This window comes from Arthrobacter sp. NPDC093139 (assembly GCF_044754165.1).
Classification (GTDB): Bacteria; Actinomycetota; Actinomycetes; order Actinomycetales; family Micrococcaceae; genus Arthrobacter.
In genome coordinates, this window is sequence record NZ_JBIVOO010000004.1 from 204,973 (window position 1) to 262,643 (window position 57,671).

Here is a 57,671-nt window from a genome sequence, read left to right on the forward strand (position 1 = left end):
GTGGCGGATGACCTCGCCGATGATGAAGTTCAGGAACTTTTCCGCGAAGGCAGGATCAAGCTGGGCATCCTCGGCGAGCCGCCGCAGCCGGGCGATCTGGGCCGTTTCCCGGCCAGGGTCCCCGGCAGGGAGCCTGTGCGTGGCCTTCAGGAAACCCACCTTCTGCGTTGCTTTGAAGCGTTCCGCCAGGAGATAAACAAGGGTCGCATCGATGTTGTCGATGCTGGACCGGATCGACAACAGCTCCGCCATCACCGCGGGATCCACATGCCCGGCCAGCGAACTTGCGGCGGGATCGTAGGACGCACTGTCAGGCAGATCATGGTTTAGCTCGGTCATGATTCCAGTCTATGGGCACGGCCGGAATGTCCGCCGGTGTTAAGCTGCCGCATGCGCCGACGGCGGACCGACAATGTAAGTGTTCCGGAAAGACCGACGACGGAGGGTGACCATGAGGATCGCAGTGCTGGGTACGGGCGTCGCGGGCAGGACTCTGGGGGGAAAGCTCGTGGAGGTCGGGCACGCCGTCACCATGGGGTCCCGGACTGCCACGAACGAGGCCGCCACGCAATGGGCCGCCGGCGCCGGCCCGCTGGCCAAGGCCGCTACTTACTTCGATGCGGCTGCGGACGGGGAGGTGGTGATCAACGCAACACCGGGCATGGTGTCCCTTGACGTGTTGGCCGCCGCGAGCACCAGGAACCTCGACGGCAAGGTGCTGATCGACGTCGCAAATCCGCTCGATCATTCGGCGGGCTTCCCGCCGTCGCTCTCCATCGCGAATACAGACAGCCTGGCGGAAGCCATCCAGAGAGCCTTTCCCACCGCCAAGGTGGTCAAGGCCCTGAACACCATGCGCGCCGACGTCATGGTGGCTCCGGAGCGGCTGGCCGGCGGCGACCACGACGCCTTTCTGGCCGGCGACGATGCGGAAGCCAAGGCTGTGGTGAAGGGGCTGCTCGCGGAATTCGGCTGGCGGCCGGAACACATCCGGGACCTGGGATCGCTCGATGCCGCCCGCGGAATGGAGATGTGGCTGCCACTGTGGCTGCGGATCTTCCTCACTCAGGGCAACAAAGATCCGTTCAACATCAAGGTGGTTTCCGCCTAGGACCGCACGAACCCGCTAGATACCCAGCAGGGCCCGGTGGTCCTCCCTGCGCCTGGCCTGCTCGGCAGGATCCGGCACCGGGAGCGAGGCAATGAGCCGCTGCGTGTAGTCATGCCGCGGTGCGCCCATCACCTGGTGCCCGATCCCCTGCTCCACCAGCTTGCCCTTGTAGAGCACGCCCACCCAGTGCGACAGCATGTCCACGACGGCAAGGTCATGGCTGATGAACAGCGCCGCGAACCCGAACTCCTGCTGGATGTCCTTGAACAGCTCAAGGACTTTCGCCTGCACCGAAACGTCCAGGGCCGACGTCGGCTCGTCCGCGATCAGCAGCTTCGGGTTCAGGATCAATGCCCGGGCCAGTGACGCCCTTTGGCGCTGTCCGCCGGACAGCTCGTGCGGAAAGCGGTCGGCGTACGACGCCGGCAACTGGACTGACTCGAGCAACTCCCCTACGCGTCTGCGCGCCTGCGCGGGGGTCGGATTTGCGTGGACGATGAGCGGCTCCTCCACACAGTCCCCGATGGTCAGCTGAGGATTGAACGATGCGGCGGGGTCCTGGAACACGAAACCGATTTCCTTGCGGAGCGGCTTGAACGTCCTCTCCTTAAGGTGCAGCATTTCGTAGCCCAGCACGTTCAGGCTGCGGCCGGAAGTGCGGTTCAGGCCCGCGATGGCCCGGCCGATGGTGGTTTTGCCGGAGCCGGACTCACCCACGAAACCAAAAACTTCCCCCTCAGAGACCGTGAAGCTGACACCATCCACAGCCTTGAAGGCAGGAATGCCGAGGCGGCCGGGATACTCGATGGTCAGGCCGCTGGCCTCAACCAGGACCTTCCCGCCCTGACGGGCCCGCTCCACCATCCCTTCCGAGGCCGAATGACGGCCCAGGTGGGGAACGGCTGCCAGCAGCTTCCTGGTGTAGTCCTGCCGGGGTTCGGCGAAGAGTGACTTTGCCGGTGCCTCCTCGACGACGTCGCCGGCGTCGGTGGCGAACGTGACCATGAGGTTGTCAATGGCGAGGACCGGGCCCGTGCCCGTGCCGTGGCGACCCGATACCGACCCGGTGTGGATGCTCATGAGCTTCTCTCTTCTGCTGCGATGACAGCTTGGGCACCTTCGGCTGAAGTGGGTCCGCCGCTGTTGGACCCGTGCAGGCAGTCAGTGCTAAAGCGGCATGCCTGCGAGCGCGATTCTGTTCGTTGAAGACACGCGGAGCCGGCAGGATTTGTGCGGACGGCGCGTTGGCCTGATGCCTTGATTGTGAATGAGACGGTTGCCCGGTGAAACGATGCATCTTGTGAGATGAGACACAAAATTTACCATAGGCAGGCAGGAGTCCGCCGCAGAACCTACTCACGGGTACAGAAGACGGCCGGCGGAAATTCCGCCGCCGTCGTGTGTCCGAAATTGGGTCTGGCTACTTCAGGTGGCCGTCTACTTCAGTTCAGCGCGCTGCAGCGAGCGGGCGGCATCGATGGTGGCCTGGCCGAGGACCCGGCTGCCCTGGTACAGCACCACTGTCTGACCGGGCGCAACGCCCCTCAGGGGATCCGTCAGCGTCACCACGAGGCTGTCCCGTTGCACGCCGCTGTCATCAGCAGCGCGCTCAACCCGGGCACGGGCGGGCACGGGGTCGCCGTGGGCACGGACCTGCGCGTGGCAGTCGAAGTCGGCGCCTGTGTCCACCTCGCCGATGGGCAGCCCGGCCCAGGAAACCTTGATGCCGCGGATCTCGTCGATGGCGAGGAGAGCCTCCGGCCCGACCACCACTTTGTTCTCCTTGGGGCGGATTTCGAGGACGAACCTGGGCTTGCCGTCGGCAGCCGGCCGGCCGAGCTTCAGGCCGCGGCGCTGCCCCACGGTGAACGCGTTGGCCCCGGGGTGCTCGCCTACCTTGGATCCGGTCTCGTCCACGATATCCCCGGCGGTCATCTCGATCTTCTCCGCCAGCCAGCCGGCGGTGTCGCCGTCCGGGATGAAGCAGATGTCATGGCTGTCCGGCTTGTTCGCCACGGACAGCCCGCGCCGTTCGGCTTCTGCCCGCACTTCGGCCTTGGACGGAGTGTCGGCGAGGGGGAACATCGAGTGCTTGAGCTGCTCATGTGTCAGCACCCCGAGGACGTAGCTCTGGTCCTTGGCCCAGTCGGCGGCGCGGTGCAGCTCCGGGTTTCCGTCGGCGTCGTTGATCACCTTCGCGTAATGGCCCGTGCACACGGCATCGAAACCCAGGGCGATTGCCTTTTCCAGCAGGGCGGCGAACTTAATGCGCTCGTTGCACCGCATGCAGGGATTCGGCGTGCGGCCCGCGGCGTATTCGTCGATGAAGTCCTGGACCACGTCCTCCTTGAAGCGCTCGGAGAAGTCCCACACGTAGTACGGGATGCCCAGAACGTCGCAGGCGCGCCAGGCGTCGCGGGAGTCCTCGATGGTGCAGCAGCCCCTGCTTCCCGTGCGAAGGGTGCCGGGCATCCGGGACAGCGCCAGGTGGACCCCGACGACGTCGTGCCCCGCCTCGACGGCGCGGGCGGCGGCAACGGCGGAGTCAACTCCGCCGCTCATGGCTGCTAGAACTCGCATGTAGGCTTTCTGTGGGCTGGTGTGGGGTCGGCAGGGTATCCCCGCCGGTCCGTGGGAGCAGGAGGCCGAACCTGAAGTTGCACTGCCTGCGTCACTATTCTATCGCCCCGGGGAATCTGACCTAAATTGCCTTGACGGCCGCGCCCCACTCTTCTAACGTCAAAAGAACTGGTTTTAGAATGCAGACCGCCTGGCCTGCCTGACGAATCGAGCGGACAATGTCCCCTGAGAGCATCGTTATTGCCGGCGCGGGACTGGCCGGGGCCACGGCAGCACGCACGCTGCGCACCGAAGGATTCCGCGGCCGGATCACCATCGCCGGAGCGGAACCGCACCACCCCTATATCAGACCGCCATTGTCCAAAGAGTATCTGCTCGGCAAGGCCGCGGAGGATGCCGTGGAGGTCGTGCCGGAGAACTGGTACACGGAAAACAACGTCACGCTCCGACTCGGCGTTCCGGTGACCGAGGTGGATCCTGCCGGACACGCCGTCCGCTACGCCGACGGCACGTCCGAGGGCTACGACGCCCTGTTACTCGCCACGGGCGCACTCCCGCGGCCCCTCAAACTGCCCGGCAGTGGACTCGACGGCGTCACCACGTTCCGGACGCTCGACGACAGCCGGCGCCTGCGGGAGCAGCTCTCGGACGGCGGCCGCAATGTTGTCATGATCGGCTCCGGCTGGATTGGCATGGAACTGGCGGCCGCGGCCAGCAGCTACGGAAATCAGGTCACCGTCCTGGGACGGGCGGAGGTGCCGCTCGCAGGCGCCATCGGACCTGACCTTGGCCGGTTCTTCCGGAACCTGCATGAAGGCAACGGCGTGCGTTTCCTGCTGCCTGCCTCGGCGCGCGAGATCACCGGCCACGCGGGCAGCGCCGATGGGGTGCTCACCGATTCCGGCGAGCAGCTGCCGGCGGACATCGTGGTCATCGCCGTCGGCGTGGTGCCCGATACCGCCTTGGCCGGCGCGGCCGGCCTGGAGCTCCTGAACGGAATCCTCACCGACGCCTCGCTAAGGACGAGCGCACCGGACATCTTCGCGGCCGGCGATGTTGCGAACGCCCTGCACCCGTTCACGGGAGAACATGACCGCAGCGAGCACTGGGCAAACGCCCTCAACGGCGGCAAGGTGGCAGGCAAAGCCATGCTCGGCCAAGACGCCGTCCTGGCCGCCATCCCGTACTTCTACACCGACCAGTACGACGTCAGCATGGAGTATTCCGGCTTTCCCGCACTCACGTCAGGCGTCGCGCCGGTCATCCGCGGGTCCCTCGAATCGAAGGAATTTGTCGCCTTCTGGCAGCAGCAGGGACGGGTAGTGGCCGGAATGAGCGTCAACTGGCCCCGCTCCAGCAAACCGAGCGCACAGAAGACCATCAAGGCCCTTATCTCGGCCCGCTCGGACGTGTCAGCTGCAGCCCTGTCCGACCCGGCGGTGCCGTTTGATCAGCTGATGCCGGACGCCTGACGCGCCACGGTGCCGGCCGTCTGGATCGACGATTCATGACCTGCCATGCCGGCCTGCCGGGCGCGGGCGTACGCGTCAGGCAGCGCGGCCAGGAGCGCGTCGACGTCCGCTTGAGTCGAGGGATGGCCAAGCGTGAACCGCTGGGCCCCGCGGGCAGTTGCTTCGTCCAGCCCCATGGCAAGCAGCACATGGGAGGGGCGGGGCACGCCCGCGGTGCAGGCCGAGCCGGTGGATGATTCGACGCCGGCAAGGTCCAGCAGGAAAAGCAGTGAGTCGCCTTCGCAGCCCGGGAAGGTGAAGTGTGCGTTTCCGGGCAGCCTGCCCGGCCCGGGCGCCCCGCGCAGGACGGCTGCAGGGACGGCGTCGCGGACGCCTGCGATCAGCCGGTCCCTCAGCCCGGAGATCCGGGCCGACTCCGCGGCCAGGTTCCTCGTTGCGGCCTGGGCGGCAGCAGCAAATGCCGCGATGGAGGCAGTATCCAGGGTGCCGGAGCGGACGTCCCGCTCCTGACCGCCACCATGCTGAACAGGCGTGAGTTTCACCGCCCGTCCCAGAAGCAGGGCGCCAACCCCCACCGGTCCGCCGATCTTGTGGCCGGAGATGGACATGGCGTCCAGGCCGGTCTCCTTGAAATCCACGGGAATGGAACCGAATGCCTGAACGGCGTCGGAGTGGACAGGCACCCCTGCACCGTGCGACAGCTCGACGATTCGCCGCACCGGCTGAATGGTGCCCACCTCGTTGTTTGCCCACATGACGGTCACGAGGGCGATTGACTGAGGATCACGGCGGAGTTCGGCTTCAAGGACGCCGAGGTCCAGCACTCCGTTCGAGTCCACGGGCAGCCAGGTGACGTCGGCACCTTCGTGCCGCTCCAGCCACTCGACGGTGTCCATAACGGCGTGATGCTCGACGGCGGAGCAGAGGATCCGCCGCCGCCCCGGGTCTTCAGCGCGCCTGGACCAGTAAAGTCCCTTGACGGCGAGGTTGTCGGCCTCGGTTCCGCCCGAGGTAAAGATGACCTCCGACGGATGCGCGCCTGCGGCTGCGGCAATGATTTCCCGGGCGTCCTCCACGGAGCGGCGGGCCCGTCGTCCCGCTCCATGCAGCGATGACGGGTTTCCGGTCCGGGCCAGCTCGCGGGTCAGCGCGGCCAACGCCTCGGCGGCTATGGGTGTGGTGGCGGCATGATCCAGGTAGGCAGGCACGGGTTAATTCTACCTGCGGGGCATGGCGCCGCCCGGCGCTATGGCCTGATCCTGGCGCAGCAGCGCCCCGCGGACCGGTCCTCTTCCACCTTCTCTTCAGGCACGCCGCAGGCGGAAGCGGCGCCGCTGAGAAAAGCGCCGTTCATGGCGCACACCACGTCCGTGTGGGCCTCAGCCAGCCGATGGAACGGACAGTTCAAGAGGACGATTCCTCCCTGCCCATCGGGAGCGGGGCGGTATCCGACCTGGGTCAGCAGTTGCTCCAGTGGCCCTCCCCCGCCTGCGGCAGCCTGCCCGCGGGAGTAGGCCGTGGCGAGGAGAGCCTCGCGGACGGAAGCACCGCCCGACATCGACGACTCGATCGCCGACGCCAGGAGTTCCCCCGCGAGATCGTAACTCCGGTCGGGGACGGACGCACCCACTTCCGCAAGTGCGGGACGGTACAGCTTGGCCGGGCGGCCCGAGCCAGGGCCGCCCTTGCCACTGAGCTTCCTGAATTCGACGGCGAGGAGGCCATCGCGCACCAAGCGGTCAAGGTGGAAGGACGCCGTGCTTCGTGGGAGATCCAGAGCTCCTGCGGCATCGTCACGGCCCACGGCCGAGGGCGCTGAGGCGACGTACTCGAAGAGGCGCCGCCGGGTCGCATCCCCCAGCGACGCGAGCGCAGCGAACCGCTCCCCCCACGACAGCTTCGTACCTGATTCACGGGTCATGACTCCAGCGTATCTCTAAAAACAAAATTCATTGCTAAACCCTCGCAAGAGATCTAAAATCAAGCTACCTACTTTTAGAAGGAGCGTGTCATGAAAACATCAGCATTGATCGGAAAGGGCCCCACCGGATCGTTGGTGCAGGAGCCGGCTCGCCAGGCATTCCTGCTGCTGCGAACCGTCTTCACGGTGGCACCGATCCTCTTTGGCCTGGACAAATTCCTCAACCTGCTCACCGACTGGCCGATCTATCTTGCTCCTGTTGCGACGGCGGTAATCCCGGTATCTGGGCAGACCTTCATGTATGCCGTGGGGGTCGTGGAAGTCCTCGCAGGGCTGCTGGTCGCATTCCGTCCCCGGATCGGCTCGCTGGTGGTGGCGGCCTGGCTGTTGGGGATCATCGTGAACCTGCTCATCCTGGGCAACTTTTATGACGTTGCCCTGCGCGACTTCGGCCTCTTCGTGGGTGCAGTCGCCCTGAACCGGATTGCCGTGGCCTCGGGAAAGTAGCCGCCAGCTACTCAGCAGGCGGCTCAACCGCCAGCCAGCGTCCAACATCTCCCCGGGCGGCGGCAAGAGCGGGAGCCGATGGGCAGGCCAGCGTGACGAAAACGGATGAACCCGCCTGGCCGAAGACCCTGGCAAGCATGGTGGCCCTGCCCTTGGGCAGGGCCGCACGCTCAAAGACCAGCACATCAACGGTCGGTCCCGGCTTGCCAGCCTCCCCGCCCCAGCGGAGGACGTCCGCCTTCAAATACTTCGGCAGGATGGTGGGATCGAGATAGGCGAAGAGCCTTTCCGTCGATTCCCGGTCGTTGCCTGCCACAAGCGGCCACTGGTTGGTCCGGACCTTGGCCGCAGCCAGGCAGCCGTCGGATTTCCTGTACTCGCTGGCGCCTCCGGCCGGGGTCCCGGTCCGCCGCCAACCCGGCGCTTCCGCCAGGCCCTCAGACACCTGCACGGGAACGCCACGGGCCAACGTGGAGCCGGCGGAAAACGGCATGCTGCGCGCGGCGACGGCGGCGGCGTCGTGACCGGGGGTAACGGTGGGAGCGGCGGGCCGCCGGCTGGCAGGCGCAGTCTCCCGGGCACCGGGATCGGGGACCCCCACGCTGCATGCGCCCAGCACAGTGACGGCCACCGCGGCCAGCACTGCCCTCGCGGCAAGCGCCCGCCCCCTCTGGAAGGACCGCCTGCCCGCCGGGCCACTGCGGCGCGGATCGCTAAGCCCGGCCATCAACACCTCACAATTTCCTCCGCGAATGGGCATCCGGCAGAAGCCCGGGCGCCTTGGTCCTTCGAAGAGTCTAAACGCCGCCGGCCGGCCCTTATGGCCGGCCGGGAACCCGGGCTACAGGCATGGACGTTGTCTGACTAGTCCGGCAATGCCGGCCGATATGCTTGGCAGACCGGGCGGCGTGCGTGCGCTGGCAACATCAACCGAAGGACCGTGCTTGACCGAGGGAAACAGCTCCCATTACGAGGTACTCCGCGTCCCCGTGACCGCCACGGACAAAGAGATCAAGGTGGCCTACCGCAGGGCAGCACGGGTCTCGCATCCGGACCACGGCGGTGATGCCGCCGCCTTCCGGCAGGTCACCCTTGCCTATGAAACGCTGATCGACCCCCGGCGACGCGCTGCCTACGACCGCTCCTATGCGACAGGAGCCAGGCACCGGAGCAGGGAGGGCGCGGACGAGGCCCGTTTTGATGCGCCGGCGGCAGGAAGCCATGCCTCTGCGACGATCCACCGGCCCGGTACTCCGCGGAACACGTCCGGCGACGATCCGGTCTACGTGCCTCCGTTTGATTCGCCCGGCGCTGTCCCGCTGATCCCCTTCGACGTGGCCAGCCGGCAGGTCCACGGGATGCCAAGGAAGCGTGGCATCTTCGGAGCCGAAGCCCGGATCCAGCGGGAAATGCGCACTGTCCAGCTCATCAGCCGGCAGGTCCTCCCGGCCATTCCGGCAGCCCGGCTGGTCAACGGGCTGCAGTCTCCCGCTGACAACAGCCACATCGATCACGCAGTACTCTCGGGCTACCGGCTTGCCCTGATCGGGTCCATGCTCCTGCCCAAAGGCGCCTACGCCTGGGACGGGGCAACGCTGAAGCATGGCAGCCGGTCCATCGCTCCCCCGCAGCTGACGCATGTTGTCTGGGCGATGCAGGACATCTTCCCCGAACTGAACGTAACCGGCTGGACCGTGGTCCACAGCCCCGACGGCAACCTTCACGAACCGGTCATCGACCACCACCGGCGGTCCCGTGCTTCCTCCGACGTGGTGCAGGTGGTGAACGCCGCAGGGCTCGCCAGGGGCCTCAAGCAATTCCTCGCTTCCGGCCCGGCCCCCAACACTGTCAACGTCCCGGTGCTGGCCAGGCTGCTGAGGGGGATGCACTGAGCCAGAACCGGTCCAAGACTCTCCCGGTACTAGGATTGAACAGTGTTCCGCATCCTCTTCCATACCCCTGAAATCCCCGGCAATACCGGCAACGCGATACGCCTTGCTGCCATTACGGGGGCCGAACTCCACCTCGTTGAGCCGCTGGGCTTCGATTTCTCGGATGCAAAGCTGCGCCGGGCTGGGCTCGACTACCACGACCTTGCAGTCGTGACCGTTCATCCGGACCTCGAGTCTGCATGGAAAGCCCTGCAGCCGGAGCGGGTCTTTGCCTTCACGTCCGACGGCGAAAAGTCGTACACGGACATCGCGTACCGGCCAGGCGACGTGCTGCTGTTCGGCCCGGAGTCGGTGGGCCTGCCGGAAAATGTGAAGAACGATCCCCACGTGACCTCGAGGGTGCGGCTGCCCATGCTGCCCTCCCTGCGGTCACTGAACCTGGCCAACGCCGCATCCATCGCAGTGTACGAGGCGTGGCGCCAGCAGGGCTTCGCCGGCGCCAAGGTCTGACGGGCAAGGCTGACGGGCAAGGTCTGACGGACCAGGTCTGAGGGGGGCGCGGTCTGACAACGTCCAGCTCTGACACCGCCCAGGCACCCATCCGATGCGCCACCCGCACCGAATCACTGCTGAGGTCAGATCCCAGGGATGAGGAGCGGCAGGTGAAAACACTACGTCCGGGCAAGCCAACACCGGGTTTTGCCCGCAACAGTGCTGCCGTCTCCGGGCGGGGCCCACAGGGGACGTCCGGAGACCTATGCTTGACAGTGATGGAAACTCCCAACGCGCCGAAGCTTGGCGCCCCAGCGCCGCCAGGCAGCTCCGTTGACCTGAACGGCCAGCTGGCGGCATTGCTGGAGCGCATCGCCACCGGCGACCAGCAGGCCTTCGCCGAGTTCTACCGGCTGACCTCCCGCCGGGTATATGGCATGGCCAGGCGCGTCCTGATCGATCCGGAGCTCAGCGAAGACGCCACCCAAGAGGTTTTTCTGCAGGTCTGGCAAAACGCCGCCAAATTCGACTCCGCCAGCGGAAGTCCCCTGGCATGGCTCATGACCATCTCCCACCGGCGTGCCGTGGACAAGGTGCGGTCATCGCAGTCTTCCAGTGACCGTGAGGCCAGGTACGGCGCCAGCAGCCAGGACATCGACCACGATTCCGTGGCTGATGAGGTGGACAGCAGACTGGAAGCCGAAGCCGTGGCGCGGTGTCTGGGAACGCTTACGGAAACGCAGCAGGAATCCGTGCGGCTTGCCTATTACGGCGGACTGACCTACCGGGAAGTTGCGGAAAAGCTCGACGCTGCCATACCTACCATCAAGTCCCGCATCCGCGACGGACTGATTCGACTAAAGAACTGCTTGGGGGTGAGTTGAAATGAGCGAAACGAACGATGCGAACGGCCGCCGGATGCCTCGGGGGTTCGCTGCCGACATTTCCACTGACCTGACCGCCGGCCGCGCGGTGGAACTCGCCGAAGTTTATGCCCTGGATGCCGTGAGTGACGCGGAGCGGCGGGCCATCGAAGAGTACGTCAGAACCGCTCCGGAGTCCGAGCGCGAGTCCTTCAATGAACGCGTCCGCCAGGCCAGGGAGACACTGGCCATCGCGTTCGCCGCAGAGGAGGAACCTCCCGCAGACCTCTTCGGCCGGATAGTCGCCCAGCTTCCGGAGAAGCCTGCCGCGGAGCATGCTGCGGCACCGGCCGCACAGCCACCTGCGGCGGATAATCTTGCTGCAGCCCGGGAACGCCGTAACAACCGGCGCCGGGCCTCCGGTATGCGGAACTGGCTCATTGGCGTTGCTGCAGCCGCCGTCATCGCCCTGGGCGGCGTCGGCGTCGGCGCGTACATGGCCAACCAGAATGATCCGCTGACCCAGGTCCTCCAGGCGCAGGACGTGCGCCAAGCGACCGTCGAGGTCAGCGGCGGCGGCACGGCCACCGTGTCCATATCGTCGTCGAAGGACGCTTTGGTCGTACGAATGAAGGACGTACCCGCGCCCCCGCCCGGCAAGGTGTACCAGATGTGGCTGATTCCGAAGGACGGATCCACTCCGGTTTCCCAGGGGCTCATGGACGAGGAAGCACTGTCAAAGCCTGCAGTGGTCAAGGGCATCAGTTCCGCTGCCGCGCTCGGCATCACCGTGGAACCGGCCGGCGGTTCAGCTGCCCCAACATCGCCCACGGTCGCTGACGCACCGCTCAATGCCTGAGCGGCGCGTCGGCATCCGGCATCGCGCCGGTGTTGACGCCTTGGCCTAAAAGCCGGCGATCGTTCCCGGGCCGTTGATGGCGACGACGTGGAATGCCTCGGCGCTGCGCCCTTCGGGCAGTCCGGCACGCTGCGCGTTGAGCACCATGCCGTTCCGCACCGTGTTCTCCATGGCGGTGGCATCGGGATGCTGGCTGACGTGGACATGGAGCGCGGCCAGTTTGCTCTCCACATGCTCAGTGACGTCAACGAAATGGTTTTCCCGCTCCTCCGGCCCGGCAAACAGCCAAAGCCACGGGACCTTGTAGGCATCCAGCCCCGACTCCGCGAGTTCTGGATACGCGTGGGGGTTTTCCGCGGCGGGGTAGATCGCCCGCGTCACCGCCTCGCCCACTGCCAGGTGGTCGGGGTGGCTCTTCTGGATGCGGTTCCAGTTGCGCTCGGGATGCAGGGACATCACGACGTCGGGACGGATTTCACGGATCAGCTTCACCACTCCCCACATCACCAGATGGTTCGGTTCGAGGAACCCGTCCCGTTCGTGGAGATAGTGGATGTCGGTGACCCCGACGAGCGCTGCTGCGCGCTCCTGCTCGGCCGCCCGCAGGGCAACGATTTCTTCCCGGTGGGCCGGGTCGAACCCGCCCGCGTCGCCGTCGGTCATGATGCAGTAGCTGACCTCGACGCCGGCGGCGGTCCAGGCAGCGATGGTGCCTGCGGCACCAAAGTCGATGTCGTCAGGATGGGCCGCGAAACAGAGCACCCGTTCAACCCGGTGCTTGTCCGGGTTGAACGGGCTCTGTGCTGGAGCTTGGGCGGTCAAGGAATCAGCCCTTGCGCTTCTTGATTTCTTCAGTGGCCTGCGGGAGTACCTTGAAGAGGTCGCCGACGATGCCGAAGTCCGCGATTTCGAACACCGGCGACTCAGCGTCCTTGTTCACGGCAACGATGACCTTGGCCGTCTGCATGCCGGCCTTCTGCTGGATGGCACCGGAGATTCCCGCTGAGATGTAGAGCTGCGGGGAGACGACCTTGCCGGTCTGGCCCACCTGGGCGTCGTGGCTGATCCAGCCCGCATCGGTGGCCGCGCGGGATGCTCCCACTGCTGCGCCGAGTGCGTCAGCCAGTTCCTCGACAGGGGTGAAGTCCCCGTCCAGGCCGCGGCCGCCGGCCACCACGATCCGTGCATCCGTGAGGTCCGGGCGTCCGCTCGCGACCTTCTGCTCGCGGGCGGTGATCCGGGCAGCCGTGGCGGCCGCATCGGCGGGAACGTCAACCGTCACGGTTTCGGGCGTTGCCGGCGCGGCAGCCGGCTCGGGGTTCACGCTGTTGGCCTTGACCGAAAACACGCTGACAGGCGTGGTGGCCTTCGCCGCGGTGGCGTAGGACCCCGCCAGCACAGACTTGTGGGCGGTGCCGTCGGCGTCGATTGCGACGACATCGGTGATCACACCGGCGCTCAAGCGGATTCCGAGCCGCGCCGCGATTTCCTTGCCCTCGGGGGAGTTTTCCAGCAGCACCCTTGTGGCGCCGGACTTGTCGACCGAAGCCGCCACGAACGCCGCTTTGGCGGCCACGAGGTAGTCGTCCAGGTCCTGCGCGGACGGCCGGTAGACGGCGGCGGCACCGTAGGCAGCCAGGGTGGCGGCGGCGTCGTCGTGAAGTTCGCCGTTGACCGCGACGGCGGTCTCCCCGAGGGAACGGGCGATGGTGAGGAGTTCCAGGGTGCTCTTCTTGAGGGCCTGGCCCGGGTTGTCAATGAATACAAGTGCGTTTGCCATGTGATGTGATCCCTCTCAGAGCAGCTTCTGGGCGGCCAGGAAGTCCACCAGCTTGATGCCGGCGTCGCCTTCGTCCGTGATGATGGTGCCGGCCGTGCGCGGCGGGCGTTCCTCGGCCGACGTCACTGTGGTCCACGATCCGGCGTGGCCCACCTGGGACGGATCGACTCCGATGTCAGCCAGCGAAAGCGTGGTGATGCTCTTGCGCTTGGCGGCGATGATGCCCTTGAAGTTGGGATAGCGGGGTTCGTTGATCTGGTCCGTCACCGAGACCACTGCGGGCAGGGAGGCCTCCACGGTTTCGGAGTGGGTGTCCGCGTCACGGCGCGCGGTGACCCGTCCGCCGTCGACCTCCAGGGAGGAAGCGAAGGTCACCTGCGGAAGTCCGAGACGCTCGGCGAGCTGGGCCGGCACGAGGGATGTTTCACCGTCGGTGGACGCCATGCCGGTGAGGACCAGGTCCACGGGGGTGTCAGCGCCGAGGTGCCGGACTGCGGCCGCGAGTGCGAGGGACGTGGCGGCGGCGTCCGAACCGGTGAGTGCTTCATCCGTGAGGTGAACGCCCTCTGTGGCCCCGATCTGCAGGGACTTCTTGATGGCGTTCACGGCGCCTGCCGGCCCCATGCTGAGCGCGATCACCTTGTTGCCGGCTTTGCTTCCGCCGCGCGCCTCGATCAGCTGCAGCGCCGCCTCCAGGGCGTATTCGTCCAGCTCGGACAGGATGCTCTCGTCGCGGTCTGTCGTGTGGCCCTCGCCAGTGAGGTGCCGGTCAAACTGGGCGTCCGGCACATGCTTGACCAGGACGATGATCTTCAATGTCTCTTCCACTGTATTTACAGCAGCCTTCCATGCTTGTGGATAGCCAGCCGGGTGAGGTCATGGCCGCGGAACGCCCGGGGTACGGGTAGCTCCTAGCTAACCATATAGGGGCGTGCCGATGCCGCCCCGTGTTAACGCCTGTGTCAGCCTGGCGCCTGGACTGACGCACAACGACGGCGGGACCCACCTTTCCGGTGGGTCCCGCCGTCGCAGGTAGCGCTTCTGCGGGAGTTGCCCTACTGTTCGGCTGCGGCTCCCAATGTCACGTCGAGCTGCTGTTCGCGACCGTTCCGCTGAATGGTGATCTTGACCGAGGCACCTGCCGGCTGCTCGCGGACTGCCGCGGTGAGCTGGTTCGGGTCACTGATGGCAAGGTCATTGAAGCGTGTGACAACGTCGCCGACCCTGATGCCTGCCTTGGCAGCCGCGGAATTCGCTTCCACTGTGGCGACATCCGCCCCAATGGAGAAGCCCGTGGTCGAATCCGTGGAGGACTTCTCCTTGACGCTGACTCCGAGCTGGCCATGGGTGGCCTTGCCGTTTTCGATGATTTCCTGGGCCACGCGCTTGGCGTGGTTGATCGGGATGCTGAAGCCGACGCCGATGTTGCCCGTCCCGGTCGCCGCCGAGCTGCCGCCGGCCGATGCGATGGCCACGTTGACGCCGATGATCTCACCCTTGCTGTTCACCAGTGCACCGCCGGAGTTGCCCGGGTTGATGGCGGCATCTGTCTGGATCACGTTGATGGCGATTGAGCCCTTGTTCGCCGAACTTTGGCCCTGCCCCTGGCCCGGAGGCGCGAACTCGAAGCCCTGGTCACCGCCCTGGGAGCTGTCCTGACCGTCCTTGGGCGCTGCCGAGGAAGCGACGCTGATGGTTCGATTGAGGGTAGAGACGATGCCGTCGGTGACTGTGCCGTTGAGGCCAAGCGGCGAGCCGATCGCCACCGCGGTATCGCCGACGTTCAGTTTGCTCGAATCGCCCAGCGTGGCGGGGGTGAGTCCTGAGGCGTTGTCCACCTTGATGACGGCGAGGTCGGACAGCGGGTCAGTTCCAACGAGTTTCGCGGACAGAACCCGGCCCTCGCTGGTCCGTATTTCAATGTCCGCGTTGGCGACGGTGCCGTCCAGCGTCACCACGTGGGTGTTCGTCAGGATGTGCCCCTGGTCGTCGATGATGACGCCCGAGCCGGTGCCGCCTTCGCTGCCGCTCGTGGCCTTGATGGTGACAACGCTCGGCGTTGCCTTGGTGGCCGCCGCCGTGATGGCGTTGACGTCATCCTTGTTGTTGACGATGACAGTCCCGGGCTGGCTACCTGTGCTGACTGTCGGTGCGGTCCCGCCGTCGAACAGATTTCCGGCACCTACCGTTGCCACGCCGCCGCCCACGAGGCCTGCGGCGAGGATGCTGGCAACCAGGGTGCCCACGCCAAAGGTGGCCTTGCGTTTGGGGGCGTTAGCGCGGGTGTCCGGAAAGGCGGAGTGGGCGGCGTACTGGGCGTGCACGGGCTGGTGGCCGTGCGCGCCGGCGTGCTGGGGTGCATGCTGCGGCGCAGAAGCGAACTGCTGGGTCGCAGGACCGGAGTGCTGGCCATAGAAGGGAGCATGCTGCGGGTATTCGGGACGCGGTCCGGTGCTGGGCTGGTGCTGCCCGTTGCCAGGCCCGTGGGGTCCGTGGCCCCGGCTGTCCCCCGCTTCGTCCGGCCGGTCCAGCCGCAGGGTCGGGTTCTCCTGGAGATCCCGGGTTTCCTGGCTGTCCTGGTTTTCCCCCTGCTGGAGACCCTCCGGGCGCGCCGGCCGAGCCGTCTGATCAGCGGGCCGCCCTGCAGGATCTCGGTTCTCAGGAGCTGACCCCGGTAGTGGGTTCTCAGTCATTGGACTTCCTTTCATCCTTGTCTGTATTAACTATGGACGATCTGACTGAAACTTGGACGGGCGTTTGCTGTGAGCTTCCTGAGCGCGCAACGACCCTGCGATTTTGGCGGTCCCGCATGCGTGAAAGCGCTTTTCGCTGGTGGCATATTCCCGGCCGTGGACGGCCCCTTTGGTGCACCATAGAATCAAGAAGAATTGCCACAGCGACCTGCGGCTTTACACCCGGCGTGGGGGCGCTGCTGCATTCTGAGACGGCTGTTTCATCCTGAACCAGTCGCGGCGTGCTGAAGGGTTGCCATGCGGTCAATGTTGAAACGTGTATTCGCTGTGATCGGCCTGACTGGAATGCTGGCGTTTCCCGCCACAGCAGCCTGGGCCGAGAACCCGGTCACACTCGATCCTGTCACCAAAATTGTCGATACCGCCGGTGTACTCGGCGGCAAGAAGGCCGACGTCGAAACGGCCATCAAGAAACTCGGCACGGACCACGCCATGACACTGCATGTCGTGTACGTCAAAAAATTCGAGAACCCCACAGACCGTGTCGCGTGGGCTGCCGACGTCGCCAAAAAAGCGAATCTGGGCGCGAACACGATGCTGCTCACCGTGGCGACCGATACGCGGCAGTACCAGCTGAGCAAGCCATCGAACAGCAAAATCACCAACGCCCAGCGGGACAACATCCGGGACAAGGCAGTTGATCCCCAGCTCCGCAACGGTGACTACGCCCAGGCGGCTATCAATGCCGCAGCTGCCATCGGCGACGCAGCCGGCGGCGGAAGCGGCAACGTTCCGTCCGGCGACGGTGCGGGCGCCGCAGTGCTTGTTGGTGTGGGTGTTGTGGCCGCCGGCGGAGCGGGAACGTACCTGTACCTCCGCAACCGGCGCAAGAAGGCCGCCCAGGCCTCCAGTGCCAGCTACGGTCCGCAGGGCGCCGAGCTCGATCCCCTTGCTTCGCTCAGCGTTGAGGAACTCCGCCGCAAGAGCGGTTCGCTGCTGATCGAAGCCGACGACGCCATCAAGTCGAGCGAGCAGGAACTTGGCTTCGCCGAGGCGCAGTATGGCGAGGCCGCCGTCGGAAACTTCACGAAGGCGCTCGAGGAGGCCAAAGCCCACATGTCCGAATCGTTCAAGCTGCAGCAGCAGCTGGACGACCACATCCCGGACACCGAAGAGCAGCAGCGCACCTGGCTGGGCGAGATTATCCGCCGCTCGGAAGCTGCCCTGGCGTCCCTGCAGGAACAGAAGGCCGACTTCGACTCCCTCCGCGAACTCGAAAAGAACGCGCCGCAGGCGCTGGCCGCCGTTGACTCCGGGGCAGCCGCCGCCGACGCGAAGATCACCAACGCTGAGCGAACCCTCTCCGAGCTGCGGGGCAAGTACGCCGAGAGCGCACTCGTCCAGGTGGCGGACAACATCACCCAGGCCAAGGAACGGCTGGCCTTCGTGCAGAACGCCAGCAGCACCGCGCGCGAGAAGCTGGATGCGGGCGAGGGAAGCCTGGCCGCTGTAGCCGTCCGCGCCGCTGAGGAAAGCCTGCACCAGACCAACGTGCTCCTCGACGCCATTTCGAAGGTGTCCGGCAACCTGGACGAGGCCCAGAAGGGGCTCGAGGCCGCTGTCGTGGATACCTCCCAGGACCTGGCCCAGGCCAAGGCCCTGATCCAGTCCGGTGCACACCCGGAGCTGGCCGGTCCCGTGGCAGGCGTCGAGGCGGCTCTCGCGCAGGTGAAAACCGAGATCCAGGGTGGCCGGATCGACCCGATCGCCACGCTTGAGCGGGTGGAAACCGCCCACCAGTCGCTGGACCGTTCGCTGAGTGGCATACGCGACCAGCAGGAGCAGGCCCGCCGTGCGCAGGCCTCGCTGCAGCAGACCATCATGTCCGCGCAGGCGCAGATCAGCGCCACCTCGGACTACATCACCGCACGGCGCGGCGGCGTGGGGACGGAAGCCAGGACCCGGCTCGCAGAAGCACAGCGCAACCTCGACTACGCGCTGTCCATTTCACGGAATGACCCCGTCACGGCTCTCACCTACGCCCAGCAGGCCCACGCCCTGGCTGCCCAGGCCGCGCACGTGGCTCAATCCGACGTCGACAACTTCGGCGGTTACGCCAACCAGGGCTACGGCCGTGGCGGCATGTTCGGCGGCGGCGGAGGCGGAGGCCTCGGCGGCGCCATCCTGGGCGGGATCCTGATCAACTCCATCCTGAACGGCGGCGGCGGAGGCGGCTGGGGCGGCGGCCACAGCGACGGCGGAGGCTGGGGCGGCGATGGCGGCGGCTTCGGAGGCGGAGACGGCGGCGGCGGAGACTGGGGCGGCGACTTCGGCGGAGGCGGGGACTTCTAGCCCGCAAAGAGACTCCGCCGGCCCGGGCCCTTCCGGACGGCGGGTAGAAGCGGTATATCAACTGATCACTGGATTCAGTGGGAAAACTGAGCAGGACGAAAGGTAACACCATGGTTAAGCAGTCCATTTTTGGCCGCATGGCGCAGCTCGCAAAGGCGAACATCAATTCCTTGCTCGATCAGGCCGAGGACCCGCAGAAGATGCTGGACCAGATGGTGCGGGACTACACCAACAACATCGCCGAAGCCGAGTCGGCAGTGGCGCAGACCATCGGTAACCTTCGGATGCTGCAGCAGGACTACAACGAAGATGTGAAGAACGCCCAGGACTGGGGCAACAAGGCTCTGGCAGCGTCGCGCAAGGCCGATGAGTACCGCAGCGCCGGCGACACCGTTGACGCCCAGAAGTTCGACAACCTGGCCAAGGTGGCGCTTCAGCGACAGATCGCATCTGAGAACGAGGCCAAGGCCGCCGAGCCCAGCATCGCGTCGCAGGCGGAGGTTGTGGACCGCCTCAAGACCGGGCTGGACCAGATGAAGGGCAAGCTGAACCAGCTCACCAGCAAGCGCAACGAACTGGTGGCCCGCTCCAAGACCGCGGCGGCCCAGTCCCAGGTGCACGACGCCCTCAAGAGCATTGACATCATGGACCCCACCAGCGAAGTGGGCCGCTTTGAAGAAAAAATCCGCCGCGAGGAAGCAAAAGTACTCGGCCAGCAGGAGCTCGCCGCGTCGAGCCTCGATGCCCAGTTCAACCAGCTTGAAGACCTTGGCGAGCAGACCGAGATTGAGGCCCGCCTGGCTGCGCTGAAGTCCGGCGGGGCCAAGCCTGCCATCGGCGCGGGGGGTGCGGCGTCCGGTTCGGCAGATGTCGGTTCGACCGTCGACGAGGCCGATTTCGACAAGCTGTAGGACCCCGGAACGCGCGCAGGAACTCAGAGCAGCGTGTAGGAACGAAGAGCAGAATAGTTGGTACGGAGAAGGCCGGGATCTGAGGATCCCGGCCTTCTCCGTACCCGCGGCATGTAGCGTTGGGCCATGGCTTCAACGATTGACTGGCTCCGGGACGACCTTCGCCTCGACGACAACCCGGCCCTTTCCGCCGCAGCCTCACGCCCGGACAGGATGACTGGTCTACATCCTGGATGAGGACTCCCCTGGCATCCGTCCGCTGGGCGGAGCGGCGAAATGGTGGCTCCACCATTCACTGGCCCGGCTTTCCGCGGAACTGGAATCCAAAGGCGCCCGCCTGCTGCTCCGCCGGCGCCGCGGCCCCTGCCGTGCTCCGTGGCCTGGCCGAGGAGACGGAAGCAGGGACGCTTCTGTGGAACAGAGGCCACGGCCTTGCCGAACGGACCGTGGACGCCGCCATCAAGGAATGGGCCACCGGGCAGGGCATCACTGCCACAGCTGCCGAGCGCTATCCTGCACCGCTCGTGGGGCTGCAGGAGTCACGTGCACGGGCGCTGGACGCCTACCGGCAGCTAAAGGACGGCTAAGAAGGCGCTTGCGGCGTCTGCGGTCAGCGGCTGGTGACCTTGCCCATCAGGGAAGCAATGGGGCGCAGGAACAGCGGCCTGGCCAGGAACCATGCCGCGACCATCACTGCGACTGACGCGGCGAAGATCCAGAAGCCGGCCCAGCCGGCGTCGTCGCTCGCGGCGTACATGTGGTTCAGATTCCTCAGCGCGCCGGTCGCCAGCACGAGGAACACATGCACCGCTATGAACGCGACGAAGTAGACCATCACGGGGAAATGGATGGCGCGCGCCGCTTCGATCGGGAAGGCCCTGTTCAGCCCGGCCGCCTTCTTGGGCCAGGCCGCTGACATCCGCAGTCCTGTAATGAAGGAAAGCGGGGCCGCGATGAAGACCGTGGCAAAGTAAGCCAGCAGCTGCAGTGCGTTGTAGTTCACCCAGCCGTTCTCGGTGGGCCAGTCCAGCGACGCATACTGCAGTGCAGCCGACAGCGCATTCGGGAAAACGTCCCAGCTTGTGGGCACAATGCGCATCCACTGGCCTGTTGCGAAGAGCAGGACCGCGAAAACGAGGCCGTTGAGGATCCACAGAACATCGAGGGTCAGGTGGAACCAGAGCTCCAGGGAGATCTTCGTGGGGGCGGTCTTGGTCCGGATGAGGCCCTTGTTGTTCCGCGTCCAGTAGCCGCCCGGACGGGTTGTGGTCCGTACCTGCCAGCCCGTGCGGATGATGAGCAGCAGCAGGAAGGCGTTGAGGAAGTGCTGCCAGCCGAGCCAGGCCGGGAAGCCGACCGGCGCGCCGCCCGGAAGTTCGGAATGTCCCGGGTAGTCCGACAGGTAGGACTGAACGCCGGAAAGGCCCGTGGCCCACTTTGCGAGCAGAACCACCAGCACTGCGGCCACGAGGACCGCCGGCACCGTCCAGTAGAGCCTGGACCGCTTGCCTTTCGCCGTGCCGGACTTGTTCTTCGTTGTGGACATCGAAACTACATTCCTCTCGAGAATGACTGAGACGGGCAACTGCCCCGGCCGAAACACTCCGGGCCCTGCGAAGAGAATACTAGGAAGTGCCAGAACGTGAACAAAAGCTACCGGGAAACGAAAAGCCCCGGCCGGTTCACACCGGCCAGGGCTTTGTCTTTGGTTGCGGGGACAGGATTTGAACCTGTGACCTCTGGGTTATGAGCCCAGCGAGCTACCGAACTGCTCCACCCCGCGTCGCTTGATCAACTCTACCCTACTTTTGCGGCCGCCGACGCCACTCCCCGGACCGCACCCCTGGCTTACGCTCTGGCAGTCTTCAACAGTCCTCAGGGACAGCAAAAGGCCCGGACCACCTGACGGTGATCCGGGCCTTCTTTCAGTTGCGGGGACAGGATTTGAACCTGTGACCTCTGGGTTATGAGCCCAGCGAGCTACCGAACTGCTCCACCCCGCGTCGCAAGAACAACTCTACCGGCCGGTGAACAGCAGGCCAAATCGAGGCGACGTGATCTGCATCTCTGGCCGCTGCCCCCTGCAGCAGGCAGACTTCAGGCCAACAGGAAAGGCCCGCCGCCGCTCCCTCACGGGAGCCGACGGCGGGCCTTCACTATTGGTGACTCAGTTCAGCGTCCTGGCACCTGCCCGACTGCCAGTCGGTTCAGGTGCTCACCTGCTCAGCTGCTCGGGGTCGGGGCCGGGGTGGCCGGCGGGGACTGATCCGAGGCCGGGGTGGTTGCGGCAATCTTCGCCTCGGCGTCGATGGCCTTCTGCAGTGCCGCGTTCAGCTTCTTCTGCTGCTCGCCGTAGGCTGCGAAGTCGGCCTTGGCCAGAGCTTCCTGCCCGGCCTTGATGGCTGCGTTGGCCTCCGCCAGGGCGGCCTTCAGTTCGGCGCGGGCGTCGGTTGTTCCCGGGGCAGGAGTCCCTCCTCCGCCCGGAGCCGGAGGTGTCTGCCCGTTGTTGGCCGAGTCACCGGCCGCGGCTCCGGAGTCACCGCCGAAGAGCTGGTTCAGGGCCTCGTCCAGGGTGGGGGCAAAGCCGATCTTGTCGCCAAAGGCAACCAGCACGCGCTGCAGTGTCGGGTAGGACGTTTCACCGGTGGAGCGTAGGTACACCGGCTGGACGTACAGCAGGCCTCCGCCGGCAGGAAGCGTGAGGAGGTTGCCGTTCAAGACATCCGAGGCGCCCTGGCGGAGCAGGTTAAGAGCCTGCGAAACTGTCGGATCGGAGTTGAACTTGTTCTGCGCCTGGCCCGGCCCGGGCACCTGTGCTTCCGGCGGCACCTGAAGGAGCCTGAGCTTTCCGTATGACTCTGCCTTCACGCCCTTCTGGCTGCCGGCATCCGAGTCGGCCGCCAGGAAGCCGTACAGGACGTTCCTCGCGTTGCCGTCAACCACTTGGGGAATGAAGGACGACGTCAGCTGGAATGCGGGTTTCTCCTGGCCGGGCATCTGTAGGGACATGTAGAACGGGGGCTGCTTTACGTCCTCTGAAACCGTGGGGTCGTTCGGAACGCTCCAGGCGTCGTCGTTCTTGTAGAAGCTGACCGGGTCGGTCACGTGGTAGCGGCCCAGCAGTTCGCGCTGCACCTTGAACAGATCCTCCGGGTACCGGACGTGGCTCATGACGGCGGCAGACATCTCGGAGTACGGCTTCAGTGACGTCGGGAAAACCTTCTGCCAGGCCTTCAGCAGCGGGTCCTTGTCGTCCCATGCGTACAGGGTGACGGAGCCGTCGTACGCGTCGACGGTGGCCTTCACCGAGTTCCTGATGTAGTTCACCGAACTGTTGGGCAGGGCCACTGTGCGTCCCGCCGTGGTCTGCGAGTCGGTGGTGGCATCCGACAGCTGTTCCTGCTGGGAGTACGGGTAGTACTGGCTCGTGGTGTAGCCGTCCACGATCCACTTGACCCGGCCGTCAACGACGGCGGGATAGGCGTTCCCGTCGACCGTCAGGTAAGGCGCCACCTTCTGCACGCGCTCGCGGGGATTGCGTTCGTAGAGGATCTGCGAGGCCGGGTTCACACCATCGGACAGCAGCAGGTCGGAGGACTGGAACTTGATCGAGTAGAGCACCCGGTTGAGGAAGCTGCCGACGTTCGGGCCTCCGTTGCCTGTGAATGTGTACTGCGTCTCGCCGCCCGTGTCCTTGCCAGAGGGACGGTCCTGCTCGCGATGCGGTGCCCCTTCCGGGGCGCCCACGATCGAATATTCCGGCGAGTCCTCGCCAAAGTAGATGCGAGGCTCGTACGTTTCGTCCGTGCCAAGGACACCCGTCGACGGAATGCCTGACTGCAGGAACTCCGGCTTGCCGTCGGCAGTGAACTTGTTGCCCTTCGCCGCAACCACGCCATAGCCGTGCGTGTAAACGACGTGGGTGTTCAGCCACGACTGCTGGTCTGGGCTCAATCCCTCGGGGTTGAGTTCACGCACGGCGATGACCGTGTCTTGGACCTTGCCGTCAACCAGATAGCGGTCTACGTTCAGCGCGTTCGGGAACTGGTAGTACGGCCGGTACTGCTCAAGCTGGGAGAACGCATCCGAAATGAGGTTCGGGTCCAGCAGCCGGATATTGGCGGTGGTCTGCGCGTCCTTTGCCAGCGCACCGGAGGCGGCGTTGGTGGTGGCGTTGTAACGCTCCACCTGCACCTGGTCGAGGCCATAGGCCGCCCTGGTCATGCTGATGTTGCGTTTGATGTATTCATTTTCGAGGGTCTGCTCCGACGGGCGGACCTGGAATTGCTGAATGACCCACGGGTAGACACCGCCGGCGAGGATGGAGGTGATGACCAACATCGCCGTTCCGATGAGCGGCAGCCGCCACCTGCCGATGACAGCGGCAACAATGAACAGGATGGCAACGAGGATGGCAGCAACAGCCAGGATCGCCTTCGTGGGAATGACGGCGTTGACGTCTGTGTAGAGCGCACCGGCCCACCTGCCGCTGTTGTTCTGGACGGCGGCGTAGCGGTCCAGCCAGAAGTTGATGCCCAGGAGCACCAGGAACGATGCGCCCGTCACGGCAAGGTGGATCTGCGCGGCGCGGCTGGTGAAGATCCCGCGTTCCATGATCCGGATGCTGCCGTACAGGTAGTGGGTCAGGATGCCGGCGATGCCGGCAACGACCGCAACGCTGATGAGGAACCCGACGATGAAGCCCAGGAACGGCAGCGTCATGAGGTAGAAGCTGATGTCCAGCCCGAATTCCGGGTCATTCTGGCCAAAGGATTCCTGGTTGAAGAACAGCAGCACCTTCTGCCACTGACTCGAGGCGGCGCTTCCGGCGAAGAGGCCGAACAGCACCGGAAGGCCGACCATGACCACCCGCCGCACTGGTTCAAGCTGGGCCTGGTAGCGGTTGAGGTTGTCCCGGATTTCGGAGTCCGGGGCGTATACCGGTCGGGCGTGGTACGCGATCCGGATGGCGTAGAACACACCGGCGAACATGACCGCGAAACCCGCGGCAAAGATGCTGATTCTTGCCACGTTTTCCGTCAGGAAGACTTCAAAGAAGCCCAACTGCTGGTACCAGAGGACGTCAGTCCATACGTTGGCGAAGAAGATGAAGCCGACGACAACCAGCGCTACGACAATGAGCGTCGGCGTCAAGGCACCGCGCTTCGGCTGGAGTCTTCCGGGCGGGGTGGGGCTGGCAGGACGGGACAAACTCTGTACCTCATAGCTTTGTCATATTTTTGAGTTTCCGGGGACCAGCATGCATGGTGCGTTGCACCGTGGGCGCAGAGCACGTATCAGCTTGCTCGGCCCGCCACACACCCGACAGCGGCTGTTATTTAGTGCCACGAGCGGCGAGGGGCCTTAGTTCCTGCCTTTAGTCTAGTTGTTTGCGCAGGCGGGAAGACCCGATGTGTCCCCGCCACTCGCGGCCAATTCCACAGCGCGCCTCGCCTCGTCCAGATTCTCGACTTTAACCACCTGCAGGCCCTCTGGAACATTCCCTGAAACTTCCGAGCAGTTTGCTGCCGGTGCGAGGAACATCGTGGCACCGTCCGCCCGGGCGCCGTGCATCTTGACCGCCACTCCGCCGATGGGTCCTACTACTCCGTCCGGCGAGATGGTTCCGGTTCCGGCGATGTGCTTGCCGCCCGTGAGGTCGCCGGGGGTCACGGTATCGATGATGCCCAGGGCAAACATCAAGCCGGCGCTCGGTCCTCCCACCTTTTCCAATGAGATCTTGACGTCGAACGGGAAGGTGAAGCGGTATTTCAGGAGGACCCCCAGGATGAACCTGCCGGAATCGCTACGGGCGGGGGTTACCGTTTCCGTGACGGCCTTGCCCTCGCGCTCCACGACGACGACGACGGGCTTACCCGCTCCGGCCGCCAGTTCGTCCTGGACAACGGCGAGTGCGGTGATCGGTTTGCCATTGATCGAGGTGAAGACATCGCCGGGCTTCAGCTTCCCCTGCGAGGCGGAACCCTCCGACAGGTCGGCGACCTCCAGCTTCTGCCCGAAGGGTATGTTGAGTTCCTTCAGCGCCGAGGCCACGGCATTCTCCTGCGACGTGGTCATCGCCACTGCGCTCTCCTGCTCGGACTGCTCCTTGGTAAGGCCCGTGGGGAAGATGAGCTCCTGCGGATAGACGGCCTTTGAACCGTCGAGCCAGGCTGAGAAGGCTTCGAATACGCTGACCGGTCCGTTAGGGCCGCCGTCGACATAGACAGTGGTGAGATTCAGATTCCCCTCGGCCGGATAGGTTTCCCGCCCGGTGATGCTGATGACCGGCTTGCCGTTGTCCTTTCCCAGCGTGTTAAACGTGGGTCCCGGCGACTCGACGACGTACGGGACCGGCAGCACGGCGGAGGTGACACCGAGGACGAGGGCAATGAGCCCTGACAGCATCATGGCGGAAACCCGGGGATCGCGCGGCGTGGAAGGGCCTGATCCGGCGGTACCCGCCGATTGGCTGCCCGCGGCAGGAGCCGCGGACTCGTCTGAGGGCTGATCGCCCTTGGTTATCGTCACTGAAGGACCTCTCCGCGCCGCAGTCAACGTCCCACGGCGCTGGGGCTGCAACAAGCGGACGGCCCTGCAGCCTGCAAACATTCCGACTACTAACACTACGCGTCCGGGCGCGGCTAAAGCTCTTTGCCTACAGCGAACGGACGGTCTTTGGGCAGACAGCCGCTCTCGCGCGGGGGTAGCGTGAAGGTGATCAATAGTCACACCGACGATCGGCGGGATCATGACCTCCAACCCACTCAATCCGTCCAACGGCGACGACAATCCGAAGGATCCGCTGGCGGAAATGCTGCAGAACCTCATGGGCGGCAAGGGCATGGGCGACATCGACCCCTCCGAACTGGCCAAGGCCGCGGGGCTGCCCGATGACCCCAACCTCCTGGCCCAGATGTTCTCGCAGGTCCAAGCCATGATGAGCGCGCCCTCCGAGGGGCCCGTGAACTGGAAGCTCGCCCATGACAATGCGCGGCGGGTGGCTGCCAGCAGCACCGACCCGTCCGTGACCCCGGCCCAGTCCAGGGAGGTGGATGAGGCCCTCCGGCTGGCCGAGCTCTGGCTGGACCAGGTGACGGATCTGCCGGCCACCGGCCTGATCGGCAAGGCCTGGTCCCGGGCGGAGTGGGTCGAGGAGACACTCGGGACGTGGAAGCGCCTCACCGAGCCCGTGGCCAACAGCGTCGCCAACGCGCTGTCCACCGCCATGACCGAGCAGATGCCGGAGGAAATGAAGTCCATGATGGGCGGCGCTTCCTCCATGCTCCAGAACATGGGCGGTGCCATTTTTGGCATGCAGCTGGGACAGGCCATCGGTGCGCTCTCCGCCGAGGTGGTCAGTTCCACGGACATCGGCGTCCCCCTCGCGGACCTGGAAATGGCACTTCTTCCCGGCAACGTGGCCAAATTCGGAGAGGGCCTCAGCCTGCCGGAAAATGACATCCGCCTGTTCCTCGCGGTCCGTGAAGCGGCGCACGCCCGCCTCTTCGTCCAGGTCCCCTGGCTGCGGGGCCACCTCTTGGGCGCCATCGAGGCGTACGCCCGCGGCATCCACATCGACACGTCCAGGATCGAGGAGCTGGCCCGGGACCTGGACCCCAGCAACCCCGAGGGCATCCAGGAGGCGCTGTCGCAGGGCGTTTTCATGCCCAAGCGGACTCCGGCGCAGGAGCAGGCCCTCCAGAAGCTGGAAACAGCGCTGGCGCTCGTTGAGGGCTGGGTTGATGAACTCACCGCGGCGGCCACGGAGAAGGTCCTCCCCTCCGCCGGCGCTCTCCGCGAAACGGTCCGGCGCCGCCGTGCCACCGGTGGTCCGGCCGAACATGCCTTCGCCTCGCTGGTGGGTCTCGAGCTGCGTCCCCGCAGGCTTCGGGAAGCGGCAACGCTGTGGGCCTCGCTCAAGCAGGAACGCGGCATCGAGGGCCGCGACGCCATCTGGAAGCACCCTGACCTGCTGCCCACCGCCGAGGATCTGGACGACCCCAAGGGCTTCAGTGGACGCCGCCAGCTGGCAGAGGCCAGCGACAGCGAAGTGGATGATGCCCTGATGAAGCTCCTGGATGGCGGTTTCGATACTCCCGAGGCGGGCACTGCGGACGACGGCGGTACGGCGGACGGCGGCGGTACAAAGGACGCGGACGGGACGAAGAAGGACGACGGCGGCCAGTAAGGCGGCCGGACAGTCCTGCTGACGGGTCAGTCCCCTGGGACGGACCCGTCGGCAGTTAATCCCCGTGAGGTCGCGAAAGAGACACCTTCCAGGAAGGCCTTGGCCCGCGCGGTTTCAGGGTATGCCTCCAGGAGCTGCCAGAAGGATGCGTTGTGTCCGGCCACCAGCAGGTGCGCCAGTTCGTGGAGCAGAACGTAATCGATGACCCACTGCGGCAGGGGCCGGAGCTTGTCTGACAGCCGGATGGACCCGTCAGCAGGTGTTGCCGACCCCCACCGCGAGTTCTGGTTGCTGACCCAGCGCACCGACGTCGGCACCGCCCTTCCCCCGAGATAGCGTGCCGAGAGATCAGCCGCGTGGCTGGCAAGGGCAGAATCGGTGGCGGGACGCCGCCCGCCTTTGGACTGCCGGTCCCCCTGGACCTTGAGTTTGTCCAGCATCCGGCGCACCCATTCGGCTTCCTGTGCCCTGCTGAAGTTTGCCGGGATGGCGACGACGGCGGTTCCGTTCTCCCAAAACGCGGCTACCGTGCGGCGCCTCCTGGCCGATCGGCGGACGACGACGGGCGCGCCGTCGTGCGTTCTCAGCGGCACGTCCGCCATCAAAGGGCGTCGCTTTCGGCAAGGACTGTCAGGACGGCTTCGCCGTAGCGCTCCAATTTGGACGGGCCGACCCCCGCCAGCCGTGCCAGCTCCTCCAAGGATGAGGGCCGTGCCTCGGCGATGGCGGTAAGGGTCGCATCGGTAAAGACGACGAAGGCCGGCACATCAGCAGACTGTGCAACGTCGCGCCGCCATTCCCGGAGGGCGGTGAAGGTCTGCTCCTCGTACGTCGGCGGGCACTGGCTGCAGCGGCCCACCTTCCGCTCTGCTCCGGTGGACAGCATGCTGCCGCAGACCCGGCAGGACGCGGGAACAGCGGCCTTGCGGCGCGGTGCGGGACCTTTGCCCCTCGCGGCGGAGGTTGCCACGGAATCCGGCCGCAGTCCGTCCAGGAACCGGGAGGGCTTGCGATTGGCCCGGCCTCCCGGCGTGCGCGCCGTGGACCATGACAGTGACAGGTGCTCCCTGGCCCGGGTGATGCCGACATAAAGGAGCCGGCGCTCCTCGTCCACTGCCTCCGGAGTATCCGCGAAGGAAATGGGCATCAGTCCTTCGCAGAGGCCCACCAGGAAAACCGCATCCCATTCGAGGCCCTTGGCTGCATGCAGCGAAGCCAGCGTAACGCCCTGCACAGTAGGCGCGTGCTGGGCGAGCGACCGTTCCTGCAGTTCGTTGACGAAGTCCGCGAGGCTGAACGCGGTTCCCCTGCTCAGAACAAGCTCATCGGCCAGGGCCACCAGGGCCGCCAGCGATTCCCAGCGCTCCCGGAGCGCGCCGCCGCTGTGAGGGGCGGAGTCCGTATAGCCAAGGGACGCCACGATGTCCCGGACGATCTGGCCGAGGGGCTGCGGCGACGATTCCGCCACTGCCCGTGTGGCGGCCCGCAGCTGCAGGATGGCGTCGCGCACTTCCTTGCGCGCGAAGAAGCGCTCGCCGCCGCGCAGCTGGTAGCCGATGCCGGCCGATGCAAGTGCCTGTTCATAGGCTTCCGACTGCCCGTTGGTGCGGAACAGAACCGCGATTTCACTCGCGGGAACACCGGAATCCAACAGGGCCCGGATCTTCTGCGCCACGGTTGCCGCCTCGGCTTCGTCATCCGAGCACTCGGTGAACTGCGGCAAGGGGCCCGCGGCCCGCTGGGCGACCAGCTTCAGCGGGGCGGCCCAGGCGGCATCGGCTACCGGCCCGCCGCTGCGGCGGCCCGCGAGGAGGTCGTTCGCCAACTGGACCACCTGCGGCGTCGAGCGGTAATCGCGGATCAGCTTGACCACGTTCGCGTTGGGGTACATGGCCTTGAAGCCCAGCAGATGCTTGGGCGATGCGCCCGTGAAGGAATAGATGGTCTGGCTCGCATCGCCCACCACACACAGCTCATCCCGGCCGCCGAGCCACAGCTCGAGGAGCCGCTGCTGCAAGGGCGAGACGTCCTGGTATTCGTCAACCACGAAGTGCCGGTACTGTTCCCGGACCGTGGCGGCCACCTTGGGATCCTCCTGCAGGATGCCGACGGTGATCAGGAGGACGTCTTCGAAGTCGATCACGTTGCGGTCGGTTTTGACGTCCTCGTAGGACTGGAACACCCGTGCCACGGCGGTGAGGTCGAAGCCGCCCGGGTTTCCCCGGTCCTGCGCGTTCTCAAGGTAGTTGGCCGGGGTGAGCATCGAAACCTTGGCCCACTCGATCTCCGAGGCCAGGTCCCGGATGGAAGCGCGGTCGGTGCTCAGCCGGAGCCGGCGGGCTGCCTCTGCGATCATCTGCGCCTTGTGGTCCAGCAGGTTCGGCAGCGTCCCGCCAACCGCCTGCGGCCAGAAGAACTGAAGCTGGCGCAGCGCCGCGGCGTGGAAGGTCCGGGCCTGGACGTTGCCTGCTCCCAGGTCGCGCAGCCTGCTGCGCATTTCCGCCGCGGCCCGGGCGGTGAACGTCACGGCCAGCAGCCGCTGCGGACTGTAGACCCCGGAGTGCACGCCGTAGGCGATCCTGTGCGTGATGGCACGGGTCTTGCCCGTGCCGGCCCCGGCAAGGACGCACAGGGGTCCCGTCAGGGTGCTGGCGACTTCACGTTGCTCGGCATCGAGGCCGCCAAGGATTCGGTCCTCCAGGGAGGCATTGCCGTCAGGAATTTCAGTAATCACTTCTGCTGCTCAGTCGAAAGGAGGGATGGTGTAGTGCCCGCGCAGGGCGACGGCGATAGCGGGCAGGCAAGCTGCCCTGACGCTGCACGCAGCGTCATTCGTCTGCGGGCCGGTCCTGGATAACTCCGCCATACCAGTGCTCAATGAGCGACCGGGCGATGGACAATCTGCTGGAAATCACGATCTCCCCGCTCAGCACTGCCGCCTGTAGTTCTTCCCGGCTGAACCAGCGCGCACGGGTGACCTCGACGCCGTCGGGCCTTGCCTCGGTGTCGTCCGTAGCAGCCGTGAAGCCGAGCATGAGGGATGCGGGAAACGGCCACGACTGGGAGCCCAGGTACTGGCACGCCTTGACCCGCACGCCCACTTCCTCGTGGATTTCGCGGACCACCGCCTGTTCAAGGGCCTCCCCCGGTTCCACGAACCCCGCCAGCGTGGAGTAGTTCTTGGCGTCAGGGGGCCCTCCCCCGCCGAGCAGCAGACGGCCGTCCGGACCCACCACGGTGACGATGATCGCGGGATCGGTCCGGGGGTAGTGTTCGGAGTTGTCAGCGGGGCAGCGCCTGACCCAGCCGCCCGCCTCGACGGCGGTGGGCGTGCCGCACCTGGGGCAATGCGTATGGGAGGCATGCCAGTTGGCGATGGCGCTCGCCTCGACGAAGAGCGCCGTATGGGTGGGGTCCAGCCGGGCGGCGACGTCCCGGAAGCCTTCCCATGAGCCATCCGCGGGCAGTCCGGCGGAGCCGGGATCCACCGGTTCGGGCAGGATGAAAAGAAGGATCGGAGTGCCTTCCGGCAGCGCACTGGTGCTGAGGGCGGAGCCCAGGTAGACGACCAGTGCTGGCTGCGAGTCGACGTCCTGCAAGCGTTCCCGCAGCTCCCTGGCGTTTGCCAGCACCAGCGCATCGTCATGGACCAGAGCCTGCCGGCCGGAGAGCACCATTGCCCGTGCCTTGCCTGCTGCCATCAGTTCGTCGACAAAGCCCGGTTTCATCCGCTCCACGGATCCGCGGTTCATGAGGGCCGGACGCACGGGAAGCACGGTGTCGAACAAGTGGTTCGCCGGCAGATTACCCGCGGGGAGGTGATTTTCCCGCCGCCCGCCGGATGGCTGAATGACCGGCGCAGCGGCCTCCGCATGACTCATGTATCCACCGTACTGACTCGGGGTGACAATTCACATTTCCCCGGCCCAATCCCGGGAGCTGCACTGTCACCGCAACGCCGTTATTTCCGCCGGATCTCAAGACTCGCCGCGGCACATCGTTGTCTTGGACGTGAGTCAATCTACCGTGGAAGCGTGAGAAGAGAACCGATCGAACTGGCAGCTGTGGCAACCGCGGCAGTCCCCGGACTGAGCCCGACCGCAGTGAGTTCCGCCCCGGACGACCCCGCGGACTTCGACTCGGCACTCCTCCTCGATTCCGAGGGCAAACGCTGGCGGGTCCGCTCGCCCCGGCATGCAGAGGCCAGCACCCGGCTTGAGACGGAGTTTCTGGTACTCCGGGCCTTTGCCCCGGCCATCCGGGCCGAACTGCCTTTTCTGATGCCAACCGTCGCCGGGACGGTACGGCAGGAGAACCTGACCACGTTTGTGTATTCCCACCTGAACGGTGCCACGCGCACGGTCGAGGAGCTCACGGCCGGCCCGCAGGAGCTCGCGAAGGAGATCGGCACGGCACTGGCTGCCATCCATGATCTTCCCCGTGCGCTGGTCAGCAATGCTGATCTGCCCAGTTACACGCCGAATGAGTTCCGGCAGCGCAGGCTCAATGAGCTCGACATGGCGGCAACCACCGGAAAAATCCCTCCGCTGCTGCTCCGCCGCTGGGAACACGCCATGGAAGACGTCTCGCTGTGGCGCTTCAATCCCTGCGTGGTCCACGGCGACCTTCACGAGGACAACCTGCTGGTCGAGGAGGACCGGGTCACGGCCGTCACCGGCTGGACCGATCTGCGGATCGGTGACCCCGCCGATGACCTTGCGTGGCTTGTGGCCTCCAACGAGCAGGACTTTGTGGACGCCGTAGTGCGCCACTACAGCGAGCACCGGCGGGACGCCCCGGACAACCACCTGCTCCGGCGGGCGGCGCTCTCGGCGGAATTCGCCCTGGCCCAATACCTCGTCAAGGGGATCGCGGCCGACGACCGCAGCATGATCGCGGAAGCGGAATCCATGCTGGCCACCCTGGCGGACGATATCGCCGAGCACGGCGGACAGCCAATCAGTGTGGAGCCCCTGCCGCAGCCGTCGGCACCGCCCGTGCCGGCAGCTCCCCCGGCAGTCCCTGCCGGGCAGGCGGCGGATGGCCATGCAACGGCGGCACGGGGCGCGGTCACTGTCGAACCCATCCCGGCACCGGCCCTGGCCGCCGTGCATGTCACGCCCATCCCCGTAGAGGAGCCCGGCCAGCGGACCGTGGTGCCCGACAGCAATGGCAGGCAGGATGGGAAGGAAGAACAGGACACCCCTGGCCCTCAGGACGGGCACGACAACCCGGGCACGCGGGACCACGATCCAGAGCAGGACCACCGGGAAGCGTCCCGGCGCGTGCTTTCGGCGGACGACACGTCCACCACGGCCCTCACGGTCGTCGACGCCAAGACCAACTGAGCGGCAGAGCGGCAGCGCCGGGAGGCCCCGGCGCTGCCGTGTCGGAAATACCTCCCATGGGTCTACGCCTCCGGATCGGCCTACGCCTCCGGATCGGCCAGGGCGGCCGTCACGATGGATTCCAGTTCGTCGCCGGAAGCGAGATCGTGCGGACGCACCACCTGGTTGTCTGCCACGTAGTAAAAGGCGGCCCGCACCTGCTCAACCGGAACATCCCTGAGGCGGGCCCAGGCGAGCCGATACACCGCGAGCTGGACGCTCTTGGTTTTCAGCTGGCCCGCTGAGGGCCGGCGCCCGGTCTTCCAGTCGACAAGATCCCAAACGCCGTCGCCGTCCCGGAACACGGCGTCGATGCGGCCGCGGACCACGACGTCGCCAATCCGGGTTTCGACCGGCACTTCGACCTGGGCGGGCGACCGGTGCGCCCATTCGGACGCCTTGAACGTGGCAACCATGTCCTCGAGGCCATAGGCCTCGTCAATGTGGTCATCGGATCCGGGGGCTTCATCAATGTCCAGCATGCCGGACGTCCCGAAGTACTCCTCCACCCAGGCGTGGAAAGCCGTGCCTTTTCGGGCGGACATGCCTGGCTCCCGAGGGATGGGCCTCCTGAGTCGCTGCAGTACTGCCGCGGGGTCCTCATCAAGGGCAACCAGGGTGGAAGCGGAAATGTGTCCCGGCAGGTGCACGTCGCGGCTGTTTGCGCGTCGGGCGCGCCGCTCGAGCAGCAGGCCGGCCTCCCGTGACCAGCCAGCAGCCCAGGGCGGGAGTGCGCGGCTGTTGTCAGTTTCGGACTCCAAAGCGGGTGCGCCGGAGACCGCCTGCGTCCCCTGCCGGTCAATTTCCTGCAGCACGCGGGCAGCCGCGCGGTCCATGGCCGCCCGCCGCCCCGGGACAAGGCGGAGCCGCTTCCCGGTTCGGGGGTCAACAGGTCCTTCCAGCGGATCGTACGGCCAGATGGCCACCTCGGGGTCCTGGGTCAGCGGGCTTTCCTGCGGCAGGGAAACCTCGTCCACCGAGTCGGGATGGATTTCCGCCACGCTGCCGCCTGCCGTGACTGAACCGGCTGCTTCGCCAATCCCAGCCAGGGGTCCGAGTTCAGCAAGGAACGGCGACATCTCCGCCATTCCGCCGCGGGCGCCGACCCAGGCGGCGCTGGAAACCCACAGCACATGCTTTGCCCGCGTGTACGCCACATAGGCGAGCCGCCGTTCTTCAGCTTCGCCGTGTGCCTGGACGGCGGCCTTGAAGTCCTTCTCGGCGTCGAGCCACCCTTTCTGGTCCCGCTGGTCCAAATCCCACTGGGGCAGGTCAGCACGGTCACCGCGGAGCGGCCAGGGCAGCGCAGCCGAACCGCTGCTCCATCGGGAGTCACGGCTGCTCGGGAAAGACCCGGAGTTCAGGCCCGGCACAAACACGACATCCCACTCGAGTCCCTTGGAGGCGTGGACTGTGAGCAGCTGGACGGCTTCGTGGTTCACGTCAGGCGGCGGTACGTCGAGGCCGCCCTCCTCGGCCGCCGCCGCCTCAAGCCATGCCAGGAAGGCGAGGATGTCCACGCGGTGCGACGTCTGAAGGAAGCCTGCGGCGGCGTCCTGGAAGGCGTCGAGGTTCCGCCGGGCCTGATGGATGCTTAGCCCGGGCCGGGCTGCGACCTCAATGTCCAGCAGCATGGCGCGTTCCACCTCGCCGAGGAGGGTTGTGAGGTCGTCCCCGATGAGCCCGCGCAGATGCCGCAGCTCGGTAGCCAGCCGGCGCAGGCGGTCCAGGGCAGCTGCCGTCAGGGTCCGTCCGTGCGCGGAGGTCCAGCCGTCCCTGGGCAACCAATCCAGGGCTTCCACCAGGCTCGCCGCATCTGTTAGGTCCCCTTCGATGACAACGTCGGGGGCGGAACCTGGCTCCTCGTCCGCTATGGCCGAATCGGCTGCGTTCTGGCCACGCCGGCGCGCGAGGTAGGACGACCAGTCACGGAACGCCATGAGGTCTGCCGGGCCGATCCGCCATCTGGCGCCGGCCAACAGCCGCATCAGGGAATCTGACCGCCCGGGATCAGCAAGGACCCGCAGCGTAGAGACGAGGTCGACGATTTCCGGAGTGTCCAGCAGGCCGCCTAGTCCCACGATTTCGTAGGGGATCCCGTTGGTCTCGAGTTCCCGTCGGATGCACTCCATCTGGGCCCGCCGGCGGCACAGCACCGCCATCGCGGGAGGGACCGGCGCGCCGGATGACTGCTTTTCAAAGTCCGTCACCCGGAATTTCAGGAGATCGCGCGCAATCGCTGCCGCTTCATTTTCGTCCGTGTCAAACCGTCCCATGACCACCCGCCCTTGGGCTGCGGCCGGGCTCGGCTGCAGGGGCGGCACTTCGACGGTGGCCGCCGACGTCCGCTGGCCGGCGGGTCCAGCCGCTGCGGCCGCAGCGCTCAGCGGTGCTGAAATGACGTTGGCCGCGGCGAGGATATTTCGTCCGTTCCGCCATGCGGTGGTCAGGTAGGAGACGGGGGCCGGACTGAACCGGGGAGCTCCTGATGCCTGACCCGCAACCTTGACCGGGAACTCGCTCACGAAGTGGAACAGCTGGCCGGCTGAAGCGCCGCGGAATCCGTAGATGGATTGGTTGGGATCGCCCACGGCCGTGACTGCATGCCCGTCGCCGAAGAGACGCGAGAAGAGGACCAGCTGCGCGTGCGAAGTGTCCTGGAACTCGTCCAGCAGCACCACCCTGTACCGCTGCCGTTCCGTGTCCGCGGCGAGCGGGACCTGCCGGGACACTTTCGCGGCCAGGGCGACGAGGTCGCCAAAGTCCAGTGCTCCCCGCGCCCTCTTGGCCTCGGAGTAGCGGCCCACGAGTTCAGCCACACTGGCCCGCGTCCGGAGCATCGCGCCGAGCTCGGAGGCGGCCTGGGTGGCGTTCTTCTTCGCGCCGGCCACGTACGGGAGGCCTTCGAAGTCGGCCAGCCGCTCCATCAGCCAGTCCTGGACCTCGGCTGGCTCACGGAGGTGCTCAGCGCACTCGCCCGCGAGCTGGATGACTGCTTTTACGAGCGTGGACTTGGCCGCGCGGAAATGGGCGTACTCGCCGTCGTACGACTCGACGACTTCGCTTGCCAGCTGCCAGGCCTGGGCGCCGCCCAGCAGGACGACGTCGCGCTCGATGCCGAGCCGGAGGCCATAGTCGGACACGATGCCGCTGGCAAATGAGTGATACGTGGACACCTTCGGCTCGAGGGCGTCGGCGCTGAGGAGTCCCTCGGGAAAGACCGAGCGGCCGGTGTCCGCCGCCGCGATGCGCTGCAGGGCCCCAAGCTTGGCCCGGATACGGCTTGCCAGTTCGCCGGCTGCCTTCCTGGTAAAGGTGACACCGAGGACTTCCTCAGGTTTGACCCAGCCGTTGGCTACCAGCCAGACAACGCGGTCCGCCATGGTGGCGGTCTTGCCTGACCCGGCGCCGGCAATGACCAGCCGCGGGGTCAGCGGCGAAGAGATGATGGCCGATTGTTCCGCCGTAGGCAGGTTTTTCTCTCCCAGCAGGACCGAGAGTTCCTCGGGGCTGAACCTGGGGGCAGGAAGTTCGGGGAGGGCGCTCATTCTGTAACCTGCTTTCCCCGTGCACAGAGGGGGCAGACTTCCGGAAGCCTGCAGCCGTGGCCGCCGAAGCCGCCCTTCGAGGGATCGTGCCGGGCTTCGAATTCACGGCCGGACATGACGCCGGCGGCATCCTTCACCATGTCCATCGCCCAGTTGTCCCCCGGATCCAGTGGATCCTGATGCTGGACTCCCGGGCTCTTCGCCGTGGTGCCCAGCTGCGCCAGCACGGCCCCTCCCGGCTGCGCGCCGGGAGGAAGATCCTGACCGTTGAAGCCCCCCGCGAGGACCGCCGCCTGGTAGGCGCCTAGCTGGGGGTGCCTGCCGAGCTCGGCTTTTCCTGGTTGCCGCTTGCCGGTCTTGAGGTCAACAATCACCAGACGGCCCTGGGAGTCGATTTCCAGCCGGTCCACTTGGCCACGCAAAACGGCGGAACGGGCTTCCGGGCCAGCATCCGGCCCATCCGCATCCAATGTCAGCTGGACCTCAAAGTCCTGCTCCACACCAGCCAGCCGCCTGCCTTCGCTGCGCATGATCAGGATGTACTGCGCAAGTTTTCGCACCATGGATTCAGCCCGCTGGAAGTCCAGTTTCCCTTCCCAGTTGTCCTTCATGCCCAGGGCGGGCCACCGCCGGACTAGTTCGGCGAGGTATTCGGCTCCCGAGCCCTCGGGGATGTCCTGCGCGATGGAGTGCACCAGGGTTCCCAGGCTTCTGGCGAAGTCCGTGGCTGCCTCGCCGCCGGCAGCCTGGATGAACCAGTCCAGGGGCGATTTCTGCACGGACTCCACCTTTGAGGGCGACACGTAGACGGTGCCTCCGGGCGGCACAATGCGTTCGTCGGAGGTCAGCGGCGCCAGTCCCCACCAGCTGTGGGGGTGTGCCCCCGGCACGGGAGGATCAGCAGTAGCGAGGCACGCAAGGACCCTGACGGCCTCGTCAGATTCAGCGGCGAACCTTCCGTCCAGCTGGGCGTACTGGCGCAGCTCTGCCACCAGTGCCCTGAGCGTCAGTGGCCGCTCCACGGAGGTGAATCCCCTCGCGTCCTGATCCGGCCGCAGCGGAGCGACGTAGTCCAGGAACGAGGACGGCTGTTCATCTTCCGAGGCCACGGCCGTGCAAATCAGTACATCCTTGGCGCGGGACACCGCGGTCGAGAAACTCCGGAGTTCGTCGTATCTGATTTCCCGCAGGCGGCTCAGCGGGCCACGCTGGAGCGCGTACTCCACCCCATGCTCCACGGCATCGGCGAACAGTGTGCTCCCCAACAGCTCGCCGCGCAGCCGGGTATTCGGCCAGACGCCTTCCTGAAGCCCTGCCACGATGACCACCGGCCACTCCCTCCCGGCAGCGCTGGCAGGAGTCATCAGTTCCACGGCGTCATCGACCTGTGCCCGCGCCGCCAGTGTGTCCATGGGCAGCTCCTGGCTAAGCAGGTACTCAAGGAACTGCACCGGACCGGAACCGGGCATCTGGTCGACGTATCGTTCCGCAGTGTGGAACAGCGCCATCATGGCGTCCAGGTCACGGTCCGCCCGCGCCCCCACCAGCCCGCCGGACAGTGCCGCCGCCGTCCAGGTCCCCGCCAGGCCGGTGGAATTCCACAGCGCCCACAGCACGGTCTCGGCGTTCGCGCCGGGCTCGGCCGCTGCACGACGCCCCGCATCGATCATCCTCGCGACACGCCGCGCCGACCGGCCTTCAATTCCCAAGGAGGCGAGCACGCCGGGCTCGGTAAGCGCCTCCACAAGCAGGGAGTCGCTGGAGCGCCCGCCGCCGCCGAGGATTTCCTCGCGGCGCAGCGACTGACGCAGCCTGCGTAGTTCCAGGGAGGTGGCCCCGCCGATCCGCGAGGTCAACAGCGACACCGCGGATTCCGGCGTCAGCAGGTCAGGGTCAAGGGCAACGGCATAGGCGTCGAGCAGCGGACGCACAGCAACTTCGTCCCGGACAGCGGACTCCGCCACGGGAATCCGCACCGGAATGCCCTGGCCGGACAGATAGCGTTGCAGCTGGCTGAGTTGGCCGCCGTTGCGGACAATCACGGCCATGTCCGCAAAGTCGCGGCCACCATTGATCTGGGCGTCCAGGATCCGCTGGGCAACATACCGCAGCTCATGAACCGCCGAGGGCAGCAGGTGTGCCTCAACAGTTCCGCCGGCATCCCGGCCAGCACGCCCCGCCGTCTCCTCACCGCGCCGCTCACCGGCCTCGGGTTCGTCGAGACGCCGGGAGAGCTGTCCTCCTGCACGCAGCGAGATCCGGCTGGCCACGCCCAGCCAGGCCGCCGCCACCGCCGGCCGATGCCTGTGCGCGTACCTGAGCGGCCGCTCCACGACTCCCCCGTTGCCGTCACCGGCCAGAAGACGCGGCAGCTCTGCGACAAGGTCAGGCCGTGCCCCCCTGAAACCCTGGACGACAGTGTCCGGAGAGGACGTGACATATACATCCTTGCCTCCGGCGATGTCTGCCAGCAGCTCAAAGACCGCAGGATTGGCTTCATGAATATCGTCGACGAGGATCAGCTGGAGGCGTTCCCGCTCCGCAGCCAGGAAATCCGGTGCATCCTGGAACAGCTGCCGTGCAGCCGTGATGATGCCAGCCGGATCAAAGGCCTCAGGCATGCGGAGGTCCAGGACATCGCGGTACTCGGCATACAGGGCAGCGGCCGCAATCCAGTCCGGCCTGCCGCACTCATGCCCGAGCTTTTCCAGGTCCCGGGGCGTTCGGCCGGATTCAATGATCCGGTCGAACAGCTGCCGCACTTCCTGCCGGAAACCCCGGGTGGGCAGGGCCGCGCTCAGGTCCGCCGGCCAGGGCAGACCTAGTCCGGGCAGAGCGTGGCCGTCCAGCAACTCCTTGATGATGAGGTCCTGTTCCGGCCCGGACAGCAGGCGGGGTGCCCGCGGCAGCGGTAGAATCCCCTCTGCTTTGGCCCGCCGGATCAGGTCGAAGGCGTAGGCGGCCCAGGTCCGTGCGGGGGTGGTGCTCAGGCTTCGGTTCAGCCGGGCCGTGAAGCGGTCACGGAGGGTGTCTGCCGCCAGTCTGCCGGGCGCAAGAATCAGGATTCGCTCCGGGTCCGCGGCATCCATCTCCACCCGCCGGACTGCCGCTTCTATGAGGACGGTCGACTTCCCGGTCCCCGGCGCCCCGGGGACCAGCACGGGACCCGAACCCTGCGGCACCTCCACGGCCGCGACTTGGTCCTCGGACAGCAGCGGAGCGGCGCTGTGGACCTGGCGCGGCGGCAAGAGACGGAGACCGGTCCCGGACAGCGGCTGGGATCCAGCGAAGGGTTCCTGATGCTCCGCCGCTTCACGGAACGGCGCCTCAGTGAATGGTGCAGCGGTGGTGAATGGTGTGGCGGTCTGCTGGCTAGTTGCGGTCACTCAGACATTCCATCATTTGCCGCTGACAATTTACGCCGCGACGCTTCCAGCCGCTCGGCTATGGCGTCCAGCGTGTCGAAGTCAGCATCGGAGGGCGCCCACCGGGCTGCTGCCAAGTCAACGCGCCAGCGGCCCTCGCCCGTCCTGGCAAAGTGCAGGAAGTCCCCGTGCAGCGGCGTGCCCTCCCGCAGGTAGTACTGCAACGCTTCCGCTGCCAACCCTTCCGGGGCCTGGCCACTTGCCCTGAGCACGCGCCACCAGGGCACGCCGCTTCCATAGTGGCTCATGACCGTACCCACCTGCCGCGGGCCCCCTGACCCGATCAGTTCTGCGACGTCCCCGTATGCAACGGCCGAGCCGGCCGGGATGAGCTCCACAACGGCCAGCACTGCCTCGACATACTCCGTCCGCATGGCTCCAGACTATCGTTGGGTGCCCCGTGCCGAGGGTCACGGAGCACCCGGCAGCCCGCGCCGGCGGACACGCACGACACCTGCAATAAACTGTCGGTGCCACCCGGTAGCGTGATCATATGAGCACTTGGAACACCCTCCCGCGGGCCGCCTTCGACCTTGAAACCACGGGCCGGAATTCCCGCGCCGCCCGGATCGTGACTGCATCGGTGACGGTGGTGGATGCTGCCGGCGGTGTCATCCAGGAACATGAGTGGCTGGCGGATCCGGGCGTCGAGATTCCGACGGAAGCCAGTGACATTCACGGGATCACCACTGAGCATGCCCGGAGCAACGGCCGGCCGGCCGCGGAGGTTACCCGGGAAGTCGCCGCGGTACTGCAGCAGCTCTTCGACACGGGCGTGCCGGTGATCGCCTTCAACGCCAGCTACGACTTCACCGTCCTGGCGGCCGAATCAGCCCGGTACGGCGTTCCCCAGCTCAGCAGGTTTCCCGTTCTTGATCCCTACATCATGAACAAGCAGGTGGACCGCTACCGCAAGGGCAAACGGACGCTGACGGCACTGTGCGAAGAGTATGGCGTTGACCTCGAAAATGCCCACACGTCCGCCGCCGATGCACTGGCCACACTCCGGGTGCTGGATGCGATGGCCGGCAAGTTCCCGAAGCTGAAGCTGCCGGCCGCCCAACTGCATCAGCTGCAGGTCGATTGGGCCGTCAGCCAGGCAGCGGACTTCCAGCAATACCTCCGCAAGACCAAACCGGCCGCAGTCATCGAGGGCGACTGGCCCGTCCTGCCTCCGGAAGACGCCAGCCGGGGCGACTTCTAGCCTCACACCGCCCCGGGGACCGGGAAAAGCCCCGATGACCGGGAAAAAGGGCGCTGCTGCGACTAAGATCACAGCAGACCGGCTGCATACCGGCCACAGGCCACCCGGCTGCGATTCAGAGAGCAGCGGATATCTTGTGCATCCCACGGCCGCACCGACGGTTGGCTCTCACCTGTGCGTGAAATTACGTTGGCAGCCGAAGAACCTTCGGAAGTGGCTGCTGTATCCCGGCGCTGACATAATTTAGTTCAGATGCGGGCTTGTGCTATGCCCTGCCCGGCCCCCTACCGCCTGAGGATACATGATCACAGTTACAGACCTGCGTAAGGTCTACCGTCAGGGGAAAAAGGAAGTAGTGGCCCTCGACGGGGTCTCACTTTCCGTCCCCAAAGGCTCCATCCACGGCATCATCGGCCACTCGGGAGCCGGCAAGTCCACGCTGGTCCGGTGCCTGACCCTGTTGGACCGCCCCACGTCCGGATCTGTGAACATCGACGGCACGGAGCTCAGCTCCGTCAAGGACTCCGAAATTCGTGCAGCCCGACGCCGGATCGGCATGGTGTTCCAGCACGCCAACCTGATGGATTCCCGGACGGCGGCAGCCAACGTCGCGCATCCGCTGGAACTCGTCAAGACTCCGAAGGACACGGTCCGCACGAAGGTGGCGGAGCTCCTAAAGCTGGTGGGACTTGAGGGTTTCGAAAACGCGTACCCGTCGCAGCTGTCCGGCGGCCAGCGCCAGCGCGTGGGCATCGCCCGGGCACTCGCCTCCGACCCCGACGTCCTGCTGTGCGATGAGCCGACGTCAGCGCTGGACCCTGCCACGACCGATGAAATCCTGGACCTCATCCAGGACCTGACCCGGCGGCTGCAGCTCACCGTGCTGATCATCACGCATGAGATGCACGTGGTGAAGCGTGTCTGCGGATCGGTATCACTTCTGGCCAAGGGCCGCGTGGTCGAGGACGGCGCACTGGCCCAGGTTGCTGCTGAACTCGACAGCAAGCTGGCGCGCGCGCTCCTGCCCCTGCCGGCGTCGGAACCGATCAGGGGAGCCCTGCAGACCGGTCCCGTGCTGGAGATCCTGTTTTCCGGCGAGAGCGCCAAGGAGCCGGTGCTGACGAGCGTCGCGCGGCATTTCGACATTGACCTGAACGTCCTCGCCGGAAGCGTGGAGACGCTCGGCGGGCAGCAGTTCGGGCATCTGCGGGTCCAACTGGCCGACCACGCAGACTACGACGCAGTCCTTGGGTATCTCCGCAACCGCGGCATCAGCGCCAAACTGGTAGACGCCGCCGTCCGGTCCGACGAGCCGGAATTCGCCTCTGACACGGCCGACTTTGCCGCCGAGACGGGAGACCTCAAGTGAACGACATCTTCAGCAACCCCGTGCTGGCCAAGGCACTGCCCGAAGCGATCATGGAAACCCTCCAGATGGTGGGGATCTCTGGCTTCTTCACCGTGCTGGTGGGGCTGCCGCTGGGCGTCTTCCTGCACACCACCGCACCGGGCGGTCTCCGCCCCATGCCCGTGGTGAACCGGATCGTCAGCGACATCGTCGTGAACATCACGCGCTCCATCCCCTTCGCGATCCTGATGGTGGCCCTGATCCCGCTGGCCCGGCTGCTGGTGGGCACCAGCCTCGGACCGGTTGCGGCGTCCGTTTCGCTCTCCATCGGGACCATTCCGTTCTTCGCTCGCCTCGTTGAAGCCTGCCTGCGGGATGTCCACCACGGCAAGATTGATGCCGCCCAGGTCATGGGCTCCACGAGGATGCAGGTCATCAGCAAGGTGATGCTGCCCGAATCCCTTCCGGCCCTTGTCGCGGCCGCAACCACCACGGTTGTGACCCTGGTGGGGTACAGCGCCATGGCCGGCCTTGTCGGCGGCGGCGGCCTGGGGAAACTCGCCTACAACTACGGGTTCCAGCGGTTCGACGTCACGGTCATGCTCGTCACCATTGTGCTCATCATCGTGCTGGTCCAGGTCATCCAGCTGACGGGTGAGTGGATCTCCCGGAGCCTCGACCACCGCTAAACCGGGACCACCGCCAAACCGGGACCACCCGCCAAACGGCAGGCAGCCCGCCACATCTTCTCAGCAGCGAGTAGCCGCTCACTGCATCTGAACCGGACCCCTCCGCTCCGCCGTCGGGCTCCAGGCTATTTCGAAAGGAACGCATCCGATGCGTAAATCACTCACCCTCCTCGCGACGGGCATCGTCACCGCCCTGACGCTGACCGCATGCGGCGGTTCGTCCGCCCCGAGCGCCGAGACCCAGACCCTGGATCCCGCCAAGCCCGCGACCCTCAGCGTCGGAGCCAGCCCGGTGCCGCAGGCCAAGATCCTCGAGTTCATCAACCAGGACCTCGCCCCGAAGGCCGGCCTCAAGCTGGACATCAAGGAGATCGAGGACTATCAGACGCCCAACACCGCGCTGAGCGACGGTTCGCTGGACACCAACTACTACCAGCACAAGCCGTGGTTCGACGACCAGGTCAAGACCAAGGGCTACAAGTTCGGCCATGGCGAAGGCGTCCACATCGAGCCTTACGCCGCCTTCTCTGAGAAGGTCAAGGACATCAGCGAGATCAAGGACGGCGCGAAGATCGCCATCACGAACGATCCCTCCAATCAGGTCCGTGCCCTCCGTGTCCTCGAAAAGGCAGGCCTGGTCAAGGACATCAAGGATGACACCTCCGTGATCGCCTTGACCGACGAGCAGAACCCGAAGAAGCTCAAGTTCTCCGAGAACCAGCCGGAACTGTTGATCAATGACCTCAAGGACCCGTCCGTGGACCTTGCGCTCATCAACGGCAACTTCATCCTCAAGGCAGGGCTCAGCACCAAGGATGCCTTGGCTGTGGAGTCCACCGAAAACAACCCGTACGCCAACTTCCTCGCCTGGCGGGAAGAGTCGAAGGATGACGCCCGCATCAAGAAACTCGACGAGCTCCTCCACTCCCCCGAGGTCAAGGCCTTCATCGAGAAGGAATGGCCCAACGGCGATGTGACCCCGGCCTTCTAGCAAGGCCCGTTTCCGCCGGGAGACGACAAAAGCTCCGGATCCGCTGTCGCGGGTCCGGAGTTTTTTTGTTGCCGCCCTGCCCGGTTGTGCCTAGGCACCGGGAGGGACGACGACGGTCAGGCCTTCGAAGCGGCAGCCGCCGCCTCCGCTGCGGCCGGCAGCGCATCGAAAATCCGGTTCATGGCGGCGTCGTCGTGGGCCGCCGACAGGAACCACGCCTCGAAGACGGACGGCGGGAGGTAGACGCCGGAATCCAGCATGGAGTGGAAGAAGGGGGCGTACCTGTAGGCCTCCTGCTTCTGTGCGTCGCTGTAGTTGTGGACTCCGTATTCGGAGGTGCCAAACGCCACCGAGAACAGGTTTCCGGCGCGCTGGATCGAGTGGTCGACGCCGGCGGCGTCCAGGGCCGAGGACAGGGCTGAGGACAGTTCAAGCGACCGCGCATCGATGAAGGAGTAGACGTCGCGGGTGGCATGCGTGAGGGTTGCAACGCCGGCCGCCATGGCCACCGGATTGCCGGACAGCGTCCCGGCCTGGTACACAGGTCCGGTCGGAGCGAGGCAGTCCATGACGTCGGCGCGTCCGCCGAGGGCCGCCGTCGGCATGCCCCCGCCGATCACCTTTCCGAACGTGAACAGGTCCGGGGTCCACTGTTCGGCGGAATCCGCGGCGCCGCCGGTAAGGCCCCAGTAGCCGGCGTAGCCGGTGCGGAAGCCCGTGAGGACCTCGTCCAGGATCAGCAGCGCGCCGTGGGCCGCCGTGATGCGGGACAACCCGGCGTTGAAGCCCTCGCCCGGGGTGACGACGCCCATGTTGGCGGGTGCCGCTTCCGTGATCACGGCAGCGATGTTGGGGCCGTGCTCGGCGAAGGCGGCTTCGACGGCGCCGAGGTCGTTGTACGGGAGGACCAGAGTTTCGGCGGCGGTCGCCGCCGTCACCCCGGCGGAGCCGGGGAGGGCGAGGGTGGCCACGCCGGAGCCGGCGGACGCGAGCAGGCCGTCCAGGTGGCCGTGGTAGCAGCCCGCGAACTTGATGATGAGGTTGCGGCCGGTGAAGCCCCGGGCCAGCCGGACGGCCGTCATGGTGGCCTCCGTGCCGGTGGACACCATCCGGATCCGCTCCACGGCCGAAACGCGTTCCTTGACGATTGACGCCAGGTTGGCCTCGTCCGGCGTGGACGCGCCGAACGACAGCCCGCGGTCCACTGCGGCGTGGACGGCGTCGAGGACGGCAGGATGGGCATGGCCAAGCAGGGCCGGGCCCCAGGAGCAGACCAGGTCAACGTACTCGTTGCCGTCGGCGTCCGTCAGGTAGGGTCCTTTGGCCGAGACCATGAAGCGCGGGGTTCCGCCCACGGAGCCGAACGCACGGACCGGGGAGTTGACGCCGCCGGGCATGAGCTGGCGGGCGCGGTCGAAGAGTTCCTCGTTGTGAGGCATGCTGGAAGTCATGCGTCCTATTCTTTCAGGAGTTCGTTGACGCGGGGTGCCACGGCCATGCCGAACAGCTCAATGGAGCGCATCATGGCGGGATGCGGCAGTGATCCGCTGCTGTACTTGAGATCGAAACGGTCCACGCCGAGGTTTTGCTTAAGCCTGACGATCTTCTGCGCCACGGTTTCGGGCGAGCCGACGTACAGGGCCCCTTCAGGCGTGCACATCGCGTCGAACTCACCCCGGCTGGCGGGGCCCCAGCCGCGTTCGGCACCGATCCTGTTCCGAAGTTCGAGCCAGTGCGGGAAGTATTCCTCCCGTGCTTCCTCATCGGTGGCGGCCACGTGTCCGGGCGAGTGCGTGGCCATCTGCTGCATGGGGTGCCCGTACTTCGCCATGGCTTCCCGGTAAAGATTGGCCAGCGGCGCGAAGGACCTCGGCTGCCCGCCGATGATCGCGAAGATGATGGGGTAACCGTACTCGGCACAGCGCAGCACCGACTCGGGCGTGCCGCCCACGCCGATCCAGGCCGGCAGGAGGTGGTGTTCGAGATGCGGATAGACGCTCAGTCCGTTCAGGGCAGGCCGGGTGCGGCCCTCCCACTGCACGGGCTTCTGCGCGCGGACCCTGTGGAACAGTTCAAGCTTTCTTCGAAGAGGACCTCGTAGTCCGCCAGGTCAAAGCCGAACAGCGGGAAGGATTCGACGAACGAGCCCCGGCCCAGCATCACCTCGGCCCTCCCGCCGGATAGCGCATCCAGCGTCGAGAAGCGCTGGAAGACCCGGATGGGATCGTCGGAGCTCAGCACGGTGACGGCCGAGCCGAGCCGGATCTGCTCGGTCCGCGCGGCGGCGGCCGCGAGGAAGACCTCGGGTGCGGAGACCGCAAAATCCCGGCGGTGGTGCTCCCCCACCGCGAAGGCGTGAAGTCCAACGGCGTCAGCCAGCTCCGCCTGTTCAAGCAACTGCCGCAGGACCCGGGCGTGCGGCACCGGACCTCCGTCCGCCCCTGCTCCAACGTCTCCGAAGGTGTTGAGCCCCAGGAGGATCCGGCCGGGCCCGACAGGATCAGTGGGGCCGGTCTGGGTGCCCGTCCGTACGGTGGACGAACTATCCGGCGTTTCGCTCACCTGGATTCCTTCAGCCAGCCGGCCAGCTCGCTCGCCCAGTAAGTGAGGATCATGTTGGCGCCTGCGCGGCGGATGCCCAGGACCGACTCCGTTATGGCTGCACGGCGGTCGATCCATCCGTTCCCCGCCGCCGCCTCGATCATGGCGTACTCCCCCGAGATCTGGTACGCGGCCACGGGGACGGGGCTCATCTCCGCAACGTCCCTCAGTATGTCGAGGTAGCTCATGGCGGGCTTCACCATGACCATGTCAGCCCCTTCGGCGAGGTCCAATTCCACTTCCTGGATGGCCTCGCGCCGGTTGGCGGCGTCCATCTGGTATGTCCGGCGGTCCCCCTTCAACTGGGAGTCCACCGCTTCCCGGAACGGTCCGTAGAACGCTGACGCGTATTTGGCCGCGTAGGCAATCACCGCGGTGTTGACGTGCCCGGCGTCTTCGAGTGCCTGCCGGATGACGCCGATCTGTCCGTCCATCATGCCGGAGGGGCCCAGCACGTGGGCCCCGGCGTCGGCCTGGGCCACTGCCATCTTGGCGTAGACGTCCAGCGTGGCATCGTTGTCGACGTAACCGTCGCCGTCCAGGACGCCGCAGTGGCCGTGGTCCGTGAATTCGTCCAGGCACACATCGCTCATGACCACCAGGTCGTTGCCCACCTCGGCCCGGACGTCGCGGATGGCCTTGTTCAGGACGCCTTCCGGATCCAGAGACGCGCTTCCCTCGGCGTCGCGTTTTGCGGGAATGCCGAACAGCATGATGCCGCCCACGCCCAGTTCAACGGCTTCCGCTGCGGCACGCTTCAGGGTCTCCGTGGTGTGCTGCAGGACGCCGGGCATGGAGGTGATCGGGTTGGGCTCGGAAAGGTCTTCGCGGATGAAGGCAGGGAGGATCAGCTCCGCGGGGGCGAGCCGGTTCTCTGCAGTGAGCCTGCGCATCGCCGGAGTGGTGCGGAGCCGCCGCGGGCGGTGGTTCGGAAAACTCATGTCCTGTCCTTCACTGGGTGCCTGATGCTGTCGAATGGATGTCGGGGGTGCGTGCTGCGTCGGGATGAACGGCGCGGATGACGGCAGCCACAAGGCCCGCAGGCGTGGCTTCGGTTGCCGTTGCGGCAACCGTCAGGCCGAGCGCTTCCGCTTGGGCGGCCGTTGTCTTGCCGATGGCGACAAACCGGCAGGCTCCCAGCGGGGCAAGCATCGTGTTGATGCTGCGGGCAGCGCTCGGTGAAGCGGCGACGACGGCGGCCAGCCCGCCGTCGGATATCCAGGCTTTGGCTTCCGCCGGGGTGAGCAACTTCGCCTCCGTGCCGGCCGCCTTCTCCTCGCCAGCGGGCACTCCCTGACTGGGCACTCCCTGCGCGGGCATTCCCGGTGTGGCGAGACGCCGGCCCGGCTCCGCCGGGTAGTCCACTGTGTGATACGCCACGACTGTCCTCACGTCCGCCCCTTTGGCGCTGAGGCCGAGGGCGAGGGCGGGGGCCGCAATGTCCGCCTGGGGCAGCAGTACCGTGGCGGGCCCGTCGGGCCACTCCCCGGCAAGACCGGCGGCGGAATGGTCAGAGTGTGGTACCAGGTGCACTGCCAGTCCGGCGGCCTCAAGGGCTTTCGCGGTGGACGGGCCTACAGCAGCGACGCGTGTCGCGGCCGGAATCCACTGGTGCAGCGCCACCTCCCGCTCGGCGGCCTTGACCTGCAGCGCCAGGACCGTGGTGGCGCTGCTGACCACGAGCCAGGCAAACTGCCCGGAGCGGAGGGCATCGAAAGCCTCGTCAAGGGCTGCCTGGTCAGATGCACGTTCGAAGTCCTTGAGCGGAAGCAGGAGCGGGTCCGCGCCGGCGAGACGCAGCTGCAGCACGAACGGTCCGGCACGCTCGGGGCTGCGGGTGACCAGGATGCGGTCGCCCTCGAGCGGACGCCGGCCCTGCGGTTCCCGCACCCTGGTGACGGGCGCTCCTGAGTCCGGCACTCCGCTGGCCGGACCTTCGCCGCTCAGTCCCATGACGTCGTTCCCTGCAAACCTCTCAGGACGCCGTCAGGTCCGCGATGTCGGCAGCCCCGGCAGCCAGGAGGACCTCGGCCAGCTCAATACCCAGCAGTGTGGCTCCGACTTCAGTCAGGCCGTCCGTGGCCCGCTTGTCGCGCACCGTCGCCGTGCCGTCGACAGCGCAGACCACGGCTTCGAGGTGCAGCAGGCTGCCCTTGCGGTAGGCGTAGGCGCCCACAGGGGCTGCACAGCCGGCCTCGAGCCGGGCAAGCAGTGCCCGCTCCGCGGTAATCGCCAGCCGGGTGTCCTGGTCATCAAGGGCCGCAAGGGCCTGCGCGAGGGCCCCCTGCGACCCCTCGGCGGAGCCTGCCTGGCGGGGGGCCTCAGCCGTGCGGCATTCGATGGCCAGGGATCCCTGACCGGCGGCCGGCAGCATGATATCGGTTTCCAGGTATTCGGTGACGGTGTCCAGCCGGCCGATGCGCTCCAGGCCGGCAGCGGCCAGGACAACCGCATCCAGGTCACACGACTTTCCGGCCACGACTGCCTCCGTGGCGTTGCCCGGCAGTCCCGGGACTCGCCCCAGACGTGTGTCCACATTGCCGCGGATGTCCACGATATCCAGGTCGGGACGGACAGCCCGGAGCTGCGCGGCGCGCCTGGGTGAACCCGTGCCCACCCGTGCGCCTTTGGGAAGGTCCGCCAGTTTGAGGCCATCGCGGGCGCAGAGGACGTCGCGTACATCCACGCGGGGCGGAGTCGCGGCAAGGGTGAGCCCGGCGGCCGGTCCCGTGGGGAGGTCCTTCAGGGAGTGCACGGCGACGTCGCATTCCTTGCGTAGCAGGGCGTCGCGGAGCGCGGCCACGAAGACGCCGGTGCCTCCCATCTGCGACAGCGAGCCCTTGAGGACGTCCCCCTCGGTCCTGATGTGCACGAGCTCGACGGGGAAGCCCCCGACGGCGGCCAGCAGGTCGGCGGTCTGCTGCGTCTGGGTGAGGGCGAGCTTGCTGGCCCTCGTGCCGATCCGAACGGTCACTGCTTGTCCTGACTTGCCGAAGGATAGGGGTCGTGGCCGGTGCCCACGGTGGTGTCGGCGCCCGCAATGGTGGGTTTTTCGCCGCGGAAGTTGGCGCAGCAGCCGGGGCGGCAGATGTCGTACCAGGGACCCAGCTCTGTGGCTGCTTGGCGGTCCTTGATGTTGTTCGCCACGGTGCGTTCGCAGATGAGGTCCACCAGTCCATTGACGAAACGGCGGTGGGTGCCCGGCGTCGGAACGCGGGTGGCTGCGAGCCCAAGGTTCGCGCAGGTCTCCAGCGCCTCCGTATCAAGGTCCCAGACCACTTCCATGTGGTCGCTGACGAAGCCCAGCGGAACAATCACGATGCCCTTGACACCCTGCTTGGAGAGATCCTCGATGGCGTCGTTGATGTCGGGCTCGAGCCAAGGCACGTGCGGGGCGCCGGAGCGCGACTGGTACACGAGGGACCACGGGGCGGAAAGGCCGGATTCCTCTTCCACCCTTCGCATGACTTCGGTGCCCGTTGCCAGATGCTGCGCAACGTAGGCTGAGCCCTCGGCGAACTCGCGGGGCTCATCGGGGGACTTTCCGGCAGCGTCGGCGTCGCGCGTGGGGATGGAGTGCGTGGCAAAGAGAACGTGGATGGGGGCGTCCGGCGTTCCGGCTGCGGCGAGCTGGGCGCGGACGTCGGCGATACCGGCGGCCGTGCCTTCGATGAAGGGCTCGACGAAACCGGGGTGGTCGAAGTACTGCCGCACTTTGTCCACTTCGAGTTTGCCGTCGAGGCCTGTTTCGGTCAGCGCCATGCCGATGTCCTCGCGGTACTGGCGGCAGCTGGAGTAACACGAGTAGGCACTCGTGGTGAGCATGAGCAGCTTGCGGTGGCCGGCGTCGTAGGCGTCCTGGAGGGTCTGCGGGATATACGGATCCCAGTTCCGGTTGCCCCACAGCACCGGCATGTCGATGCCCCGGCGGGCCAGCTCCGCTTCCAGAGCAGCTTTGAGTTCGCGGTTCTGCTGGTTGATCGGGCTGATGCCGCCGTTGGCACGGTAATGGTGGGACACCTCTTCGAGCCGCTCATCCGGGATGCCGCGGCCGCGCGTGACATTGCGCAGGAAGGGAATGACATCGTCCTGCCCCTCGGGGCCACCGAAGGATGCGAGGAGCACGGCGTCGTACTCCTTGGGCGCCATCCGGCCGGCCTCCGTCACCGGGTTTACCGCAAAGGCTGACTCCCGGGGATCCAGCGGGCTCATGCCAGCACCTCGGCAATCTCCCCGGCGGTGATGCGCCGTCCGGTGTAGAAGGGGATTTCCTCGCGCACGTGGTTGCGGGCCTCCGTGGAACGCAGGTGGCGCATCAGGTCAACCAGATCGACGAGCTCGGGTGCTTCCAAGCCGAGGATCCACTCCCAGTCGCCGAGCGCAAACGAGGAGACGGTGTTCGAGATGACCTGGGGGAAGTCGCGGCCGAGCAGGCCGTGGTCCCGGAGCATCTTGCCGCGCTCTTCTTCAGGCAGCAGGTACCACTCGTAGGACCGGACGAAGGGGTAAACACAAAGCCATTCGGCCGGTTCCACACCGCGGGAAAAGGCCGGCGTGTGGTTCTTGGCAAATTCGGCTTCACGGTGCACGCCCATGGCGGACCACACCAGTTCGGTTCCGGCGAAGAGCTTGCTGCGGCGGATATCGCGGATGGCCTGCTGCAGCGCCTCGGGCTTGGGCCCGTGCAGCCAGACCATGACGTCGGCATCGGCACGCATGGCGGAGACGTCGTAGCTTCCGCGGTGGGTCACCCCGCCCTCAGCCAGGCGCGCAGTCAGGGCCTCGAAATCCTCGGCAGCATCTGCGCTGCGGAGGATGTCTGCGGAGCGCTTGAAGACGGTCCAGAGGGTGAAGAACTGCTCGGCTGATTCTTCGGTTTTGGTGACAGATTCGGCAGGAGTGTGGCTCATGGGTACAAGTCTGCCCGTTCCGTGCGTCCAAGTCGAAAAACCCAACTTCTACAGAGCGTAGAAGTGGGGTAATTCACAGCACAGGCTTCTAGTGGACGGTTCGTTACAGAGCCCTGCGGATTTTGTATGCCACAAGGCCGGCAGCCCCGGCGAGCACGATGAGCCCGGCCCCGACCCAGACGAGTGGCGAAACGGAACCGGCCGGTGACGAACCGAGGACTGCGCTGCTTGGCCTGCTCACGGAGTACCGGGAATCGATTGTTCCCATGTTCATGGGGCCGGCCGAGCGGGACGAGCCCCACGCCCCGGAGGAAATACTCAAGGTGCCGCCCATCCTGCGGTCCGCTGCGGAACTCCCGGCCGCAGCGGACACCGGGCTTTCGGCTGACGGGCCGCTGGCCGGTGCCGGCTGGGTTGCCGCGCCGGGCTGTGCTGCCGGTGCCGGCTGGGTTGCCGCGCCGGGCGGTGCTGCCGGTGCCGGTTGGGTTGCCGCGCTGGGCTGGGTTACATTTCCAGGCTGGGCTGCCGGCGCGTTCTGGACGGCAGGCGCGGGAGCCGTGGCCGCCGGTGAGAAGCCAGGCTTCGACGCGGTGGGCGCAGGCGACGACGTCTGGGACGGGCTGGAGGTAGATGTGCTGGAAGGTGCGGGTGCCGGCGCTGTCGTCGGAAGGGGTGTTCCAGGCAGCGTCGGCACGGGAATGCTGGGGACGGGGGTGGCGGAGGGTGAGAACGAGGGACTCGTGGATGAATCCGTTGGCGCGGGCGAGGCTGACGAATCTTCGTCGTCGTCCTCGTCATTGCCTAGGACCGCACCTGCCCAGGCCTCGAGGCTGAGGGTGTCGGAGGCTGCCGTCCTGACCTGCAGTAAGGACTGGTCAGCGTCGGCGGCCGGCTCCGTCGCAGTGTTCGCGTCGGTGTTTGACGGGGTGACGTCCCCCGCGTCCTCCCGCAATGTCTGGGCTGCAGCGTTGGATGCAGGGACGCCTGCGGATAAGACCAGTACCGCTCCGAGCGCAACTGCTGCCGTGCCGCGTCGAAGTCCCCCATGGTTACCGGTCAGCGTACGAAAGTTTTCGGACTTCTGATCGACCATAGTTATCGACCCTAGACACAAAACGCCGGGAAGAAAAACTTGCGGACGGCAGGGCGAGCGGGTATGAACGGCGCTGATTCCAAGGACCATACTGTCCGTGCCGGAGCATGGAATTACTGCAGAAAACCGCGCAGCTGCGTCCTGGTGTCTGCCACCACGGCAGCCAGTCCGTTTCCGGCGAGCCAGCCGCCGACCAGCATGAGTCCGTCGCTGTCCCCGCAGATCCGGCGGACTTCGGAAACCCGTTGGCGGTGCCCGACTGCGGCAAACGGGAGGGCCCCTGGCCACGAGACGACATCCCAGCCCACCAGGCTGTCCGCCGTCACAGGCACTGTGAGCAGAGCGGACGCGTCCTGCAGGGCGAGCTCCAGCAAGTCCGAGTCATCCGGCAATGCCGTGGCGTTGTGCGATGCCCGGTCCGCCCCGTCGGGCACGGTGCCGTCGCGGCGGCCGTACGAAAGCCGCACAACATGCCGCCCCGGCCCCGCTTCCGTAGCCAGCCAGTCCCACTTGGCCGTCGCATGGGTGAGCGCCTTGGCCCGGATTCCAGGAGTCTGGGGAGCCACCAGGACGCCCGTTCCGCGCGGGCGCCGGTCCAGTTCCGGGAGGTCGACGACGAGCGTCACCAGTTTCACTTCCGGCCCGGGGCCGGGCCGGTGGCCTGCCAAGGCCGGCACCGCGTCCTCAAGCAGTCCGATGGCTGCGGGGCCGTCGAGCGCAACCACCAGCAGGCCGGCGTCGTACGTCGTGGCCCCTGGACCGTTGGGCTGGCTGCCTGTTTCATTACCGATTGTTGCGGCGTCCGCGACGATCCGCCAGCCATCGTGGGTCCGCGTGGCCGAACGGGCCCGGCTGCCGGTGACCATCTCCACCCCTCGCCGGCGGAGGTCCGCCACGAGCGCCGACACCAGGGTGTGCATGCCGCCTTTCAGCCCGGCGACCGCAGAGCCCGCCTTGGCGCCGGCGGTTTGGGCGGGGGCGGCCTGGGCGGGGGCGGCCTGGGCGGGGGCGGCCTGGGCGGGGGCGGCTTGGCCGCCGGTGGCTTGGCCGCCGGCGGCCTGGGCGCGGCGCTGTGCAGCAACAGCGGCCGCCAGCGAACCGTGCCGGACAATTCCGGCGCGTAGGCCCGGCGCCACCATGTCCACGTCCAGGAGAGCGGGGTCGGCCGAGTGCACACCGCCAACCACCGGCTCGACCAGCCGCGTGAGGACGCGCCGCCCCATCCTGGCCAGGACCAGGGCGGAGACACTTGTGACGTCGGCGGTGGTTCCCATGGAGGCGGGCAGGATCCTGTCCAACGACGCACGGAGTGATCCGGCGATCCCCAGCGACCGGCGCACCTCCGGGTCCCAGGGGTTTGCCGGTATCCCGAGGACGCCGGTCTTGGGAAGTTCGCGCGGCCCCTCCGGCAGCTGCACCCAGGCACCGCCGGGGTGGGGTGCCACGATGGCATCGCCGAGGCCCAGCTCGCGGGCGAGATCGGCCACCGCGCTCGAGCGCGTGGCGAACGATTCGGCGCCGCTGTCCAGGGCGAGTCCGGCAACCTCATGCCGGCCGACGCAGCCGCCCCACGAGTCCGTGGCTTCGAGCAGTGTGACAGCCACTCCGGCCTGCGCAAGTTCCCGCGCTGCAAGCAGCCCCGAGATGCCGCCGCCCACCACCAGGGCGGTCTGTCCGGGCGCCGGAGGGCTTCCCGCCTCCATGCCTTACTCCGGGGAGATGGAGTGGATCAGCGTTACGACGCGCGTCAGCACGTCCGGGTCCGTTTCCGGCGGGACGCCGTGGCCGAGGTTCAGGACGTGGCCCGGTGCCGAGGCACCGGATGCGATGACCTCCCGGACATGGGCCTCCAGCACCTCCCACGGTGCGGACAGGAGGGCCGGGTCGATGTTGCCCTGCAGGGGCACCGTCCCGCCCAGCCGGCGGTTCGCCTCCTCCAGCGGCAGTCGGTAGTCCACGCCGACGACGTCGACGCCGACATCGCGCATCGCGACCAGGAGCTCGGACGTTCCGGTGCCGAAGTGGACCAGCGGTGCGCCGAGATGCCGGACATGGTCCAGCGCCCGCGCCGAGGCCGGCGCCACGAAGCGGGTGTAGTCGGCCAGGCCGAGGGACCCGGCCCAGGAGTCGAAGAGCTGCCCTGCCGAGGCTCCCGCTTCCAGCTGGGCCCGCAGGAACAGCCCCGAGGCGTCGGCGGCCCAGTTGGCCAGGGCCGTCCATGTTTCGGGGTCCGCGTGCATCATGGTGCGCGGGCCGAGGTGGTCGCGGGACGGTTTGCCCTCGACCATGTACGCGGCAAGGGTGAAGGGTGCTCCGGCGAAACCAATGAGCGGGGTCTTGCCCAGCTGGGCCACCGTCAGGCGGACGGCTTCGCGAATCGGTTCCAACGCATCCCAGGTAAGCGTGGGCAGGGCAGCGACGTCGGCGGCGGTGCGCACCGGCTTGCTGAGAACGGGGCCCACGCCCGGCACGATGTCCACGCCGACACCGGCGAGTTTGAGCGGAATGACGATGTCCGAGAAAAAGATGGCCGCGTCAACGTCGTGGCGGCGCACGGGCTGGAGGGTGATCTCCGAAGCGAGTTCCGGCCGCAGGCACGAGTCCAGCATGGCCACGCCCTCGCGCACCTTCAGGTATTCGGGCAGGGACCGGCCGGCCTGGCGCATGAACCACACGGGCCTGCGGCTGGGCTTGCCGCCACGGTATGCAGTAATAAGGGGCGAGTCGGCGGTGCGCCCGTCCATGAGCGGATGGCCTGCAGCAAGAACCGTGCCATCTGATGTTGCAGCGCTAGAAGTCATCCTTTGATTGTGCCGAAAATCGCCTCCAAAAGATAACGACAGCCTGTCATCCCATTGCACGGGCGGGGCAGCGTGGCAGGAATCACAGGCGCCTGGACACGGCATCCCGGTCAAGGGTTGTTCTACGTCGTTGCGAAAAAGCTATGATTGTCCTGCTGTGGTTCTTTTTTCATTGGTGGCAACACACGCCGACATCGACCTCGAAACCGTCGCTCAACTTAGCAACGGTTCCTCAGGCATCGCTACATCCGTCCTCGCCGGATCGCCGGCAGTGACGGGTGCGGTTGTCCTTGCCACCTGTAACCGCTATGAGATTTACGGCGAGGCGGCGCACGCGGACGACGTCGAAGCCGCCCGCGCCGCGCTGGTCGGGCAGATCAGCGAGATGAGCGGCCTCAGCGAACAGCTCGTATCCCGGTCCTTTAGTACGCGGACCGGCCCCGAGGTCAGCCATCACCTGTTCGCCGTCAGCTCGGGCCTGGACTCCGCTGTCGTCGGTGAACGCGAAATCGCGGGCCAGGTGCGGCGGGCCCTGATCACGGCGCAGCACGAAGGCACGGCCAGCTCCGGACTGATCCGGCTCTTCCAGGCTGCGTCCAAGACGGCCAAGGACGTCGGCGCGCAGACCGCCCTCGGATCCCGCGGCCTGTCCATCGTCTCCGTGGCCCTTGACCTCGCCACAGATCTCTCCGAAGATCCGGACTGGACCACTAAGAAAGTTGTGGTCTTCGGCACCGGCGCCTACGCAGGCGCCACCATGGCCCTCCTGCGGGAGCGCGGCTGCCGCGACATCTCCGTCTTTTCGTCCTCCGGCCGCGCGGCCACGTTCGTGGCAACGCGCGGCGGAACGGCGCTCGACGGCGACACGCTCCACCCAGCCGTTGCCGCCGCCGACGTCATGATCGGCTGCAGTGGATCGGACACCAGGGTTGAGGCGGCGGAACTGGCCGAGGTTCGTGCCGGATCCACCCGTCCCCTGATCGCCATCGACCTGGCACTGACGCACGATTTTGATCCTGCGGTCGGAGAGCTCGACGGCGTTGAGCTCCTCACGCTGGAATCTGTCCGCCTCGCCGCTCCCGAGGAGCAGGCGGAATCCCTGGCCCAGGCCAGCAGCATCGTCTCCAGCGCCGCGGCGGCTTTTGAACAGGAGCGCGAGGCACGGTCCGTGGACTCGGCCATCGTGGCACTCCGCCGCCACACCATGAATGTGCTGGACGCGGAGATGGAGAAGGTACGGGCCCGTCACGGCTGCACTGCCGCGGCCGAAGAAGTCGAGTTCGCCCTGCGCCGCATGGTGAAGCAGCTGCTCCACGTGCCCACTGTCCGGGCCAGGGAGCTGGCCGCCAACGGCCAGCAGGACGACTATGTGGCCGCCTTGGAAACCCTGTACGGCATCACCGTGGAACAGCCCGCCGCCGCACCCAAGGCCGAGTGCCCGGTTGACCACGTCCAGCTTGCCGCCGCCGGGCTTCCCGAAGCAGAGGCCCAGAGGAACTCGGCCTAAGCGGGGGGCCTCACTTCCAGAGTCCGCCGCTCCAGAATCCGCCCCTCCCCGTGCCGTCTTCTCGTGCTGCCGCTGCGCTGCTGCCGGTCTCCAAGGATCCTGCAAGGTTTCCACAGGCTCCATGCGGAGCATGGATGTCACTTGTGAAACCTATTGGGGGTGCGAGCAGTGAATCCTGATTCCCGCACGATTTCCATCCCGGTCCTGAGCCGCCGCCAGTTCGGACTGCTTGTCGGAGGCGGCGCTGTCCTGCTGATGGCCGGCGGGACCTACGGCGCGGTGTCCCGCAGCTCCCCCCTTGCAGCCACGCGCATGGAGACGGCCTTTGGTTCCCTGTCCGTCACCCGGGCGGGCCGCCTCGCCCGGCTGGATGCGCAGGGCCACCGGGCGTTCCGCTCTGTGGAGGCCGCAGCTGCCCGGCTCAGCGGGCCCGGCGCCCGGGCCGGGAGTGCTGCGCTGGCAGCGGGTGCCTTTCAGCACGCCGCGAGCGTGACAGACGTCCCTGCGGACCCTCACGGCCACGACGGCGGAGCCCCGGCGGAT

Annotated in this window: 46 protein-coding genes, 2 tRNA genes and 2 pseudogenes (2 of these 50 only partly in view); 20 read left to right on the forward strand and 30 right to left on the reverse strand. The window is 66.6% G+C overall.

What is annotated here, in order from left to right; translation table 11 throughout:
- Positions 1-339, reverse strand: partial view of a chorismate mutase gene (locus ACIP90_RS08815; protein WP_400578627.1) — the 5' portion only. 114 nt of this gene lie to the left of the window's left edge; the window shows 339 of its 453 coding nt (coding positions 1-339); it begins with the start codon at positions 337-339; its stop codon lies off the left edge, out of view.
- A 112-nt stretch (positions 340-451) separates the two neighbouring features.
- Between ACIP90_RS08815 and ACIP90_RS08820 the strand changes: the two genes are divergently transcribed.
- Complete coding sequence (locus tag ACIP90_RS08820; protein ID WP_400578629.1) at positions 452-1,111, forward strand: NADPH-dependent F420 reductase; 660 nt, start codon at positions 452-454, stop codon at positions 1,109-1,111.
- A gap of 15 nt (positions 1,112-1,126) precedes the next feature.
- Here the strand turns inward: ACIP90_RS08820 and ACIP90_RS08825 are convergent.
- Positions 1,127-2,095, reverse strand: a pseudogene (locus tag ACIP90_RS08825) (ATP-binding cassette domain-containing protein); the annotation flags it as partial.
- Positions 2,096-2,548: 453 nt separating this feature from the next.
- Positions 2,549-3,691 carry a tRNA 2-thiouridine(34) synthase MnmA gene (gene mnmA, locus ACIP90_RS08830; protein WP_400578631.1) on the reverse strand — a complete coding sequence of 381 codons (1,143 nt, stop codon included), beginning with the start codon at positions 3,689-3,691 and terminating at the stop codon, positions 2,549-2,551.
- 218 nt (positions 3,692-3,909) lie between these two features.
- Between mnmA and ACIP90_RS08835 the strand changes: the two genes are divergently transcribed.
- Positions 3,910-5,163: an NAD(P)/FAD-dependent oxidoreductase gene (locus tag ACIP90_RS08835; RefSeq protein ID WP_400578633.1), complete on the forward strand. Its 1,254-nt coding sequence runs from the start codon at positions 3,910-3,912 to the stop codon at positions 5,161-5,163.
- Here ACIP90_RS08835 and ACIP90_RS08840 read toward each other — a convergent pair.
- Complete coding sequence (locus tag ACIP90_RS08840; RefSeq protein ID WP_400578634.1) at positions 5,142-6,371, reverse strand: cysteine desulfurase family protein; 1,230 nt, start codon at positions 6,369-6,371, stop codon at positions 5,142-5,144. The genes ACIP90_RS08835 and ACIP90_RS08840 overlap by 22 nt on opposite strands.
- 38 nt (positions 6,372-6,409) lie before the next feature.
- Positions 6,410-7,084 carry a helix-turn-helix transcriptional regulator gene (locus tag ACIP90_RS08845; protein WP_400578636.1) on the reverse strand — a complete coding sequence of 225 codons (675 nt, stop codon included), beginning with the start codon at positions 7,082-7,084 and terminating at the stop codon, positions 6,410-6,412.
- 90 nt (positions 7,085-7,174) lie between these two features.
- Here ACIP90_RS08845 and ACIP90_RS08850 point away from each other — a divergent pair, with 90 nt between their 5' ends.
- The gene (locus ACIP90_RS08850) at positions 7,175-7,591 is read left to right on the forward strand and encodes a hypothetical protein (protein WP_400578638.1); all 417 of its coding nucleotides are present in this window, start codon (positions 7,175-7,177) and stop codon (positions 7,589-7,591) included.
- A 7-nt stretch (positions 7,592-7,598) separates the two neighbouring features.
- Here ACIP90_RS08850 and ACIP90_RS08855 read toward each other — a convergent pair whose 3' ends face one another.
- Entirely contained in the window at positions 7,599-8,318 is a 720-nt protein-coding gene (locus tag ACIP90_RS08855) for a hypothetical protein (protein WP_400578640.1), read from the reverse strand.
- Positions 8,319-8,535: 217 nt separating this feature from the next.
- Between ACIP90_RS08855 and ACIP90_RS08860 the strand changes: the two genes are divergently transcribed.
- From ACIP90_RS08860 to ACIP90_RS08875, 4 genes are all read left to right on the forward strand, one after another.
- Entirely contained in the window at positions 8,536-9,483 is a 948-nt protein-coding gene (locus ACIP90_RS08860; RefSeq protein ID WP_400578642.1) for a J domain-containing protein, read from the forward strand.
- 42 nt (positions 9,484-9,525) lie between these two features.
- Positions 9,526-9,993 (forward strand): tRNA (cytidine(34)-2'-O)-methyltransferase, encoded by a 468-nt coding sequence (locus tag ACIP90_RS08865; RefSeq protein WP_400578645.1) that lies wholly within the window; start codon positions 9,526-9,528, stop codon positions 9,991-9,993.
- A gap of 260 nt (positions 9,994-10,253) precedes the next feature.
- Positions 10,254-10,859, forward strand: a complete 606-nt coding sequence (locus ACIP90_RS08870; RefSeq protein WP_400578647.1) for a sigma-70 family RNA polymerase sigma factor — start codon at positions 10,254-10,256, stop codon at positions 10,857-10,859.
- 1 nt (position 10,860) lies between these two features.
- A complete protein-coding gene (locus tag ACIP90_RS08875) occupies positions 10,861-11,697 on the forward strand; it encodes an anti-sigma factor domain-containing protein (RefSeq protein WP_400578649.1) in 837 nt (278 codons plus the stop codon).
- 45 nt (positions 11,698-11,742) lie between these two features.
- Here the strand turns inward: ACIP90_RS08875 and ACIP90_RS08880 are convergent, their stop codons facing one another.
- From ACIP90_RS08880 to ACIP90_RS08895, 4 genes are all read right to left on the reverse strand, one after another.
- Positions 11,743-12,519 (reverse strand): PIG-L deacetylase family protein, encoded by a 777-nt coding sequence (locus tag ACIP90_RS08880; RefSeq protein ID WP_400578651.1) that lies wholly within the window; start codon positions 12,517-12,519, stop codon positions 11,743-11,745.
- A gap of 4 nt (positions 12,520-12,523) precedes the next feature.
- Positions 12,524-13,477, reverse strand: coding sequence for an electron transfer flavoprotein subunit alpha/FixB family protein (locus ACIP90_RS08885; protein ID WP_400578653.1), 954 nt, complete (start codon positions 13,475-13,477; stop codon positions 12,524-12,526).
- Positions 13,478-13,492: 15 nt separating this feature from the next.
- Complete coding sequence (locus tag ACIP90_RS08890; protein WP_400578926.1) at positions 13,493-14,293, reverse strand: electron transfer flavoprotein subunit beta/FixA family protein; 801 nt, start codon at positions 14,291-14,293, stop codon at positions 13,493-13,495.
- A 239-nt stretch (positions 14,294-14,532) separates the two neighbouring features.
- Entirely contained in the window at positions 14,533-16,170 is a 1,638-nt protein-coding gene (locus tag ACIP90_RS08895) for a S1C family serine protease (RefSeq protein ID WP_400578655.1), read from the reverse strand.
- Positions 16,171-16,467: 297 nt separating this feature from the next.
- Here ACIP90_RS08895 and ACIP90_RS08900 point away from each other — a divergent pair, with 297 nt between their 5' ends.
- The 4 genes from ACIP90_RS08900 (at position 16,468) to ACIP90_RS08915 (ending at position 20,136) form a co-directional block, all read left to right on the forward strand.
- Positions 16,468-18,522, forward strand: coding sequence for a TPM domain-containing protein (locus ACIP90_RS08900; protein ID WP_400578657.1), 2,055 nt, complete (start codon positions 16,468-16,470; stop codon positions 18,520-18,522).
- A gap of 110 nt (positions 18,523-18,632) precedes the next feature.
- Positions 18,633-19,433, forward strand: coding sequence for a PspA/IM30 family protein (locus ACIP90_RS08905; RefSeq protein WP_400578660.1), 801 nt, complete (start codon positions 18,633-18,635; stop codon positions 19,431-19,433).
- Between the two features lie 126 nt (positions 19,434-19,559).
- Positions 19,560-19,670: a deoxyribodipyrimidine photo-lyase gene (locus ACIP90_RS08910; RefSeq protein ID WP_400578662.1), complete on the forward strand. Its 111-nt coding sequence runs from the start codon at positions 19,560-19,562 to the stop codon at positions 19,668-19,670.
- A 22-nt stretch (positions 19,671-19,692) separates the two neighbouring features.
- Positions 19,693-20,136, forward strand: coding sequence for a hypothetical protein (locus ACIP90_RS08915; RefSeq protein ID WP_400578927.1), 444 nt, complete (start codon positions 19,693-19,695; stop codon positions 20,134-20,136).
- On the opposite strand, the gene ACIP90_RS08920 is transcribed toward ACIP90_RS08915, so the two are convergent.
- The 5 genes from ACIP90_RS08920 to ACIP90_RS08940 form a co-directional block, all read right to left on the reverse strand.
- Positions 20,044-20,979, reverse strand: a complete 936-nt coding sequence (locus ACIP90_RS08920) for a cytochrome b/b6 domain-containing protein (RefSeq protein ID WP_400578663.1) — start codon at positions 20,977-20,979, stop codon at positions 20,044-20,046. The genes ACIP90_RS08915 and ACIP90_RS08920 overlap by 93 nt on opposite strands.
- Before the next feature lie 160 nt (positions 20,980-21,139).
- Positions 21,140-21,216 (reverse strand) — tRNA-Met (locus ACIP90_RS08925).
- Positions 21,217-21,362: 146 nt separating this feature from the next.
- Positions 21,363-21,436: transfer RNA gene (locus ACIP90_RS08930), tRNA-Met, on the reverse strand.
- 220 nt (positions 21,437-21,656) lie between these two features.
- Complete coding sequence (locus ACIP90_RS08935) at positions 21,657-24,644, reverse strand: UPF0182 family protein (protein WP_400578665.1); 2,988 nt, start codon at positions 24,642-24,644, stop codon at positions 21,657-21,659.
- Positions 24,645-24,815: 171 nt separating this feature from the next.
- The gene (locus ACIP90_RS08940; RefSeq protein WP_400578667.1) at positions 24,816-25,964 is read right to left on the reverse strand and encodes a PDZ domain-containing protein; all 1,149 of its coding nucleotides are present in this window, start codon (positions 25,962-25,964) and stop codon (positions 24,816-24,818) included.
- Positions 25,965-26,184: 220 nt separating this feature from the next.
- On the opposite strand from ACIP90_RS08940, the gene ACIP90_RS08945 reads away from it, so the two are divergent.
- Entirely contained in the window at positions 26,185-27,624 is a 1,440-nt protein-coding gene (locus ACIP90_RS08945; RefSeq protein ID WP_400578670.1) for a zinc-dependent metalloprotease, read from the forward strand.
- A gap of 26 nt (positions 27,625-27,650) precedes the next feature.
- On the opposite strand, the gene ACIP90_RS08950 is transcribed toward ACIP90_RS08945, so the two are convergent.
- The 3 genes from ACIP90_RS08950 to nudC all read right to left on the reverse strand — a co-directional run bounded on the left by ACIP90_RS08950 (position 27,651) and on the right by nudC (position 31,505).
- Entirely contained in the window at positions 27,651-28,226 is a 576-nt protein-coding gene (locus ACIP90_RS08950; protein WP_400578672.1) for a M48 family metallopeptidase, read from the reverse strand.
- Positions 28,226-30,358 (reverse strand): ATP-dependent DNA helicase UvrD2, encoded by a 2,133-nt coding sequence (locus ACIP90_RS08955; protein ID WP_400578673.1) that lies wholly within the window; start codon positions 30,356-30,358, stop codon positions 28,226-28,228. The genes ACIP90_RS08950 and ACIP90_RS08955 overlap by 1 nt, the downstream gene beginning before the upstream one ends.
- 94 nt (positions 30,359-30,452) lie before the next feature.
- Positions 30,453-31,505, reverse strand: a complete 1,053-nt coding sequence (nudC, locus tag ACIP90_RS08960) for an NAD(+) diphosphatase (protein WP_400578675.1) — start codon at positions 31,503-31,505, stop codon at positions 30,453-30,455.
- A gap of 153 nt (positions 31,506-31,658) precedes the next feature.
- On the opposite strand from nudC, the gene ACIP90_RS08965 reads away from it, so the two are divergent.
- Positions 31,659-32,972, forward strand: coding sequence for a macrolide 2'-phosphotransferase (locus tag ACIP90_RS08965; RefSeq protein WP_400578677.1), 1,314 nt, complete (start codon positions 31,659-31,661; stop codon positions 32,970-32,972).
- Positions 32,973-33,052: 80 nt separating this feature from the next.
- Here ACIP90_RS08965 and ACIP90_RS08970 read toward each other — a convergent pair whose 3' ends face one another.
- The 3 genes from ACIP90_RS08970 to ACIP90_RS08980 all read right to left on the reverse strand — a co-directional run bounded on the left by ACIP90_RS08970 (position 33,053) and on the right by ACIP90_RS08980 (position 40,358).
- Positions 33,053-36,559, reverse strand: a complete 3,507-nt coding sequence (locus ACIP90_RS08970) for an ATP-dependent helicase (RefSeq protein ID WP_400578679.1) — start codon at positions 36,557-36,559, stop codon at positions 33,053-33,055.
- A complete protein-coding gene (locus ACIP90_RS08975) occupies positions 36,556-39,831 on the reverse strand; it encodes an ATP-dependent helicase (RefSeq protein WP_400578929.1) in 3,276 nt (1,091 codons plus the stop codon). The genes ACIP90_RS08970 and ACIP90_RS08975 overlap by 4 nt, the downstream gene beginning before the upstream one ends.
- Before the next feature lie 110 nt (positions 39,832-39,941).
- Positions 39,942-40,358, reverse strand: a complete 417-nt coding sequence (locus ACIP90_RS08980) for an MGMT family protein (RefSeq protein ID WP_400578681.1) — start codon at positions 40,356-40,358, stop codon at positions 39,942-39,944.
- 119 nt (positions 40,359-40,477) lie between these two features.
- Here ACIP90_RS08980 and ACIP90_RS08985 point away from each other — a divergent pair, with 119 nt between their 5' ends.
- From ACIP90_RS08985 to ACIP90_RS09000, 4 genes are all read left to right on the forward strand, one after another.
- The gene (locus ACIP90_RS08985) at positions 40,478-41,188 is read left to right on the forward strand and encodes a 3'-5' exonuclease (RefSeq protein WP_400578683.1); all 711 of its coding nucleotides are present in this window, start codon (positions 40,478-40,480) and stop codon (positions 41,186-41,188) included.
- 301 nt (positions 41,189-41,489) lie between these two features.
- On the forward strand, positions 41,490-42,557 hold the full coding sequence (locus ACIP90_RS08990; protein WP_400578684.1) for a methionine ABC transporter ATP-binding protein: 1,068 nt from the start codon (positions 41,490-41,492) through the stop codon (positions 42,555-42,557).
- Positions 42,554-43,225: a methionine ABC transporter permease gene (locus ACIP90_RS08995; protein ID WP_400578686.1), complete on the forward strand. Its 672-nt coding sequence runs from the start codon at positions 42,554-42,556 to the stop codon at positions 43,223-43,225. The genes ACIP90_RS08990 and ACIP90_RS08995 overlap by 4 nt, the downstream gene beginning before the upstream one ends.
- A 148-nt stretch (positions 43,226-43,373) precedes the next feature.
- Positions 43,374-44,216 carry a MetQ/NlpA family ABC transporter substrate-binding protein gene (locus ACIP90_RS09000; RefSeq protein WP_400578688.1) on the forward strand — a complete coding sequence of 281 codons (843 nt, stop codon included), beginning with the start codon at positions 43,374-43,376 and terminating at the stop codon, positions 44,214-44,216.
- A 116-nt stretch (positions 44,217-44,332) separates the two neighbouring features.
- Here the strand turns inward: ACIP90_RS09000 and hemL are convergent, their stop codons facing one another.
- The 7 genes and pseudogenes from hemL to hemQ form a co-directional block, all read right to left on the reverse strand.
- Positions 44,333-45,667 carry a glutamate-1-semialdehyde 2,1-aminomutase gene (gene hemL, locus ACIP90_RS09005; RefSeq protein ID WP_400578690.1) on the reverse strand — a complete coding sequence of 445 codons (1,335 nt, stop codon included), beginning with the start codon at positions 45,665-45,667 and terminating at the stop codon, positions 44,333-44,335.
- Positions 45,668-45,672: 5 nt separating this feature from the next.
- Positions 45,673-46,778 (reverse strand): annotated as a pseudogene (locus ACIP90_RS09010) (LLM class flavin-dependent oxidoreductase).
- Positions 46,775-47,758 (reverse strand): porphobilinogen synthase, encoded by a 984-nt coding sequence (gene hemB, locus ACIP90_RS09015; RefSeq protein ID WP_400578691.1) that lies wholly within the window; start codon positions 47,756-47,758, stop codon positions 46,775-46,777. The pseudogene ACIP90_RS09010 and the gene hemB overlap by 4 nt, the downstream one beginning before the upstream one ends.
- A gap of 10 nt (positions 47,759-47,768) precedes the next feature.
- A complete protein-coding gene (locus ACIP90_RS09020; RefSeq protein ID WP_400578692.1) occupies positions 47,769-48,770 on the reverse strand; it encodes a uroporphyrinogen-III synthase in 1,002 nt (333 codons plus the stop codon).
- Between the two features lie 22 nt (positions 48,771-48,792).
- Complete coding sequence (gene hemC, locus ACIP90_RS09025; RefSeq protein ID WP_400578694.1) at positions 48,793-49,791, reverse strand: hydroxymethylbilane synthase; 999 nt, start codon at positions 49,789-49,791, stop codon at positions 48,793-48,795.
- A complete protein-coding gene (locus ACIP90_RS09030) occupies positions 49,788-51,029 on the reverse strand; it encodes a ferrochelatase (protein ID WP_400578696.1) in 1,242 nt (413 codons plus the stop codon). The genes hemC and ACIP90_RS09030 overlap by 4 nt, the downstream gene beginning before the upstream one ends.
- Positions 51,026-51,727: a hydrogen peroxide-dependent heme synthase gene (gene hemQ / locus ACIP90_RS09035; protein WP_400578697.1), complete on the reverse strand. Its 702-nt coding sequence runs from the start codon at positions 51,725-51,727 to the stop codon at positions 51,026-51,028. The genes ACIP90_RS09030 and hemQ overlap by 4 nt, the downstream gene beginning before the upstream one ends.
- A gap of 158 nt (positions 51,728-51,885) precedes the next feature.
- On the opposite strand from hemQ, the gene ACIP90_RS09040 reads away from it, so the two are divergent.
- Entirely contained in the window at positions 51,886-52,812 is a 927-nt protein-coding gene (locus tag ACIP90_RS09040; RefSeq protein ID WP_400578699.1) for a hypothetical protein, read from the forward strand.
- Between the two features lie 121 nt (positions 52,813-52,933).
- Here the strand turns inward: ACIP90_RS09040 and ACIP90_RS09045 are convergent, their stop codons facing one another.
- Positions 52,934-54,523, reverse strand: a complete 1,590-nt coding sequence (locus ACIP90_RS09045; protein ID WP_400578701.1) for a protoporphyrinogen/coproporphyrinogen oxidase — start codon at positions 54,521-54,523, stop codon at positions 52,934-52,936.
- A 3-nt stretch (positions 54,524-54,526) separates the two neighbouring features.
- Positions 54,527-55,621: a uroporphyrinogen decarboxylase gene (hemE, locus tag ACIP90_RS09050; protein WP_400578703.1), complete on the reverse strand. Its 1,095-nt coding sequence runs from the start codon at positions 55,619-55,621 to the stop codon at positions 54,527-54,529.
- Between the two features lie 157 nt (positions 55,622-55,778).
- Between hemE and ACIP90_RS09055 the strand changes: the two genes are divergently transcribed.
- Both ACIP90_RS09055 and ACIP90_RS09060 read left to right on the forward strand, forming a co-directional pair.
- A complete protein-coding gene (locus tag ACIP90_RS09055) occupies positions 55,779-57,128 on the forward strand; it encodes a glutamyl-tRNA reductase (protein WP_400578704.1) in 1,350 nt (449 codons plus the stop codon).
- 168 nt (positions 57,129-57,296) lie between these two features.
- Positions 57,297-57,671: the 5' portion of a DUF4352 domain-containing protein gene (locus ACIP90_RS09060; protein WP_400578705.1), read on the forward strand. It continues 324 nt past the right edge of the window; the window shows 375 of its 699 coding nt (coding positions 1-375); it begins with the start codon at positions 57,297-57,299; its stop codon lies off the right edge, out of view.

What these genes read in the sequence shown, in the direction of transcription:
- ACIP90_RS08820 (WP_400578629.1), top strand. Translation starts at nt 452, where the DNA reads ATGAGGATCGCAGTGCTGGGTACGGGCGTCGCGGGCAGGACTCTGGGG.
- mnmA (WP_400578631.1), bottom strand. Translation starts at nt 3,691, where the DNA reads ATGCGAGTTCTAGCAGCCATGAGCGGCGGAGTTGACTCCGCCGTTGCC.
- ACIP90_RS08835 (WP_400578633.1), top strand. Translation starts at nt 3,910, where the DNA reads ATGTCCCCTGAGAGCATCGTTATTGCCGGCGCGGGACTGGCCGGGGCC.
- ACIP90_RS08845 (WP_400578636.1), bottom strand. Translation starts at nt 7,084, where the DNA reads ATGACCCGTGAATCAGGTACGAAGCTGTCGTGGGGGGAGCGGTTCGCT.
- ACIP90_RS08850 (WP_400578638.1), top strand. Translation starts at nt 7,175, where the DNA reads ATGAAAACATCAGCATTGATCGGAAAGGGCCCCACCGGATCGTTGGTG.
- ACIP90_RS08855 (WP_400578640.1), bottom strand. Translation starts at nt 8,318, where the DNA reads ATGGCCGGGCTTAGCGATCCGCGCCGCAGTGGCCCGGCGGGCAGGCGG.
- ACIP90_RS08870 (WP_400578647.1), top strand. Translation starts at nt 10,254, where the DNA reads ATGGAAACTCCCAACGCGCCGAAGCTTGGCGCCCCAGCGCCGCCAGGC.
- ACIP90_RS08875 (WP_400578649.1), top strand. Translation starts at nt 10,861, where the DNA reads ATGAGCGAAACGAACGATGCGAACGGCCGCCGGATGCCTCGGGGGTTC.
- ACIP90_RS08885 (WP_400578653.1), bottom strand. Translation starts at nt 13,477, where the DNA reads ATGGCAAACGCACTTGTATTCATTGACAACCCGGGCCAGGCCCTCAAG.
- ACIP90_RS08895 (WP_400578655.1), bottom strand. Translation starts at nt 16,170, where the DNA reads ATGACTGAGAACCCACTACCGGGGTCAGCTCCTGAGAACCGAGATCCT.
- ACIP90_RS08900 (WP_400578657.1), top strand. Translation starts at nt 16,468, where the DNA reads ATGCGGTCAATGTTGAAACGTGTATTCGCTGTGATCGGCCTGACTGGA.
- ACIP90_RS08905 (WP_400578660.1), top strand. Translation starts at nt 18,633, where the DNA reads ATGGTTAAGCAGTCCATTTTTGGCCGCATGGCGCAGCTCGCAAAGGCG.
- ACIP90_RS08910 (WP_400578662.1), top strand. Translation starts at nt 19,560, where the DNA reads ATGGCTTCAACGATTGACTGGCTCCGGGACGACCTTCGCCTCGACGAC.
- ACIP90_RS08920 (WP_400578663.1), bottom strand. Translation starts at nt 20,979, where the DNA reads ATGTCCACAACGAAGAACAAGTCCGGCACGGCGAAAGGCAAGCGGTCC.
- ACIP90_RS08945 (WP_400578670.1), top strand. Translation starts at nt 26,185, where the DNA reads ATGACCTCCAACCCACTCAATCCGTCCAACGGCGACGACAATCCGAAG.
- ACIP90_RS08950 (WP_400578672.1), bottom strand. Translation starts at nt 28,226, where the DNA reads ATGGCGGACGTGCCGCTGAGAACGCACGACGGCGCGCCCGTCGTCGTC.
- nudC (WP_400578675.1), bottom strand. Translation starts at nt 31,505, where the DNA reads ATGAGTCATGCGGAGGCCGCTGCGCCGGTCATTCAGCCATCCGGCGGG.
- ACIP90_RS08970 (WP_400578679.1), bottom strand. Translation starts at nt 36,559, where the DNA reads ATGAGCGCCCTCCCCGAACTTCCTGCCCCCAGGTTCAGCCCCGAGGAA.
- ACIP90_RS08980 (WP_400578681.1), bottom strand. Translation starts at nt 40,358, where the DNA reads ATGCGGACGGAGTATGTCGAGGCAGTGCTGGCCGTTGTGGAGCTCATC.
- ACIP90_RS08985 (WP_400578683.1), top strand. Translation starts at nt 40,478, where the DNA reads ATGAGCACTTGGAACACCCTCCCGCGGGCCGCCTTCGACCTTGAAACC.
- ACIP90_RS08990 (WP_400578684.1), top strand. Translation starts at nt 41,490, where the DNA reads ATGATCACAGTTACAGACCTGCGTAAGGTCTACCGTCAGGGGAAAAAG.
- ACIP90_RS09000 (WP_400578688.1), top strand. Translation starts at nt 43,374, where the DNA reads ATGCGTAAATCACTCACCCTCCTCGCGACGGGCATCGTCACCGCCCTG.
- hemL (WP_400578690.1), bottom strand. Translation starts at nt 45,667, where the DNA reads ATGACTTCCAGCATGCCTCACAACGAGGAACTCTTCGACCGCGCCCGC.
- hemB (WP_400578691.1), bottom strand. Translation starts at nt 47,758, where the DNA reads ATGAGTTTTCCGAACCACCGCCCGCGGCGGCTCCGCACCACTCCGGCG.
- ACIP90_RS09020 (WP_400578692.1), bottom strand. Translation starts at nt 48,770, where the DNA reads ATGGGACTGAGCGGCGAAGGTCCGGCCAGCGGAGTGCCGGACTCAGGA.
- ACIP90_RS09030 (WP_400578696.1), bottom strand. Translation starts at nt 51,029, where the DNA reads ATGAGCCCGCTGGATCCCCGGGAGTCAGCCTTTGCGGTAAACCCGGTG.
- hemQ (WP_400578697.1), bottom strand. Translation starts at nt 51,727, where the DNA reads ATGAGCCACACTCCTGCCGAATCTGTCACCAAAACCGAAGAATCAGCC.
- ACIP90_RS09040 (WP_400578699.1), top strand. Translation starts at nt 51,886, where the DNA reads ATGAGCCCGGCCCCGACCCAGACGAGTGGCGAAACGGAACCGGCCGGT.
- ACIP90_RS09045 (WP_400578701.1), bottom strand. Translation starts at nt 54,523, where the DNA reads ATGGAGGCGGGAAGCCCTCCGGCGCCCGGACAGACCGCCCTGGTGGTG.
- hemE (WP_400578703.1), bottom strand. Translation starts at nt 55,621, where the DNA reads ATGACTTCTAGCGCTGCAACATCAGATGGCACGGTTCTTGCTGCAGGC.